Origin of the sequence: Fulvivirga imtechensis AK7, assembly GCF_000331535.1 — a bacterium.
GTDB classification, from domain to species: domain Bacteria; phylum Bacteroidota; class Bacteroidia; order Cytophagales; family Cyclobacteriaceae; genus Fulvivirga; species Fulvivirga imtechensis.
On the sequence record NZ_AMZN01000015.1, the window covers coordinates 113,029 to 170,699 of the forward strand.

At 42.9% G+C, this 57,671-nt stretch carries 47 protein-coding genes (2 of these 47 only partly in view); 34 read left to right on the plus strand and 13 right to left on the minus strand.

Translation table 11 applies throughout. The features are described from left to right. The 3 genes in view from C900_RS05900 to C900_RS05910 are tightly spaced (at most 1 nt apart) and all read right to left on the minus strand, a layout consistent with a single transcriptional unit that may run on beyond the window. Window positions 1-721 carry the start of an OmpA family protein gene (locus C900_RS05900; protein WP_185113953.1) on the minus strand. It extends 1,313 nt beyond the left edge of the window, so the window shows 721 of its 2,034 coding nt (coding positions 1-721); its start codon is at window positions 719-721; its stop codon lies off the left edge, out of view. Between the two features lies 1 nt (window position 722). Continuing rightward, entirely contained in the window at window positions 723-1,763 is a 1,041-nt protein-coding gene (locus C900_RS05905) for a PorP/SprF family type IX secretion system membrane protein (protein WP_051052783.1), read from the minus strand. A gap of 1 nt (window position 1,764) precedes the next feature. After that, a complete protein-coding gene (locus tag C900_RS05910) occupies window positions 1,765-4,767 on the minus strand; it encodes a PKD domain-containing protein (protein WP_009578758.1) in 3,003 nt (1,000 codons plus the stop codon). A 306-nt stretch (window positions 4,768-5,073) separates the two neighbouring features. On the opposite strand from C900_RS05910, the gene lysS reads away from it, so the two are divergent. Next, a complete protein-coding gene (gene lysS / locus C900_RS05915; protein ID WP_009578759.1) occupies window positions 5,074-6,810 on the plus strand; it encodes a lysine--tRNA ligase in 1,737 nt (578 codons plus the stop codon). A 136-nt stretch (window positions 6,811-6,946) separates the two neighbouring features. On the opposite strand, the gene C900_RS05920 is transcribed toward lysS, so the two are convergent. Beyond that, a complete protein-coding gene (locus C900_RS05920; protein WP_009578760.1) occupies window positions 6,947-9,586 on the minus strand; it encodes a putative LPS assembly protein LptD in 2,640 nt (879 codons plus the stop codon). Between the two features lie 55 nt (window positions 9,587-9,641). On the opposite strand from C900_RS05920, the gene C900_RS05925 reads away from it, so the two are divergent. The 5 genes from C900_RS05925 to C900_RS05945 all read left to right on the plus strand — a co-directional run bounded on the left by C900_RS05925 (window position 9,642) and on the right by C900_RS05945 (window position 14,546). Beyond that, window positions 9,642-10,565 (plus strand): N-acetylmuramoyl-L-alanine amidase family protein, encoded by a 924-nt coding sequence (locus tag C900_RS05925; protein ID WP_009578761.1) that lies wholly within the window; start codon window positions 9,642-9,644, stop codon window positions 10,563-10,565. Window positions 10,566-10,575: 10 nt separating this feature from the next. After that, a complete protein-coding gene (locus C900_RS05930) occupies window positions 10,576-11,529 on the plus strand; it encodes an MlaD family protein (RefSeq protein WP_009578762.1) in 954 nt (317 codons plus the stop codon). Between the two features lie 203 nt (window positions 11,530-11,732). Next, a complete protein-coding gene (locus C900_RS05935; RefSeq protein WP_009578764.1) occupies window positions 11,733-13,358 on the plus strand; it encodes an acyl-CoA carboxylase subunit beta in 1,626 nt (541 codons plus the stop codon). A gap of 72 nt (window positions 13,359-13,430) precedes the next feature. After that, a complete protein-coding gene (locus C900_RS05940) occupies window positions 13,431-13,643 on the plus strand; it encodes a four helix bundle protein (protein ID WP_040495789.1) in 213 nt (70 codons plus the stop codon). Window positions 13,644-13,685: 42 nt separating this feature from the next. Then, on the plus strand, window positions 13,686-14,546 hold the full coding sequence (locus C900_RS05945) for a transglutaminase-like domain-containing protein (RefSeq protein ID WP_009578765.1): 861 nt from the start codon (window positions 13,686-13,688) through the stop codon (window positions 14,544-14,546). A 116-nt stretch (window positions 14,547-14,662) separates the two neighbouring features. On the opposite strand, the gene C900_RS05950 is transcribed toward C900_RS05945, so the two are convergent. Continuing rightward, the gene (locus C900_RS05950) at window positions 14,663-15,325 is read right to left on the minus strand and encodes a hypothetical protein (RefSeq protein ID WP_009578766.1); all 663 of its coding nucleotides are present in this window, start codon (window positions 15,323-15,325) and stop codon (window positions 14,663-14,665) included. A gap of 237 nt (window positions 15,326-15,562) precedes the next feature. Between C900_RS05950 and C900_RS05955 the strand changes: the two genes are divergently transcribed. The 12 genes from C900_RS05955 (at window position 15,563) to C900_RS06010 (ending at window position 29,666) form a co-directional block, all read left to right on the plus strand. Further along, on the plus strand, window positions 15,563-16,150 hold the full coding sequence (locus tag C900_RS05955) for a TetR/AcrR family transcriptional regulator (RefSeq protein ID WP_009578767.1): 588 nt from the start codon (window positions 15,563-15,565) through the stop codon (window positions 16,148-16,150). A 58-nt stretch (window positions 16,151-16,208) separates the two neighbouring features. After that, window positions 16,209-17,375: a thiolase family protein gene (locus C900_RS05960; protein ID WP_009578768.1), complete on the plus strand. Its 1,167-nt coding sequence runs from the start codon at window positions 16,209-16,211 to the stop codon at window positions 17,373-17,375. Between the two features lie 6 nt (window positions 17,376-17,381). After that, a complete protein-coding gene (locus C900_RS05965) occupies window positions 17,382-17,846 on the plus strand; it encodes a PaaI family thioesterase (protein WP_009578769.1) in 465 nt (154 codons plus the stop codon). Window positions 17,847-18,289: 443 nt separating this feature from the next. Then, window positions 18,290-18,895, plus strand: a complete 606-nt coding sequence (locus tag C900_RS05970) for an RNA polymerase sigma-70 factor (protein ID WP_009578770.1) — start codon at window positions 18,290-18,292, stop codon at window positions 18,893-18,895. Between the two features lie 44 nt (window positions 18,896-18,939). Then, window positions 18,940-19,950: a FecR family protein gene (locus C900_RS05975; RefSeq protein ID WP_009578771.1), complete on the plus strand. Its 1,011-nt coding sequence runs from the start codon at window positions 18,940-18,942 to the stop codon at window positions 19,948-19,950. 40 nt (window positions 19,951-19,990) lie between these two features. Then, window positions 19,991-21,874 carry an STN domain-containing protein gene (locus tag C900_RS05980; protein ID WP_157493906.1) on the plus strand — a complete coding sequence of 628 codons (1,884 nt, stop codon included), beginning with the start codon at window positions 19,991-19,993 and terminating at the stop codon, window positions 21,872-21,874. A 202-nt stretch (window positions 21,875-22,076) separates the two neighbouring features. Then, window positions 22,077-24,446 (plus strand): TonB-dependent receptor, encoded by a 2,370-nt coding sequence (locus tag C900_RS05985; RefSeq protein ID WP_157493907.1) that lies wholly within the window; start codon window positions 22,077-22,079, stop codon window positions 24,444-24,446. Between the two features lie 209 nt (window positions 24,447-24,655). Further along, entirely contained in the window at window positions 24,656-24,853 is a 198-nt protein-coding gene (locus C900_RS05990) for a pinensin family lanthipeptide (protein WP_009578774.1), read from the plus strand. Between the two features lie 146 nt (window positions 24,854-24,999). Further along, window positions 25,000-25,545 carry a GNAT family N-acetyltransferase gene (locus tag C900_RS05995; RefSeq protein WP_009578775.1) on the plus strand — a complete coding sequence of 182 codons (546 nt, stop codon included), beginning with the start codon at window positions 25,000-25,002 and terminating at the stop codon, window positions 25,543-25,545. A 20-nt stretch (window positions 25,546-25,565) separates the two neighbouring features. Then, window positions 25,566-28,490, plus strand: coding sequence for a sensor histidine kinase (locus tag C900_RS06000; RefSeq protein ID WP_009578776.1), 2,925 nt, complete (start codon window positions 25,566-25,568; stop codon window positions 28,488-28,490). 51 nt (window positions 28,491-28,541) lie between these two features. Further along, complete coding sequence (locus C900_RS06005) at window positions 28,542-29,255, plus strand: LytR/AlgR family response regulator transcription factor (RefSeq protein ID WP_009578777.1); 714 nt, start codon at window positions 28,542-28,544, stop codon at window positions 29,253-29,255. A 201-nt stretch (window positions 29,256-29,456) separates the two neighbouring features. Continuing rightward, window positions 29,457-29,666: a pinensin family lanthipeptide gene (locus C900_RS06010; RefSeq protein ID WP_009578778.1), complete on the plus strand. Its 210-nt coding sequence runs from the start codon at window positions 29,457-29,459 to the stop codon at window positions 29,664-29,666. 82 nt (window positions 29,667-29,748) lie between these two features. On the opposite strand, the gene C900_RS06015 is transcribed toward C900_RS06010, so the two are convergent. Then, complete coding sequence (locus C900_RS06015) at window positions 29,749-31,134, minus strand: sensor histidine kinase (protein WP_009578779.1); 1,386 nt, start codon at window positions 31,132-31,134, stop codon at window positions 29,749-29,751. 386 nt (window positions 31,135-31,520) lie between these two features. On the opposite strand from C900_RS06015, the gene C900_RS06020 reads away from it, so the two are divergent. The 5 genes from C900_RS06020 (at window position 31,521) to C900_RS28145 (ending at window position 36,877) form a co-directional block, all read left to right on the plus strand. After that, a complete protein-coding gene (locus C900_RS06020) occupies window positions 31,521-33,026 on the plus strand; it encodes a right-handed parallel beta-helix repeat-containing protein (protein ID WP_040495792.1) in 1,506 nt (501 codons plus the stop codon). Window positions 33,027-33,739: 713 nt separating this feature from the next. Continuing rightward, entirely contained in the window at window positions 33,740-35,176 is a 1,437-nt protein-coding gene (locus tag C900_RS06025; protein WP_009578781.1) for a right-handed parallel beta-helix repeat-containing protein, read from the plus strand. Window positions 35,177-35,302: 126 nt separating this feature from the next. Beyond that, window positions 35,303-35,920, plus strand: coding sequence for a TetR/AcrR family transcriptional regulator (locus C900_RS06030; RefSeq protein WP_009578782.1), 618 nt, complete (start codon window positions 35,303-35,305; stop codon window positions 35,918-35,920). A 67-nt stretch (window positions 35,921-35,987) separates the two neighbouring features. Next, window positions 35,988-36,698 (plus strand): NmrA family NAD(P)-binding protein, encoded by a 711-nt coding sequence (locus C900_RS06035; RefSeq protein WP_009578783.1) that lies wholly within the window; start codon window positions 35,988-35,990, stop codon window positions 36,696-36,698. Beyond that, window positions 36,695-36,877, plus strand: coding sequence for a hypothetical protein (locus C900_RS28145; RefSeq protein ID WP_051052787.1), 183 nt, complete (start codon window positions 36,695-36,697; stop codon window positions 36,875-36,877). The genes C900_RS06035 and C900_RS28145 overlap by 4 nt, the downstream gene beginning before the upstream one ends. Before the next feature lie 51 nt (window positions 36,878-36,928). Here C900_RS28145 and C900_RS06040 read toward each other — a convergent pair whose 3' ends face one another. After that, window positions 36,929-38,401, minus strand: coding sequence for a S1C family serine protease (locus tag C900_RS06040; protein WP_040495793.1), 1,473 nt, complete (start codon window positions 38,399-38,401; stop codon window positions 36,929-36,931). Between the two features lie 142 nt (window positions 38,402-38,543). On the opposite strand from C900_RS06040, the gene C900_RS06045 reads away from it, so the two are divergent. The 4 genes from C900_RS06045 (at window position 38,544) to rseP (ending at window position 43,444) form a co-directional block, all read left to right on the plus strand. Continuing rightward, window positions 38,544-40,052, plus strand: coding sequence for a GH3 auxin-responsive promoter family protein (locus tag C900_RS06045; RefSeq protein WP_009578787.1), 1,509 nt, complete (start codon window positions 38,544-38,546; stop codon window positions 40,050-40,052). Continuing rightward, complete coding sequence (locus tag C900_RS06050; protein ID WP_040495795.1) at window positions 40,045-40,800, plus strand: hypothetical protein; 756 nt, start codon at window positions 40,045-40,047, stop codon at window positions 40,798-40,800. Before C900_RS06045 ends, C900_RS06050 begins: the two co-directional genes overlap by 8 nt. A 161-nt stretch (window positions 40,801-40,961) precedes the next feature. Beyond that, on the plus strand, window positions 40,962-42,119 hold the full coding sequence (locus C900_RS06055) for a 1-deoxy-D-xylulose-5-phosphate reductoisomerase (protein ID WP_009578789.1): 1,158 nt from the start codon (window positions 40,962-40,964) through the stop codon (window positions 42,117-42,119). Continuing rightward, a complete protein-coding gene (gene rseP / locus C900_RS06060) occupies window positions 42,119-43,444 on the plus strand; it encodes an RIP metalloprotease RseP (RefSeq protein WP_009578790.1) in 1,326 nt (441 codons plus the stop codon). Before C900_RS06055 ends, rseP begins: the two co-directional genes overlap by 1 nt. 679 nt (window positions 43,445-44,123) lie before the next feature. Here the strand turns inward: rseP and C900_RS06065 are convergent. The 3 genes from C900_RS06065 to C900_RS06075 form a co-directional block, all read right to left on the minus strand. Continuing rightward, entirely contained in the window at window positions 44,124-44,516 is a 393-nt protein-coding gene (locus C900_RS06065; RefSeq protein ID WP_009578791.1) for a DUF6768 family protein, read from the minus strand. Further along, window positions 44,503-45,078 (minus strand): RNA polymerase sigma factor, encoded by a 576-nt coding sequence (locus tag C900_RS06070; protein WP_009578792.1) that lies wholly within the window; start codon window positions 45,076-45,078, stop codon window positions 44,503-44,505. The genes C900_RS06065 and C900_RS06070 overlap by 14 nt, the downstream gene beginning before the upstream one ends. Before the next feature lie 131 nt (window positions 45,079-45,209). After that, window positions 45,210-47,207, minus strand: a complete 1,998-nt coding sequence (locus C900_RS06075; RefSeq protein ID WP_009578793.1) for an OmpA family protein — start codon at window positions 47,205-47,207, stop codon at window positions 45,210-45,212. Between the two features lie 174 nt (window positions 47,208-47,381). Between C900_RS06075 and lon the strand changes: the two genes are divergently transcribed. The 5 genes from lon (at window position 47,382) to C900_RS06100 (ending at window position 54,670) form a co-directional block, all read left to right on the plus strand. After that, window positions 47,382-49,844, plus strand: coding sequence for an endopeptidase La (gene lon / locus C900_RS06080; protein ID WP_009578794.1), 2,463 nt, complete (start codon window positions 47,382-47,384; stop codon window positions 49,842-49,844). A 27-nt stretch (window positions 49,845-49,871) separates the two neighbouring features. Beyond that, window positions 49,872-50,891 carry a type IX secretion system protein PorQ gene (gene porQ, locus C900_RS06085; protein ID WP_051052788.1) on the plus strand — a complete coding sequence of 340 codons (1,020 nt, stop codon included), beginning with the start codon at window positions 49,872-49,874 and terminating at the stop codon, window positions 50,889-50,891. A gap of 3 nt (window positions 50,892-50,894) precedes the next feature. After that, window positions 50,895-52,307: an ATP-dependent protease ATPase subunit HslU gene (gene hslU, locus C900_RS06090; RefSeq protein WP_009578796.1), complete on the plus strand. Its 1,413-nt coding sequence runs from the start codon at window positions 50,895-50,897 to the stop codon at window positions 52,305-52,307. A 129-nt stretch (window positions 52,308-52,436) separates the two neighbouring features. Next, window positions 52,437-53,492, plus strand: a complete 1,056-nt coding sequence (locus C900_RS06095) for a DUF4421 family protein (protein WP_245558404.1) — start codon at window positions 52,437-52,439, stop codon at window positions 53,490-53,492. Window positions 53,493-54,442: 950 nt separating this feature from the next. Next, a complete protein-coding gene (locus C900_RS06100) occupies window positions 54,443-54,670 on the plus strand; it encodes a hypothetical protein (RefSeq protein ID WP_040495797.1) in 228 nt (75 codons plus the stop codon). Between the two features lie 4 nt (window positions 54,671-54,674). Here the strand turns inward: C900_RS06100 and C900_RS06105 are convergent, their stop codons facing one another. Further along, complete coding sequence (locus C900_RS06105; RefSeq protein ID WP_009578799.1) at window positions 54,675-55,172, minus strand: SixA phosphatase family protein; 498 nt, start codon at window positions 55,170-55,172, stop codon at window positions 54,675-54,677. A gap of 473 nt (window positions 55,173-55,645) precedes the next feature. Between C900_RS06105 and C900_RS06110 the strand changes: the two genes are divergently transcribed. Next, the gene (locus tag C900_RS06110) at window positions 55,646-56,224 is read left to right on the plus strand and encodes a DJ-1/PfpI family protein (protein WP_009578800.1); all 579 of its coding nucleotides are present in this window, start codon (window positions 55,646-55,648) and stop codon (window positions 56,222-56,224) included. 71 nt (window positions 56,225-56,295) lie between these two features. Next, the gene (locus C900_RS06115; protein WP_009578802.1) at window positions 56,296-56,589 is read left to right on the plus strand and encodes a hypothetical protein; all 294 of its coding nucleotides are present in this window, start codon (window positions 56,296-56,298) and stop codon (window positions 56,587-56,589) included. Window positions 56,590-56,716: 127 nt separating this feature from the next. Here the strand turns inward: C900_RS06115 and C900_RS06120 are convergent, their stop codons facing one another. Both C900_RS06120 and C900_RS06125 read right to left on the minus strand, forming a co-directional pair. Beyond that, on the minus strand, window positions 56,717-57,289 hold the full coding sequence (locus tag C900_RS06120) for a hypothetical protein (RefSeq protein ID WP_009578803.1): 573 nt from the start codon (window positions 57,287-57,289) through the stop codon (window positions 56,717-56,719). Window positions 57,290-57,397: 108 nt separating this feature from the next. Continuing rightward, window positions 57,398-57,671 carry the 3' portion of a DUF3267 domain-containing protein gene (locus tag C900_RS06125; RefSeq protein WP_009578806.1) on the minus strand. It continues 278 nt past the right edge of the window, so 274 of the gene's 552 nt are visible here — the last part of the coding sequence; its start codon lies beyond the right edge, outside the window; the stop codon is at window positions 57,398-57,400.

The following is a 57,671-nucleotide window of genomic DNA, read 5'->3' on the forward strand; positions in this document are numbered from 1 at the left end:
ATATGTCTTCAAGATCCTGCTCGCCACCGATGTTGTTTGGGTCCTTCACGCGACTGAAGAACATCGTTTTTCCATCCGGGGTCAGCAGGGGTTTCAGGTCTTTATAGGGGCTGTTAATATTGTTGGTAAGCTTTTGAGGAGCTACGGATTCATAGATGCCATCAGCTATTTTAATGTCTATAGTTATGGGAATGTCAGAGTCGGATATGGCTATGGCGTCAATGCCATTGTAACCTGGTACCTGCGCCCCGTTGAGCATCACTTTTACCGCCTTTACTTTATAATGGGTTTCTTCCATGAAAAGATTGATGAGGCGACCTTTTAGCGGAATAGGATGTGGATTGAAGGTGTTAATAAGATACTCCCTTCCGGACTCATCATAGGCAAATACTTTCCAGACAGCAGTAGGATTTATTGTCTCGGCAATGGCTATCTGTTTAATGGCAATGGCCTCTTCAAAACCTACTTTAATAAAATCGATCTGATCGGTCTTTTTTGGGGTCCACGCACGGGTAGACCCATCACTTCCCGGCATTATGTTAGGTTCACCAAGCACCTCGTTGGCTTTGTGGGCGTGACCCATGATCTGCATCAGGTGTACAGGGGCTCTGCGCTCCGAGGACACTTCAAGCACCTCAGAGGCCCATAGCACTTTTTGAGAATATGAAAAATTTAAAAAGCCAACAACAAAAGACAGGCAAAATAATATTCTAATATGCATTTTAATATCTTGATTTTGGAGGTGCATGGTCCGCAAATCTCACTGAGAGATGGATTTCATAAGTACCTATGCCACGATTGCTATAGCGTAGCGATGAGGTGTTCCAGTCATAACTGAATGCTACTTTGAATAAAGGACTTTCCAATTCAGCAAGCAGAATAACAGCATCATTGACCCTGTACCAGCTTCCAACTCGCGCAATGAAATATCTGAGATGGCCATTGGCTTCAGTATCTATCTTATAGCTTAAGTACGACCCCAGATTGTTTTGCAGGACCCCATCTTGATAAGCATTCAAGGTATTGGCAGATATGGTAGCATGGTGAGAAATGTTAAATACTATGCCTCCGTGAAATTTATACAATACCGGTAAACGGCTCTCATTTCCCGAGATCAGAGATTCATTTGGGTTGTTCATGTGAGAAGCCGAAATACCTGCATTCATACTATTGAGCAGTTTGCCACTTTCAGGAATCGGATTGTGCCACCAGAATATGCCGGAGTTAACATCAAAAAAAGTAGTGTTTTCCAGATTTCCTACCTCTGAAGAAGCAATAGAGGCATCAAAACCAACAAACGGATTATATTGCTCTCCCCATTGTAGTCCATCAGGATCGATCCTTTTGTTGATCATCCCTACCTGTATGCCAAAAGTGATTTGATTGATGTGTTTATGGTCTAGCGGCAGGTTGTACGCAAAAGACCCATTCAAGCCCGTGGTTTTGAAATTCTTGCTTTCACCGGCCACATCATTGTAAACGGATAAACCTATACCACCAACATGACCGTATGGTTCGGTATGTTCGGATTTGTAGTATGGCATGACCACTGACACCTGACTGGTGGTGTAGGGGAATAGAAGGCTTCTCCATTGCGAACGATGTGCAAAGCTTACCGATATGTCTTTCTCAATACCTGCAAGAGCAGGATTTAAGTACAAGGTGGAGTTAAAGAATTGCGAAAACACGGCATCTTGCGCACTTACTCGTCCGGCTACCGCTACCAGGGCCACAAGGAGGTAAAATTTTAGGACCGTTCGCATCTTACTTCGCCAGGGTTACCGTTCCTGTTTTCTCGAACTTGCGGCCATCATTATACTGCCCGCGTACAATATATGTAAATACATTGTTTTCTTTTTCCTCTCCTCCGGAGGTTCCGTTCCACCCCTTCTCCTGTGCTTCGGTAAGGTTGGTGGTGCTGTACACCACTTTTCCCCAGCGATTGTAGATCTGAAAGGTGAAGTCATTTGGAGAAAGATTTTCCCCATAGACTTTGACTACATTATTGTCACTGTTGGATGACGTGGGGCTAAACACGTTGGGAATAAAAAGCGTCTCATTGGAGATGACCTCAAGTGTTTTCATTTGCTCATCTTTGCATGCACCATTTGACACTTCTAAAATGATGTCATATACACCCGGACTGTTATATGTATGTACAGGGTTTATACTACGGCTGGTACTTCCGTCACCAAATCTCCACTTGTAAGCATCGCCTGAGTATTCCGGAGTAAAACTATATTCTATTCCTGCCAGCATAGGGTTTTCTCCGGGGTCAGGATCAATAGTGAAATGGGCATTCGGACGAATTACCTCCACTGTTTTGGCTAGTTGAAGAGAACTGCAGCCATCTGAAACCACAAGAGTAATGACAATAAAGGTATCGTCATCATGTGTCGTATAAGCGGCCTCCGGTGAGTTGGCATTGGTAACACTGCCGTTGCCACCTGATACAGTCCAGAGCAGGGAAGTAGGTGTGCCCCCCAATTCTGCAGTCAAGGCAATAGTGCCGGGACAATATTCGTCATCCATGGTTATCAAACCTGACAGAGAGGGCTTTTCCACCTGGGCAGCACCGGTAACGACTCCCGAGCAGTGAGCATCAGAAACGCTTACAAGCTCGTAGGTAGCAGCCTTGTCGGTTTCAAAGGTGTAACTACTTTCGGAAGTAGTAACCTCGAAAGTTTCGGTCCCATCAGTGTATGTTACACTCCATGGGGGTGTGCCTTTCATAGAAATGGATATGGTTGCCTTTTCTGTTGCACAGATCTCGCCACCACCAAAAATCGTTGCGGTAGGCGCTGATGATCCAATTGTAGCTGAACCGGTTGCTGTTCCAATACAATGGGCATCAGACACGGAAATTAAATTATAAGATCCCACAGGTACCTCAAAAATGTGAATAGCATTGGCTATGTTCATTTCATAATCATTGATGCCATCCGTATAGGTTATTGTCCATGGACCTTCACCTGTCAATGAGACGGTTAACTCAGACATCTCACCGGGGCATACCTCGGCACTTCCTGATAGGTTGGCGCTTGGGTGCTCAAAAAAGCTCACACTCGCGGTGCCGGTGGCTGTACCGTTCAACTCATTGGCATCTTTTACTGATTGCAGGGAATAACTACCCGCCTGGGTAGTATGTAACATATATGGACTATCTTGTATCGTAATTTCCTTTATGGTGCCCACAGAATCATATGTGAGTACCCAGGGAGCAACCCCGGTCAGGTCGATATTAAATGTAGTTGATGATCCTTCGCAAATTTTTGATGAACCCGACACAGTTGCGGTTGGGGGCACGGCAGTTACCGGACATCTTTGATCAGGATTATCGCTTGCCGTTGATGTTCTGGTAGAGCCATTGGGACTTGTCAGCGTCCAAACCAGGTTTGTGCCGTCAAATTCCACCTGAAAAACATCCGCCTGCCTACCGGGTAAAAAATTAAACACCTGGCCGCGATCCACCGGTGTCGGGGTGAATTTATTATTCTCTCCGGCAGGAATGATAATATTCTCCGTGCCTTCATTGAGATAACCGAAGTGAGCCACATAAGTGTTTTCGTCAGCATTGAACTCCACACATTCCAGTACCGGCCTTATGTCGATATCAGGCGGACATGTATCCTCGATATTTATATTTATACTTCCGCTACCCGTTTCGCCATCTTTGTGCCATACAAAATTGCCAGCGGCACTCATCTCATTAATATCTTGTCCACCGGCACCAATACCAATTTGAAAAGGATGACCCAGTTGCTCTAGCCAAATAAAATTGTTGGGATTGCCAATCTGATAGAAGTATGAGCGGTCACTATTTAAAAGGTAAAATAGCCATGTTTCTACCCTGTCTTCACCCTGCCCGAGGTCAGTATTAGGGTCTAATATGTCAGTTGCGTCAAATTCAGCGCTGATGCCCCAGTTTGTGCCATTTAGCACACCACCGCCGGTTCGCAGCGTCAGTTCGCCATACAAAAATGCATTGTCAGCAGTATGGTGCAATTGGCCGCTCGTAAAGTCAAATATGGCTGATCCTGCTCCGAAAAGGTCTGTAACCGCGAGGCTATGAACGAGGATGCCTTCAGCGGTTGAGGAAGTAGCTGTGTATAATTTGTCGGCAGTGGCAATATCACCACAGACTTGCATACTTGAAGGGCAGCTAAAATCGAGATTAATATTAATATTCATGGTGCCGGAACCGCTACCCAGCGACACCTGATATGATGCAGACGCGCCAAATACATCAATTTCAATATTATTCGCCCCCACGCCTGTTTGAAGGGGGGTACCAATTTCCAAAAAAGCGGCTACGTTAGATGACCTGGCAACATTGTACATATATGATTCGGAGGGATCTAACTCATAATACTTCCATGTGTCAGTGAGTTCTGCGCCCTGGCCAAGATCGGTATTGGGTGTGCCGGATGTCGATGGCGTATATCTCAGGTATATCAACCATTGCGAACCAACAGGGTTATTCGTATTGCCCCCTGTTGTTAATGTCAGTGTACCGGATAAAATGGCCGATGTTTCATCTATATACAACTGCCCCTCATTAAAATCGAAAGTTGTAGATGCGATATTGAAAAAGAGGTATTCAAAATCAAGACCCGGCATAAGAGTACCATGGTCATTGGCTGCACTGATCTCATAAATTCTGGCACTTTGACCCAGATCACTACACTGGGTTATACTTTGTGAATAGCTGGTAATCAGAGGACATAGCAATAGCGCTATGAAGCTGAAGGTTCGGTTGATTTTCATATTAAGGTTTTCTAGTAGGCGGACAAACAATACCTTACATCGATCATTGGTAGTGCTAACACCGTTTTGTCGATTCAAATATTGGTTCTAATAAATATAAACTATTAGAAGGTTATATTTTATTTATACAAAAATAAACAGAAAGTACATGGAAAAGCAAAACATGAAAATATTTATTTTCCGAGATTGAATGTTGGGATTTGGCAGCGAATCTCTATTGATGTTATGAATTATATAATACCAATTCTGGTAACTTTCACCTATCTTTGCAGCTTCAAAAAAAAATGTAGTAATCATAACAACACTATGCATTTAAGCGAACAGGAAATCGTTAGGCGTGATGCCAGGCAGAAATTAGAGGAGTTGGGCGTGAACCCTTACCCCTCAGAGCTATTTGAGGTCAATGTCTCGGCTAAGGAGATACATGAGAACTATGAAAAGCAGAAGATTGACTATAAAAGCATTTCTATTGCGGGTCGCCTGATGAGCAGGAGGATTATGGGCTCTGCGTCATTCGCTGAAATACAGGATGCTACAGGAAGGATACAGATCTACATCAGAAGAGATGATATTTGTCCCGAAGAGGATAAAACACTTTACAACACAGTTTTTAAAAAATTATTGGATATAGGGGATATCATTGGGATAAAGGGGTATGTTTTTACCACGCAGACCGGGGAGATCTCCATTCATGTGACGGAATTCAGGGTGTTGACCAAGTCATTAAGACCACTACCTATTGTAAAGGAAACGGAGGATGAGCAGGGTAATATTATCAGGCACGATGCCTTCTCTGACCCTGAACTACGATACAGGCAACGTTATGTTGATCTTGTTGTTAACCCGCAGGTAAAGGATACTTTTATTAAGAGAACTAAGCTGGTGAATTCAATGAGGGAATACCTGAATGACAGAGGTTACCTGGAGGTAGAAACCCCTATCCTTCAGCCTTTGTACGGAGGTGCAGCCGCCAGACCTTTCAAAACCCATCATAATACGCTGGATATGACATTATATTTGCGTATTGCAAATGAGCTTTACCTGAAAAGATTAATAGTAGGAGGCTTTGATGGTGTTTACGAATTCTCGAAGGACTTCCGAAATGAGGGTATGTCGCGGTTCCACAACCCGGAATTTACGCAGGTGGAATTGTATGTAGCATACAAAGACTACAATTGGATGATGGACCTGGTGGAAGAGATGATAGAAAAGGTGGCCATCGATCTGCATGGTACTACAAAAGTACAGGTAGGTGACAATATATTGGATTTTAAACGCCCCTGGAAGCGATATACCATGTTTGAAGCTATTGAGCATTTCACCGGTATTGATATCTCCGAGATGAATGAAAATCAACTCAGAGAAACGGCCAAAAGGCTGAACGTACCTATTGATGAAACTATGGGTAAGGGTAAGCTGATTGATGAGATATTCGGTGAAAAATGTGAGGGGCAACTGATCCAGCCTACTTTTATTACAGACTATCCGGTGGAGATGTCGCCTTTGGCCAAAAAGCACAGAGCCAAAGAGGGGCTGGTGGAAAGGTTTGAAGCTATAGCTAACGGAAAAGAGATCTGTAATGCATTTTCTGAACTCAACGATCCGATCGACCAACGTCAAAGGTTTGAAGAACAACTGGAGCTTGGCAAACGGGGTGATGAGGAAGCCATGACGCTGGATGAGGATTTTCTTCGTGCTCTTGAATATGGTATGCCACCTACAGCAGGCCTTGGAGTAGGAATAGACCGTCTGTCTATGATCATGACCAATTCTAATTCCATTCAGGATGTCCTGTTCTTCCCTCAGTTGCGGCCTGAGAAGAAAACCAAAGTAGCCACAGTAGACGATTACAAGAAGGTTGGAGTTCGGGAAGAGCTTGTCCCCATATTGCAAAAGTTAGGTCTTTCAAGTATAAAACAACTGAAAGAGGCAAACCCCAACAAACTGTTCAACGATGTATGCGGTATGCGCAAGAAAATGAAACTCGATGTGCAAAATCCGGATATCGAAGAAGTAAAAGGCTGGTTGGAGCATGGGGCGTAGCGCATAGCGCTGAGTGCCAGGCACACTCAGAACTCAGAACTGAAAACTGAGAACTCAGAACTGAAAACTGAGAACTCAGAACTGAGAACTGAGAACTCAGAACTGAAAACTGAGAACTCAGAACTCAGAACTGTAATTATCTGTCAAAGAAGCTTCGGGTTCTGTTGAGTTTCAGGTCCTGAAGCAGGGCGGATTTAACCCGGATGGTGAAGTTATAGTTGGTATAGGCTCCGAATGGCGTCCAGCTCAGGTTCATTTCCCAGCAGTGCAGGTCTCTTGAAATACCCAACGTAGTGACTGTCACATCCTTTTTCTCAAAGTCATAACCACTGTTGAAAGTTACCTTCCATTTCTCGGTTAGTGAGAAGTCTCCCGAAAAGCGTAGTGTTTGAGTAATTTTGGATTCTTCAAAGCCTCGTTTTGTATAGCTGAGGTTATAATTAATTCTGAGACTCCACGGGATATTAAAATCCACATAGGAGTCAGGATTCCCTAGTAAGAAGTCTTTATCGGTGTCATTGAGATTTGAATTCAGAATGCCGTCCCTGGTTTTCTCGTCTTTTTCCCTGGCTTTCGGACTTAGGTTGGTGCTTAGCGCCACGTTGGCGCTGGTCAACTGCCCTATACCACCCCCGTTATTCCAGGCGTATTGATCTATCCTTCGCTGGTAATAAACAGTTTCATCCCTGCGGTTAACGGCAGTGCTGTCAAGCACATATACGTATGGGTCTATATTTCCGGTGAAGTTGATATTAAGCTTTTTATTAAACACTGAAGTGTTAGCGCGAATGCCTATGTTAGACAACTTAAACGAATCGGCCACCACGTTGTATGAGGTATTGAAGCCGAAATTATTCAAAATGGGCACTTTGGTGGTTTGAGATGCAGTATCAGTTTTAGCCTTGATCTTCATCTCAAGGGTGTTATTGACAGATAGTCCTATTGAACCACTTTCTCCTGTAGAAGGGCCGCCGTAGGCAAACCCCTGGTATTTTGATCTGATGATTTCCTCTCCGGCCCTTTCCCCTTCCTCGATCACCAGCCGGTCGAAATAGCCAAAGTGTTTTGCGCCAAAATCAGGCCGGTACGAAAACGAGATACTGGGGTTCATTACATGTCGAATGGCTTTAATATTACCCTTTTTAAAGAAGTAGGTACCATAAAGCCTCGTATTCAGCCCTGTACTGAATGAATAAGTGTAAATCCTGTTAAAGCTCTTGGTTGTGTCTCCTATAATGGCATTATTGGGATTATTAGGGTCAATTATCCAGTTTAGTTTTTCAAAGTACCAGATCTCATCGTAGCTGATGGATGGAGCTGCAGTAAAGTATTTGAAAATCTTGAATGATGTGCTTAATGGGATATTATGTTTGATCCCCTTTCTTGAATTTTCCAGGAATGTGCTGAAAGTATCAAAGTTAAAAGGAGCGATACTATCTCTGGCAGGGTCAGAGCCGATCCGGCCAAGGTTATTTGTCAATTCATTTGTAGCAGCCATGGTGTACCTCAGTGTTATTTTATCCACCCAGGTATTGGATGTGCTGCTCTTACCTCGAAATGGATATATATTATTCATGTTAAAAGACAGTGAAGGCAACAGTAGGTCTACCTGTCCGCCACCGAGCTCTCTTGGGGCTACGTCCTGATTATGCCTCATACTTATACCTAATGAAAAAGGAGTGCCGGTAAATGTTTTTGAATACGAGATGTTTGAACTGAGTTTACGAGTGAGGTTATTAATTCTCTGGTTAGCAGGCTCCAGTTCAAAACCCAGGTAGTTATTCTGGTTATAGGTAGAGGTAGCGGCATTTACCGAAGCGGAAAACCGGCTGCTTCCTTTCGACTGAGGAGCGTGGCTCCATGTTAAACGGTAGTCATTAGTAGAGCTCTCATCCTCAATATTCTCAGAGGCTTTTGTTTTTGTATAGGTAAAGTTAAAGTTACCATTATAGGCATACCTTTTTCGGTAGACGGTACTGAGGTCAACGCCATGGCCCCCTTTGGAATAAAGGTCGCCTCGTAAAGTAGCTTTTACATAGTCATTAATATCAAAGAAGTATCCTCCTCCCCGTAGAAAGAAGCCTCTGCGTCTTTCCTCACCATAAGAAGGCACTATTATACCCGATGCTGCTTTATTTTTAGCGGGGAACATACCAAAGAAAAATCCTAATGGAGTAGGCACATCGTTTATTTCCAGGTTAAACGGGCCTGAAACAATTTTATTCTCAGGGATGGCTTTGGTTCGCCTGGCTCTTATTCGATAGTGGGGGTGAGCGAGGTCGCAGGTGGTATAGGAATTGTCGATGCTGAATAATTCATTTTGAGCATTTTTAAAAACTGTTTGCCCATGAAGGTAGCCTTCACCCTGCTTGGTTACCACTTCAGTTATACGTGCCCGCCCTGTTTTAAAGTTATAGGTGATGTTCTTGGTTTCATAGACCTCTGCACCATTTTTGAATATAGGGTATCCTACCCTTCTCCCCACAGAGTCTTCCCTGCCAACAGCAGAAAGGGTATTTTTATTGTAGTCAATTACAATATGATCAGCACGAAGCTCAATGGTGCCATACACTATCTTGGCATCACCATATAATTTCACGATCTTGGTGTCAACTGAGAAATTTATGGAATCTCTGGCAGAGTAATTGATAGTAGTCTGGATATCACTTTTGGGTGTCTCGGTACTTTTTAGTGAATCAGTAGCAAGAGAGTCTGTAACTATTGCGGTGGAATCGCTGTTAATGGTGGTGTCGGCAGCTATAGGCTTCTGTCCCAATAATTCCTTGTTGACATTTAAATTTTTTTCAGGAGTTTGAGCGTAACCTATAGAGATGAAAAATAAAAAAAGTAAAAGAAAAACACACTTCAGAGGCGCACGGGATTCCAATTTATATACGGTATTTTTCGGTTTTAGGGAAAAATTTACAATTTTGTGTAAAGTTATTGTAATAACTTTTAAGAAGCGAAAGATTGTGAAGAATATTGCCATTGTTTTCCTTCTCTTAGCAATAACCTTGCTAACTTCTTCGAGTGCGGAGAGAAGGTCCGATTTTAAAGTAAAAACCGTTGTAATAGATGCCGGACATGGCGGTCATGACCCCGGTACGCACGGTCAGTTTAGCAAAGAAAAGGATGTGGCGCTTGAGGTTTCCCTCCTTCTCGGAAAGTATATTAAAGAATACTTACCTGATGTAAAAGTTATCTACACCAGGAATGATGACAAATTTGTGGAACTGGAGGAGAGAGCACAGATAGCCAACAGGAATAAAGCTGATGTCTTTATTTCGATACATGCGAATGCAGTCAGCAGGAGCACTATTTACGGCACCGAAACATATGTAATGGGGCCTCACAAAAATGAAGATAATCTGGGTGTGGCCAAACGGGAGAATTCAGTTATTTTACAGGAGGAGGGGTATGAGGAGCGTTATCAGGGCTTTGATCCGAATTCTCCGGAATCACACATCTTATTTTCCATAACACAAAGTGCATATATAGAGAATAGCTTATATTTAGCCAGCAAAATTGAAGACCAGTTTGGTAACAGGGCAGGGCGCAAAAGCAGGGGAGTGAAGCAAGCGGGGTTTTGGGTGTTATGGAGAACGGCTATGCCCAGCGTGTTGGTGGAAATTGGCTATTTAACAAATCCTAAAGAAGAAAAAGAGCTTAATAACAACTCAGTTCAGGGAAATATAGCATCAGGAATTTTTAGAGCCTTCAGGGATTATAAAAACGATATAGAATCATTAAACTAAAAGCGAATAGGTGAAGGTATCAAAAGAACTCAAGGTTGGCCTGTTTATGGTGTTTTCCATAGCCATCCTGTATTTAGGTTTCAACTATTTAAAAGGAATAGATTTTTTTTCATCAAACGATAAATATTACGCTATCTACGAAAATGTAGATGGGCTTAATGTTTCCAACCCTGTTTATATCAATGGTTTTATTGTAGGCAGGGTGAGTGATATTACCCTGAGGCAGGATAAGGAAAATCAAATAGTAGTAGAGTTGGATATCAGCGGTAATATTGTGCTCGGTGATACTGCAACTGCTACCCTTACCGGGGATTTCCTCGGTAATAAATCCATTTTATTAAGCACTGGTGATATTTCTTCTCCTATCAAACCCGGTGATACACTGATAGCGGTCCTGGATAGGGGAATAGCCGATATTTTAGCCCAAAGTGCCCAGCCCGTGGCCAATAGCCTTGAGGTTACCATCAAAAAGATCAATACCATTCTTGATAACCTTTCAGGAAATAGTGATAAGATAAACAGGATGATGGATCGATTTGAGAAAACGCCCGTACTGCTTAATACCACTATTGTAGAAACTAAAAACAACCTGGAAGAAATAACGGCCACATTTAATAAAGTAGGAGAAGAATTGAATACTACGCTGAGGGCGGCCAGACCTGTTCTAAAGAATATGACTACTTTTTCGGATTCGCTAAAGGCTTTGGAGCTGAATAAAACCATACGCGAGACTAATGAAGCTATAGCTAAACTACAGAATGCTATTGACCACTTTACGCAAAGCGAGGGTACTTTAGGGCGATTGCTGAAAGACGATTCTCTTTATGTTAATATGAACAATGCTATTCTAAACCTTGACACCCTGTTAAATCATTTTGATCAGAATCCGAGGCATTTTTTCTCTCCGTTAGGTAAAAGCCCCAAGAAGATAAGCAAAGAGAGGCAGAAGGCCGAGGACTATTAGAAATCTGAAATCTGAAAGGAAATAGGAAAAGGGAGTGGCGGGATTGTTGCGAATTGCCTGTTTGGAATAATCTTTCACTTTTTGTTCAATTCAAACGTTTGCGCGTGCGATGTTTAAGTCAAAAAATGAAGTTGATAAGCTCCGTTCAATTCTAATTTTCTGTTTACTTTAGAGGCTCTTAATCTTGAAGGCTTAATAATATAATGGATATCGAATTCAATAAAAACGAAGATCATATCAAGCAGTTGCTTTACCAACTCAAAACAAAAATCCAGAAAATAAAAAAGGGTGGTGGCGATAAGAAGATAGAGGCTCACCATAAAAAAGGCAAGCTTACTGCCAGAGAGCGGATCGACTACCTTATAGACGAGGGAAGCGGGTTTCTTGAGGTAGGGGCACTGGCAGGTGAAGGAATGTACCATGATGTGGGCGGCTGTCCTTCCGGGGGAGTGGTAACAGGCATTGGATATGTACAGGGCCGCCAATGCATGATAGTGGCTAATGATGCCACAGTAAAAGCCGGAGCCTGGTTTCCGATCACTGCCAAAAAAAATCTTAGAGCGCAGGAAATAGCGATGGAAAACCGTTTGCCTATCATCTATCTTGTAGATAGCGCGGGAGTCTTTTTGCCTATGCAAAATGAAATATTCCCGGATAAAGATCACTTTGGCAGGCAGTTTAGAAATAATGCAAAAATGTCGGCCATGGGCATAGTCCAGATCGCGGCCATTATGGGAAGTTGTGTTGCCGGAGGGGCTTATCTGCCTATTATGTCTGACGAGGCTATGATCGTTGATAAAACGGGGTCTATATTTTTAGCAGGTTCTTATCTTGTGAAAGCAGCGATTGGTGAAGATATTGATAATGAGACGCTTGGAGGTGCAACAACGCATTGCGAAATTTCAGGTGTGACCGACAATAAGTTTGAAAGCGATGAGGCTTGCCTCGATTATATAAAATCTATTTTTAATAAGATAGGCCACGATGAAAAGGCTGGATTTGATCGCATAGCACCGGCAGAACCTAAGGAAAAGCCCGGAGAGATATATGGTATTCTGCCGCATGACAGGGTGAAGCCTTATGACACTCTGGATATTATCAGACGGCTGGTGGATGGTTCTGAATTTGACGAATATAAACCTTTGTACGGCCAAACTATTGTTTGTGGCTATGGCCGGGTAGACGGATGGGCTGTTGGTATTGTTGCTAACCAGCGAAAAGTAGTGAAGTCGAAGAAAGGTGAGATGCAGATGGGAGGGGTGATCTATTCTGACTCAGCAGACAAGGCTGCACGTTTCATCATGAACTGTAACCAACGTAAAATACCCCTGGTATTCCTGCAGGATGTGAGCGGATTTATGGTGGGAAGTAAGGCGGAGCATGGAGGGATTATTAAGGACGGTGCTAAAATGGTGAATGCCATGGCGAATTCTACAGTGCCAAAGTTTACCTTTGTTATGGGTAACTCTTATGGAGCCGGTAACTATGCTATGTGTGGCAAAGCGTATGACCCCAGACTGATATACGCCTGGCCTACGGCACAGATAGCTGTTATGAGCGGTGCCTCGGCTGCAAAAACTTTGTTGCAGATAAAAGTGGCTACGCTTAAAGCCCAGGGTAAGGAAATAAGCAAGGAGGAGGAAGATCAGTTGCTCAAAGAGATTACCGATAAGTATAATGAAGAGCTAAGCCCTTACTATGCGGCCGCAAGACTTTGGGTGGACGGCATAATCGATCCGCTGGAAACCAGGAAGGTGATCTCTATGGGTATTGAAGCAGCCAACAATGCTCCGGTAGAGAAATTTAATGTGGGGGTGATACAAACGTGAGAGATGTTGAATGGGAGAATGATGGAATGATGGAATGAGGAAAGTAGATATTAAAATCCTTAATTAGATACTATGAAAACGTATAGCAAAAGTGACAAAGTAGAATTTGTAGAGAAGCTTAAAAAAAGAACAAAACAAATAGGGTTGGATGCTATTGCGCTTTTTAGAGGATTACCTAGAGCAGAGGAAGCTAGGATAGTCGGTAAGCAATTTTTAAGGTCATCTCTTTCAGTTGGGGCCAATTATAGGGCTGTGTGCAGGGCAAGATCTAAGGCCGAGCGATAAGAGCAATTATTCAGTCATTCAGTCATTCATTAATTTTAGTTAATGCAGGAAAACGAAATAAAAGCGCTGGTTTCTTTACTCGATGATGAGGATGCGCAGATCATTGCTCATGTGGAGGAGAAGATCATTTCACTCGGTGAGGAAGTGATCCCTTTTTTGGAGACCGAATGGGAGAGCAATCTTAACCCCATGGTACAGGAAAGGATAGAGGACCTGATCCATATTTTGCAGTTTGATCTCCTGAAAAGCAGGCTATCAGCATGGTTTGAGCAAGAAGAAGGAGACTTGCTGGAGGGTATGTGGCTGGTGGCAACATATCAGTATCCTGACCTGGAGCTGCAAAAACTACGACAAGACCTGGAGCAGATCTATTACGATGCATGGTTGGAGTTTAAGCCTGAGGCTCATCCTTATGATCAGGTGAAACTGTTAAATAGCGTGCTTTTCAGTAAGCTGAAATTTGGTGCCAACACCAAAAATTTTCATTCTCCGGGCAACTCCATGATCAATGTAGTGCTGGAGACAAAAAAGGGCAACCCCATTTCCCTTTGTGTGCTTTACATGTTGGTGGCTCAGAAGTTGAAAATGCCTGTTTTTGGAGTGAACCTACCAAATCTATTTATACTTACCTACAAAGGTGAAAACGAGAATTTTCCCCAGTTTTATATCAATGCCTTCAATCGCGGACTGATCTTCTCCAAGGAAGATATTGATAACTACATCGCGGAGCTTCGCATACATCCGCAAAGCTCTTACTACCAACCTTGCGACCACAAAGAAATCGTTCTCAGGTCACTGCGAAATCTCGTGAATTCATTTGAAAAAATTGGGGATCACGCCAAATCTGAGGAGGTGAAGACGCTTTTACATGCGGTTTTGAAAGGTAAGGATATCGGTATTTAGTGCTGGCTTGATAGTTGGTTCTTTGGTGCGTAACAAAGGCTGAGCAATGTCTGATCGATAAACGATACTGTATCGATAAATTGCAGACGCATTGTGGGCTTATGGCTCACGGCCGTCTACTTGATTATGCGCTTATTTTCATAAGTTATCATCAGTCCAATTTGATAGTGAAAATTGATGGCAATAATCAATCTTGTCAAGCTGTTGTCAAGTTCCTCTTCAGATAAGTTCTCGTAAAGTGCTTGGGCAACCAGTCCAGGACTTATGTCAATACCTGCCTTAACAACGTCCATGTAGTCATTCATGGCTTTGCTTTCAATGCTTTTGCTTAGACAATTAACATATTTGCCAGCGGGATCAATGACAATTGGGTCATAGGCTTCCTGTTGTCGAACTTTTCCGTTCACAACAGTTGGTGGTACTTCAATAATGGACTCCTCATCGAAATTTGAAGTTTTAACCCATGTTCTTTTGTAAAATTCAGAATTGCGAAACCTGTTCATATCCTGTTTAAAGGCAGGATACCTAAAGAAGTTCTTTGGCAAGTCCCCAGTTGACAGGTCCTTCAAGTATCTCTTATAGGATTCTGTTGAACTCAGTTCGTAAGTTTCCTTGATATGACTTTCAAACTTATCTGCCAAAGAGTTCAGAAGTTCGATATCGTTCAGATTTAAACAGCCGTCAAGCTTGTTGGCATATTTGGCAGTTGGTTGAGATTGACAACTTGAAATAGTCACTAGTAGAATGATGATATACAATATTCGCATGGTTGACTTCATTTATTATGGTTTTGCGGATAACTGGTGAATAACCCCATTACCATTACCTTTCAAATTAAACGATTTATTTAAATCTCGCAACAAATTGGTGGCTCATACATATAGGAAGAAATCTCCTCATGGATTCTTGCAAAGGAAATTATAAGCGGTCGGAAAATATGAGTGAATGTTTAGGGTTGATAGAGCCTGACCTAACCCCTTTTGCTTTTTTATATACCAATCGGTATATTTGTGGAAATGATACGAAATCCGGAAACCAGACAGCTCATTATAGAAAAAACTGCAGAGATATTCAACAAGCAGGGGTATGCCGGTACGCATTTGTCGGACCTCACTAAAGCGACAGGCCTGACCAAGGGCAGCATTTATGGGAATTTTGAAAATAAGCAGGAAGTGGCTGTGGCCGTGTTCAGGTACAACTATGAAAGGTTGAGGAATGAGATCAGGGCATCTCTGCAAAAGCATGCGCATCCGATTGATAAGCTGGCGGCATTAATTGACTACTACTTACACAACTTTGAATTGCTGTTCGAGAATGGAGGATGCCCCCTTATCAACACCGGGGCTGATGCCGATGATACTAACCAGGAACTGAAAAAGGAGGTGACTGAAAGTATCCTGCAGTGGAAAAACGCTTTGATCAGGTTGATTGGCTATGGCATTGGAAAAGGGGAGATAAAGCCAGTAAATGCTGAGGCGCTGGCATTCAGGATCATCGCCACCATCCAGGGGAGTGTCTTTCTGGCAAAAACACTGGGCGACATCCAAGGACTGAATGAAAACCTGAAAACACTAAAAAAAGAAATACTGGACTTGAAGTTATAAAAATTTTTTGTCTGCTCATATACCGATTGGTATATGAGGTTAAATCAAACATCTCAATATGCAGAAAGTATATATCATTTCAGCTAAAAGAACCGCGGTTGGCGGTTTTCTTGGCAAATTAGCCCATATCAACGCGATAGAGCTGGGCAGTACAACGATAAAGGCTGTTATCGCTGATGCCGGAATAGAAGCCAGCACCATCAATAGCGTGTATATGGGAAATGTTATTTCCGCTAACCTGGGGCAGTCTCCGGCACGGCAGGCGGCCATCGGGGCAGGAATACCTGTCAACGTTGATGCCACCACGGTAAACAAAGTTTGTTCGTCAGGACTGAAGGCCATCACCCTGGGCGCTCAACAAATTCAGTTGGGTTTGGAGGACCTGGTGATAGCCGGAGGAATGGAAAGCATGAGCAATGCTCCGTTTTATGCCGACATACGAAAAGGCAACAAGTATGGACATGCTCAGTTGACCGACAGCCTGCTAAAAGATGGACTTTCCGATGCTTATCACGGTTACCATATGGGAAATGCAGCAGAAACTACTGTCAGGAAATATAAAATAACGCGGGAAGCCCAGGATGAATACACCATCAACTCATACGAGAGGGCACAGCGTGCTATCAAATTCGGAAAATTTGAGCAGGAAATTATTGCTGTTCCTGCCTATAAGTCCGGGGAGCTGATTGCTGAAGATGAAGATGTCAGCAAGCTTGTCAGGGATAAGGTGTCGAAGCTGCAGCCAGCTTTTGAAGAAGGTGGGACTATTACCGCAGCCAGCGCCAGCAACCTGAACGATGGGGCTTCGGCAGTGCTCTTGGCCTCTGAAAAAGCAGTGGAGAAATATGGTTTAAAACCAATAGCCGGTATACTTGATTATGCCGATGCTGCCCAGGTGTCTGATAGCTTCTCAACATCTCCCTCGGTAGCCATTCAGGCCATTTTGAAGCGCTCCCGTTTGGCCATAGACAGCATTGATTTCCTGGAGTTGAACGAGGCGTATGCTTCCGTTATCCTGGCCAATCAGAAAATCCTTGGGTTTGACCTTGAAAAGGTAAATGTATATGGTGGCGCTGTGGCGCTCGGACATCCGATAGGTGCTTCAGGAGCGCGTATCGCCACTACCTTGCTATCGGTACTGCACCAGGAAAATGGCACGTTGGGCCTTGCAGCCATATGCAATGGTGGTGGTGGCGCTACGGCATTACTCGTTGAAAAAATCTAAAAAGACATGGAACAAGAAACAATAACTGAAAATAAAGCCCTCACATTTTTAAAAAAACAGGTGGGAAGGCATGCAGAACAGTCTCCTTCACCGCTTATGCGTTGGCTAAATCCCGTTATGCTCTCGGTGCAGGAAGGAGAGGTGGAATTTGAGTACGAAGTGAGACCGGAAATGACCAACCCGATCGGTATTTTACACGGAGGGATAACCGCAGCCATCATTGACGATGCCATAGGGTGCGCTGTTTTTTCTTTCGGAGAAAAGCATTTCTACAGCACCATCAACAACACCATCGACTACTTTGGAGCGGCTCAGTTGGGCGAAAAAATTATAGCTAAAACCAGGATTATCAAAAAAGGCAAGCAACTGATCAATGCGGAATGCGAGGTGTGGAGTACGCGTACCAACAGGATGATCGCAAAGGGAGCATCAAATCTGCTGAAGACGCAAGTAGAAAAGCAAGCATTTTAGTTACCTGTAGGAACAATAAATATACATCTAGCTCATCCTGAAAAGCTACTTTAGGGGCATTTCCATCGCCTTGGTTCTTACTTTTTTCCTTGATGAAAAAAGTAAGCAAAAAAATCAAGGCTGTGAGTAAATAACTAAATTTCAATGCCTTCTACGTACAAATCACAAACTCGCTGCGCTCAAACAGTGTGATTTATCAAGTATCGTGTGGCATTGAAATTCTTAACGTCATTTACTCAAGGCCGTTTTTCAAATCAAAAACATGAGAAAATTCCACTAATTTAAAAGGCTGCCGAGGCAAGGGGAAACTAAAAATTACTTCTCCGCGTACCTCGGCGTCCTCTGCGGTTAAACCTCACTTTACTAGCGCGATCTCACAAACGGATTGCATAATCCCCAACAAAATCTAAATTTGTTTTGCAACCATCAGAAAAATACCACCATTGGATCACTCCGATAATATTGCACAACAAATCCGCTTTGGCGATGAGCAGGCTTTTGAACAGGTGTTCAGGGCTAACTATGCTGGTATGTGTGGCTATGCAATGAAATACATCGAGGAGATCGAGCAGGCAGAGGAGGTGGTGCAGGAGGTCTTTCTCAACTATTGGGATAAAAGAGCAACTTTGGATGTGACGGGATCGCTCGAGGCGTACCTTTACCGGGCGGTTCGGAATTCGTGCCTCAATTATCTAAAACACCAGAAAGTAAAAAGGCAGTATGCTCTTGTGCAAACCGAGGTGCTAAAGGCTGAGGAAAACCAAAGCCAGGATAAGGTCATAGAATTGGAACTACAGCAAAGAATAGATGATTGCATAGCGCAGTTGCCGCCTGAGCGAAGGAAAATATTCAAGCTGAGCAGGGAAGAGGGATTGAAGTATAAGGAAATAGCGGATGAGTTGGGGCTTTCGGTGAAAACGGTGGAGGCCCAGATGGGCAAAGCATTGAAATTTCTCAGAGAGCACCTAATGGAATATTTGCCGGTGCTGATCATGCTGGCGTATGCCAAGACAATGGTTTTACAATGGATCACATATTTATTTTTATGAGGAGTAAGGTTAAAACAGGTTGAAGTTGTCTGATACTATATATAATGGTAAACAGGAATACAAATATCGATGACGAACTGATCGCCAAATATCTGGCCGGAGAAACTAATGAAGAAGAGAGTCTTGAAATACAACGCTGGCTCAACGGATCTTCAGAAAATCAGCGCTATTTCGATCGGCTAAAGAACCTTTGGGAAAAGACGGGGTGGGTAGCGCCACATCAGGAAGCCGATGTAGATGTGGACAGCGGCTGGTCCCGGTTCCAGGAAAAGCTTGGCGACAGAAGAGGAAAATCAGAAGGTGGAACTAAGATCCGGCCGTTATTCGCATACCTGGCCAGAGTGGCAGCGATATTGGTGTTGGCGGTGTTGGTTTATTTTATTTACCACACCTTTTCGAAGGATATCATGGTGGAGCAGGTACTGATGGCGTCTGCAGAAATAAAAACGGATACATTGCCGGACGGCTCTTTGATCTCTCTGAATAAGAACTCCATACTCACCTATTCAGGATCATTCAATACTGATCAGCGTAGCGTTCAGCTCAAAGGGGAAGCTTTTTTCAATGTAATACCGGATAAAAAGAAACCCTTTGTGGTAAAGATTAATAATACCACCATTACAGTGTTAGGGACGTCTTTTTACGTGGAGGCTTATGACAGCCTCGGCTTTATCGAAGTGGGTGTAGAGGAGGGCCGTGTGAGCGTTGCTTCCATGGGAAATGAGGTAGTACTGAGCGCTGGTGAGCGAGTGTCGGTTAATAAAAGAAGTGGAGGGGTAACAGCGGTGCAGGCATATGATCCGAACAGCATATATTGGAAATCAGAGACGCTGATCTTTCGGGATGATTCGCTGGAGGAAGTCTTTGCCACATTGGAAGAGATATATCAGATCAGGATAGAAGTGAGCAATGCAAAGATTCTCAACTGCAGGCTCACCGGTAAATTTTACCAGGAGCCAGTGGACAGGATGTTTGAGATCATCGATGCGAATTTTGGGCTCACATCAGAGCGAGCAGGAGATAGATTTATTATTTCAGGTGATGGTTGTGAATAATACACTTATTCGAATTCTTTTGGTTTCACTCTTTTGTGTTTTGAAAGGATATTCGCAAGATAATCTCCTTAAAAGAAAGGTAAAACTGGACGTAGTGGATCAGAAGCCTGAGGAGCTTTTGTTACGCATTTCCAGCGAAGCAGAGTTTACATTTTCCTATGATGCCTCCATTTTTTCTCAGGAAGAAACAGTATCACTTGCATTGGAAGATGCACCGGTCAAAACAGCGCTGGACAAAATACTTCCAAAGAATGTTCACTACAAAATCAGCGGCAACCACCTCATTTTACTTAAGCATCTTTCCGCTAGTACGCCAGACAAAAAAGAAAAATATCTTATCACGGGGCAGGTGTATAATGCCGAAAACAACGTGCCATTAAAAAATACTGTAGTTTATGAGATTAGCAGCCTTGTTTCTGTAATTACAGATCATAACGGGGCGTTTTCAATGTCCGTACCTACCCAATTTGAGCAGTTAGGGTTGTCTTTTAGTCAGAAATCAGTGCAGGATACAGTTATTTTGCTTCCTGCCGGTGACCAGGAAGTGGTGCTTTCACTGAACCCCGCAAAAAATGTGATACCCGCGGTCAGTATCAAAGAGCTGCCGCTAGGAACACTACCCCCGGTGGAGACTTTATCCTTTGTTCAGCAGGTGGTTTCCAGACAGTCATTGTTACGAACTAAAAATACCGACCTTGCCCTTCAAACGACTGCTCAGGTTTCATTTGTGCCTGTTATAGGCACCAACCTTAAAATGGGCGGATTGATAGAAAATAAATACTCCCTCAATATATTGGTAGGTTATGCACGCGGGGTTGGCGTTTTTGAACTGGGAGGTCTGTTTAACATTATTAGGGAAGACGTGAAAGGGGCTCAGATAAGTGGGTTGGGAAATTTTGTGGGTGGCGATACCCATGGCCTTCAACTTGGCGGACTGTTCAATCACAACAGAGGAGCACTCCGGGGATTACAGATTGGCGGCATCAACAATATGCTAATTGACTCACTAAAAGGCGTACAGTTTGCCGGTATCAACAATATTCTAAAAGGCGGAATGAAGGGGTGGCAAATAACAGGTATCAATAACCTAACCACCGGAAATGTTGATGGCGTTCAGTTTGCCGGGTTGACTAATGTGGCCCTGGAAGATGTGAGAAAGATACAAGTGGCCGGATTGGTCAACAAAGGCAGAAATGTCGAAGGCCTGCAGTTTGCCGGACTGGTAAATTTGGCTAAAGAGGATATTAAAGGAGTTCAACTGGCGGGACTCATCAACAAGGCCCGGAATGTCAAAGCCGTTCAGTTTGCCGGTCTTGGTAACGCGGCAGACACGGTGTTTGGAGCCCAGCTTGCCGGACTTTTAAATCATTCCCGGTACTCGGAAGGTGCGCAGTTGGCATTGATCAATATTGCAGATTCCGTTTCAGGAATTCCTATTGGCCTCTTCAGCTATGTAAAAAAGGGTTTGCAAGTGCTGGAATTTTCCTCTAATGAAATTACCCCTGTCAACATGGCTTTTAAAACCGGGGTAAGGAGGTTTTACAATATCTTTTCGGGTGGATATGGTGACTGGGGTGGTAGCAGCAGATGGAGCTTTGGTTATGGTTTTGGCACAGAGCGGTATCTGACCGATAAATTATTGCTAAACCTGGAATATAACGCCTATTGGGTCAATGAAAAGGAGGCATTTCAAACAGATTTGAGCCTGCTTAACCGGCTGGGTGTCTTTTTCGGACAGCGAAAACAGAAAGGGATCAGTATGTCAGGAGGTCCTGCCGTTAATATTTGGCTTTCGGAATGGCGAGACCCTGATAGTGGCGCTTACCTCACCCAATTGGCTCCTTATAAAATTGCAGAAGAAAATCTGGGTACTACACTTCTCCAAATGTGGATCGGAGGAAAATTAGCTGTTCGGTTAAATTAGACTAGTGCTTTGATACCAACAACAGAGTACACGAGAAGCAGAGTGAGCAGAGAATTTTTATTTCTGTTTTTTCTCCCGGAATCCCAATATCCTCTACTTGTAATTTATAACATCCCTGAAATAAAAAATATTTTTATAGTGTAAGGGTAAACCTGACCATAGTTGTCTTGTCATTGTAAAATCAAAAAATGATAAAATAACTATGAATTGTAAATCAATGAAGATCGTTATTGTGGCGCAGGTGTTTTTATGCATCTTATGTTCAAATCTTCTGCAGGCACAGGACCTGTTTCAGACCGTGCGGGGAAGAATTATCGATCAGGATTCCCGCATGCCCTTGCCGGGCGCCAATGTAGTGGTGATAGGATCGGATCCGATCCTGGGGTCGAGTACTGATCTGGACGGTGCCTTTAAAATAGAGAAAGTACTGTTGGGTAGGATCTCATTAATCATCACTTATGTGGGCTATGAAGAGAAGGTGATCCCCAATATTCTTGTTACCTCTGGCAAAGAAGTGGTGCTGGATGTTGCGCTAAATGAGTCGCTCACCAAAATGGAAGAAATTGTTATCTCGGCAGATAAAGATAAGTCTGAAATAGCTAATGAGATGGCTTTGGTGAGCGCCCGGGGCTTTACCGTAGAGGAGACGAAACGTTATGCCGGCTCCTTTAACGATCCTGCCAGAATGGTGGCCGGCTATGCGGGAGTAAGCGGTGATGCCTCCGGGAATAACTTTATCATTGTGAGAGGCAACTCTCCAAAAGGGATCCAGTGGAGATTGGAGGGCATAGAGATTCCTAATCCCAACCACTTTTCCGATGAAGGCGCTACTGGTGGTCCTATCAATGCCCTTAACAGCGCAATGTTGGCCAATTCGGAGTTTTATACGGGAGCATTTGCACCGGAATATGGCAATGCGCTGTCAGGGGTATTTGATATGAGGTTGAGAAAAGGAAACAATGAACAACACGAGTACAGTGTTTCAGTGGGCGCACTGGGCACGGAGGCAACAGCCGAAGGGCCATTTGTCAAAGGTGGGAAGTCTTCATTTTTACTTAACTACAGGTACTCCACCTTGACTATTCTTGATGAACTGGGGTTGGTAGATTTTGACGGTGTTCCGAAATACCAGGACATATCTTTTAAACTTTATTTCCCAACCAGATCTTTGGGCACCTTTTCAGTTTTCGGATTGGGAGGAAAGAGCTCCATCATTTCCAAAGAGTATGATGAAGAGGATGAAGACAAGCTTCTGGAACAGGGCGACTACCAGGCAGATATGGGCGTGGTGGGAGTAACGCAGTATTGGCCGGTAGGCGCGAAAACTTACTTACAGAACAGTTTGTCGGTGTCTCAAAACGGCAGTGGCTATGTGGGTTATGAACCAGACGATCAGAGCAACCTGGTGCAGTTGGATAATGCCCAATTGGATAAAAATACCATCAAGGCTTCTACAACATTAAATCATAAATTTGATGCAAGGCACAACCTGCAGGCCGGGATCATTTATACGCATCACTATTTCGACTTCTACAATGAATATTTTGAAAGCAGCACTAATAGCTTTGTTATAAACCAAAATATTGATGGTGATGCGGGGCATTATCAGGGGTTTGTAAGTTGGAAATACCGTCCGTGGGAGGACCTTTCTTTTGTCAGTGGAGTCCATGCACATAGCACTACCCTAAATGACGAGCTTTCCATTGAACCGCGGGTAAGCATGAGATGGCAGTTTCACCCCAGGCAAGCGCTTACAGCCAGTTGGGGGATACATGGTAAAATGGAATCATTGACCAATTACTACAGCATCATAACCGATGAAGCAGGCAATGTCTCCAAGCCGAATATTGACATTGGATTTTCAAAAGCCAGGCACTACGTGGTGGGTTATGAAAACAAGCTGGGTATCAACCTGCTCTTTAAAGCAGAGGCCTATTACCAGCAATTGTACAATTTGCCGGTGGAGAACCTGGCCGGTAGCTCATACTCTTTGGTCAACCAGGTGGAGTGGTTTACCGATAGAAGACTTGTGAATGAAGGTACAGGTGAAAATGTGGGTCTTGAACTGACCATGGAACGGTATTTTGCTGATAATTACTTCTTTATGGTCACAGGTTCTATATATGATTCTAAATATAAAGCTATGGATGGAGTGGAAAGAGACAGCCGGTTCAATGGCAACTACATTGGCAATCTGTTATTCGGGAAAGAATTCGAAATAAATAGCCGTGGAGATAAGAAAAAAGTGATGGGAATCAATACAAAAATCTCCCTGCTTGGTGCCAGAAGGTATACTCCTATCGATCTTGAAGCATCGATCGCAGAGGGCAAGACGGTGTGGTTTGAAGACCGGGCTTTTTCAGAAAGGGGAGATGACGTATTTATTGCCAACCTGGGCATCACCTATAGGATTGATAGAAAGCGAACCAGCCAGGAACTTAAGCTGGATATACAGAATGTCACAAACAGTGCAGCCAGGATAGAGCAATACTATAGCGATCTGACTGGAAAGGTTGAATGGCAGGATCAACTTCCATTATTGCCGGTTCTAATATATACTTTACATTTTTGATGCAATGTAATGACATATGATCTTGTCCACTCAGCTCTCAGGCTTAAACCATACACCTAGCTCTTCGCCCTCTGCACTTAGCTCTTTGCCCCTCTATGGGTAACAAAAATTAATAATCTTGATATAGGGTTGATCGCGGGCTGTTGCCAGTGGTTATGCGGAAGCCGAAAAGCAGTAACAGAGTAGGCAAACCATAAAAACCTATAAAAATGAAAAAGTTAAATTTAAACCAGTTGGAAGTAAGAAGTTTCATCACTGCCATGAAGGATGAAAATGGTATTCAAACCGTTAAAGGAGGTATTTCCGGGGGTGCATGCCAGCCTGTAGAGGCTTATCCGGTTGACATAGAGTGGGCATTGGGCACTCGTGGCGGCTGCACGCAGTGGGAAAACATGTGTAACGGTTAATTCCTTTTCCCGGCCTGCTGGATCAGGCCGGGAAAAAATATTATCCGATTTATCTTTAGAAAGCCATCGCACCACTCATCCCATTGCCTGTATTCAAAAGTTCGACAAATGGTTATCTTTATTCTATTAGTTGAATGTACTCCCAGATGACAGATCTTACTAAAATAACTATTCGTCAGGTAGGCCGCGGCGATCTTCCGGCACTGCAGCAAATCGGCAAAACGACTTTTATCGAAGCCTTCGGTGCTGCCAATTCTCCTGCTAATATGGAAAAATACCTGAGTGAAAAATTCAGCATGGAAGCAATAGCCATGGAAGTAGGGGATCCTGAGTCACTATTTTTCTTTGCGGAATCGGCTGGAGAAGCTTTAGGTTACTTAAAAGTGAATTTTGGTGCGGCCCAAACCGAACCTCTACCCGGTAAGTCACTGGAAATTGAACGGATATATGTTTTGGCAGATTATTACGGGCAGGGAGTGGGAAAACTCTTATTCAACAAAGCACTTGATATTGCCGGAGAGAAGGCTATGGATGTAATATGGCTGGGTGTATGGGAAGAAAACCCCCGCGCGATCAGGTTTTACGAGAAAAATGGCTTCAAGGAGTTTGGCAGGCATAAGTTTATGTTGGGTGACGATGAGCAGATTGATATTATGATGAGGCTTGAGATATCCATGATACCGAACCGTTAGATTTACTATATTGCCAGGAAATGATATATCTGGCTTTAAGATCACTCATACCTATCCTGTTATTCCCGGGTTTCATCGCGGGCGCTTTTGCGCAACAGCATGCCTTCAGGCAATTTAGTGTAGATGAAGGTTTGCCTAGTTCCGAGGTTTACAATATCTATCAATCCGATGAAGGTTACATTTACTTTACAACAGACAGAGGTATAAGCAGGTATGACGGATATAAGTTTCGGAATTACTCACTTCGGGATGGACTGCCGGGTAACACAGTTTTCGGTGGTTATAAACACAGCAACCAGACCATTTATTTTTATACTTATGAAGGTGATATCTTCTATCCGTTCGATGATCAGATAAAGGTGATCAGTGTAGGTGAGCTGAAGGAGCAGATGTCATTCCGAAGGGTTATTCAGAATTTAATGATAGACGAACACGGAAGCGTGTGGATTGTGATAACAGGACACGAGAAAGGTTTTTTTGAGATAGATACCCTTGGTCACTTCAAAAAGGATATTCTTCTTCATCCTTCCTCATCTATTCAAATGAAGTATTCCGGTGATGGAAAATATCTCTGTGCCTACTATGAAGACGCGGATAGTACTATCCTGCACTTGTCTGATGGCCGTGCGCTTGATATCACCAGTATTATTAAAAAAGAAAATATAGATACTGCGGATATTCTTAGTGCTATAGAGAAAGGTCAGGCGTTGTACCTCGTGTTTAAATTCGGCTTAATGCACTTAAACACCATCAATCACGACTATATCTACTTGCCATACCAGGAAGAACTGGTTAAAAACATGTATATCGATACGGATAATAGTTTATGGATAGGACATGCGCAGAGAGGTATACTTCGGTTTCCTGATGCCGATCTGAGCAGGTCGCCAGAAAGGCTGTTGGACGGTGAAACGGTAACAGCTTTTTATGAAGATACCGAAGGTGGGAAATGGTTTTCTACATTGGACAATGGCGTTTACTACATGCCCTGGAATGACCTTTACTATTACAATGATATTGATGGAATGTGCAAAACAATTGCTGTTAATAATAATAATGAGATCTGGGCCGGATTTACCAAGGGGACGATAATCAATTATCGCGAGGGAAATTCTCCAAATATTTACAGGCTTCCCTTTAGTGACAAAAGGCTGGGCGCCATCCAATCATTTTGTGAAAATAAAGAACGGCTCTATGCAGTATGCTCTAACCTTGTTTATGACATCACTGATGGAGTTATACAGGGCTCTGAATTTAGTGATGCCTACGTTCGCAAGCTGGTGAACGATGGTGATAATATGTGGGGACTGGGTAATGGTTTCTACCTCTTCAAAGATGATAGCATCAGCTACTCTTCCGAGCTGGAAAATTCTTTTGGAGAGTGGACCACCACTTTGACAAGGGTATCCGACTCGTTGTGTATTGTCGGCTCTTTTTCGGGGCTTTATGCATTTGATGGCTCAGGCGTCAGGCCTTACCACCGGGAGAAAAGCCCGCTGTTTTCCCAAAGGATTAGCGACATAGAATTTGCAGGAAGGAACAGGATATTCTCTACCATTGGCAACGGGCTGCTGATTGAAAATGATTCTGCTATAATACACGTGCAAAAAGACAGTGGAGGAGTGCTCAGCAATGTATGTAATGCTGTATTTGTTGAAAACGACTCCACGTTTTGGGTGGCTACCAATGAAGGTATCAATACCATATTTATCAGGAACGATCCGGACGGTACATTTAGTTATGAAGTAAAAGGTGTCACCAGGGAAGATGGACTGAGGTCAAATGAGGTATACGATCTTCTGGTGAAAGATGACCAGGTTTGGGCAGGCACCAACCTTGGTCTGGTGCGGTTTGGAAAGGACATGTACAACTACGGGAAATACACCTTGCCTGTTATCTTAAATTATTTTAAAGCTGGTGATCAGGAAAAGGACATCTCACACCTGTTAGAGCTATCAAGCGATCATAACAGTATTGAACTTAGCTATACCGCACTGTTTTTTAAGAATCCGGATAAGATCATGTATCGCTACCGGCTGCAACCGGACCGGGAATGGTCCTATACCAAAAACACACGGATAAATCTACTCAACCTGGCTGAAAGAAGATATGATCTACAACTTGAGGCTTCTATTGACAATGTTCATTGGTTTGGTTTGGACAACAATATCTCCTTTATCATCTATCCGCCATTATGGCGCTCTACCGGTTTTCAAATTGGCTATTTTATTGTTGGAGGTGTACTGCTTTGGCTGGTGTTTTATTACCAGTTTTCGATATTTAAGAAACGAGCCGTACTGAAGCGGAAGGCCTTTGAAGCAGAGCAAAAGGCATTAAGGGCTCAGATCAACCCCCACTTTATATTTAATTCCCTGAATTCGATCAACAGCTTTATATTGAATAACGATAAATTGATTGCCAGCCAATACCTGGCTAAGTTTGCCGGGCTAATGAGACAGATGCTGGATAATTCAGCAGAGGTTACCATAGCACTTAGAAAAGAGATCAATGCCCTGGCATCATATATGGCTATGGAGGCATTACGGGTTGAAAACAAATTTGATTTTTCCATTACCCATGATCCGGGGCTGGATATTGATAAATGCTTTATTTCACCCATGCTGATACAACCATTTGTGGAAAATGCGATCTGGCATGGAGTGATGCCTCTGAATAGTCGAAAGGGGTTTATCACTGTGCATTTTACACAGTTGTCTGCCAAAAGGATATTGTGTGTGGTGGACGACAATGGGGTTGGGCGTGATGGGCAGGATAGTAGTGGAAAGCCCAGGCACAGGTCTCATGGAATATCGTTGATCAGGAACAGGCTGGCGATCATCAGTGAAATTCGTAAAGCAGACTACCATATAGAAGCTGTCGATAAGAAGTGCAAGGACGGGAGTGCGGCAGGAACAAAAATCAAATTGGTATTACCGGCTAATTAGGGTGTGAAAGCCTCTAAGTGGCTAAAGAAGAACGTCAATGTTTAAACTACTATGATCAGAGTTGTACTTATTGATGATGAAAATACGGCTATCAGAGCTTTACAAACGCTGTTGCACGAATATTTCGATTACATCGAAGTGGTGGGTACTGCCTCGAGCCTCGATGAAGGGAAAATAGTTGTGCTCAGGCAAAAGCCCGACCTCGTATTTTTAGATATTGAACTCAGGGATGGTACGGGGTTCGATCTTCTGGAGGCTATTCCTGTCAACTTCAAGGTAGTTTTTGTTACCGCATACTCCGAATATGCGCTGAAGGCCATCAAAAAACGAGCATTTGACTACCTGTTAAAACCCGTGGATGTTGATGAGTTGGCAAGAACACTTGACGATATCAAAAGGGAGCTTCAAACTCGTGAAGCCCCAAGGTATCCCGCCAGGCTCTCGATACCCTGTAAGAATGGCAGTCTGTACATACAGGCCGATCAGATCCTGAAGCTGGACGCCAGCGGTAGCTACAGCAAAATATTTCTTGAAAACGGAGATTCGCACATGGCCTCTCATAACCTGAGCTACTTTGAAAAACTGCTGGATCCCGGAAGATTTTTCAGATGCCATCATTCACACATTGTTAACCTTACGAAGGTGAAGAGGGTACTTTTTGAAATGGGAATGATCGTGGTGCTGACCGATGGGAGCTGTGTCGATGTTTCAAAACGAAAAAAGACCGAATTTAATCAAAGAATGGCCGATATACCTAACCGTTAGTGTACCGGTTGTAAAAATTAGTTGGCAAATTAGTGATCCCCAGCCTAGTCCACCTGTGAAGTAATAACGCCCGCTTATAAAGAATATCCATGCACGTCTGAATTTGAAGTTTGCTGCAGGTTAAAAAGACATTATGTTGCAGCTTTAACGCGGAAGCCGAAAAGCAAACAGAGTAGGCAGCTTATTAAAAACTTAGACGAAATGAAGAAGTTTAACCTAAACCAATTAAAAGTACAGAGCTTTGTTACTTCTGTTAACGGAGGAAAGATCGAAACCATAAAAGGCGGAATTTCAGGTGGAGCATGCGTTCCTGCAGAAAAATATCCAAGAGATATTGAATGGGACCTTGGAACACGTGGCGGATGTACTAACTGGGAAAATATGTGTAACGCAACTAACTTCAATTGTTAAGAATGCTTTATGCTTCGGCTTGATTGTTATCAGGCCGAAGTTCTCCGAAAGAACTGTAGCGGACCCCCCCTGTTTCTTCTCCTTAATATATCTTTTTTGCCTCTGAAGCCATGGAATGTGTGGCTTCCGAAGCCATGCCGCTGCTGAAAGTTGGCAGCGTAAAATAAAAAGTAGTACCCTTACCTTTTTCAGTTTCCACCGACAACCGGCCACCGTATTTTTTTACCACCTCATGGCAGATTGCCAGTCCCAGCCCCGTGCCTTTCTCAGAACGTGTGCCTTCTTTTGAAAAGCTTTTGTTGCTGAAAAGCTGAGCCACCTCATCTTCATCCATCCCTATTCCTTCGTCTTTTACAGAAAGGGTGATCAGCCCGTTTGTTTCTGTAGCCGATAGGGAGATGCTGCCATTTTCAGTAAACTTTACAGCATTGGCCAATAGATTGCGCAATACCAGTTTGATCAGATTACGATCTCCTAAGTAGGTTAATGTGGGGGGTATATTGTTGACGAAGGTAATATGCTTGCCCAGGGCAGCTATTTCCGATCCGCTGATATTTTCTGAAACAACCTCATGCAGCGCTACCAGATCATGATCTGCCATTACATTCATTTCCGACTTTGACCACAGTAATACATTATCCAGTATCCCCTTAGTATGCGTTAGTTGCCCTTGCAGGTTTTTTGATTGGCTGTTAAACTCCTCCGGAGTGATGATCTTCTCTGACAACAGGTGTAAAAGCGCCTGTACATTATTGATTGGTCCTTTGAGGTCGTGTGATAGTATGGATAGCAGCAGGCGCTTCATGCTGTCCGAATCCTCAAGTTTTTTATGCGCGCTGTCAAGCAACACCTTTCTTTGCGTAATAACACCATTTTTGTGGATGTTCCACCTTAAAATATTAATTACAAAATATCTGCAATAGGACCCGAGTATGCCGCCAGTGAGCAGCAAAATATTTTGTAATACTACATAGGTGATGATTACCTCACCGGTATGCGCCTGAAGTGAGGTGATATTGAAAGGCAATAGTACCAGTGGAAGGGATAGGAACATAAACAGCTTATTATACCACAGCACAAGGGGGGCGAAGCTGACGGCCAGCACAAAAGCCGTGAAATACAGGTTGTAGTAATCTTGCTGGCCACGTTTTGCCAGGTAGAGCATAGCCATAAGCGCCGCAAGTGTACATAAGCCTAATAAAAAGGAGAGAATCGGTTGATGGCGCTCAAAAGAATGGTGGTAGGTAAGTAAAAAAGAAATGACATAAACCGGGACTATAAACATATACCTCACCATTAAAGTATCGGCTAATACTTTCGTATCGGTGATTACCATGTAATCAATTAGCCCAAAAAGCACAAACAGGCCAAATGTTACACCCAGTCCATACCTGTAAGTTTTTACAGATATATAAGGGTGAAAGTCCTTCCCCAGTAACCTTTTAACAGTAATTGCAATGTTGTTCAAACCGGTTTTATATTAAGTTTTTCTTATTTTTTATAGCCGGTATAACTCTTTTTAACACGTAAGGTTTTAGCAATTTTTTGATTGTATACGGCTCGGTAAAGAAAAGTGACCAACCGCAATTAAAACATGATTTAAAAATGTTTAGTTACTTATCGGTAATAGATGCGATACTTCTGAGAATACTGTAGTTCATCGATCCGTCAAATACTTTCTCATGATAATTTATTTATTTAGTGATTCAAAATAATGTGATGAGTTCCCGTGTTGCCACTAAGAGCGACAATTTTTTGCGGAGCATCCAAATCCATTTTCTTCCCTTGGTAGTGAGATTAGAGGGGTCAGATTTGTAATCTATTTTTTAAACTATAAAAGAGGAGTATTATCTCATGTTCTATTTTTTTTCTGATTTAATTGCGCGACAAGCAGGTCGTGCAGGTTTGTTATTAATTGTTTTAGCAGTGTCTTTTGGTTGTGCGGATGAGGAGGACCTTCTGGTTTCGGAAGAATCCCTACCCCGGGAGCAGGTTTCAGAAGAGGATCAAGCTTCTGATTCACATGGAAGTGATGAATTAACAGGTTGTACAGATGGTCTGGCGCTTAACCGAGTTGCAGGCGCTTCGTTTGATGATAATTCATGCCAGTATACACCTAAAGCCTGTGCTGATTGCGACTACATAGTAGAGCCGGATAACTGGATAGCTGACAATGAAGTATTAAAACTGCCTCCCGGATCCGTTATAGGTATAAAAGGAGCCAACAGAGGACCTGTAACCATAAGAAATTTTCATGGCACGGCAGATCAACCTTATATCATTATCAATTGTGATGGAAAAGTCAGCGTAAGTGGTGATGTGCCGGGAATTAAACTTCATAAGAGCAGCTTTATTCGCCTTACAGGCACAGGATCTGCCGATGACTATGGCATCAAGGTCCATAACACCAAGCCTTTTGGTGTGGTAGCAGAGCTGGGCACAACGGATTTTGAAATTGACCATATTGAGATCACAGCCACCAAAGGCCCGGGAATATCGGCCAGAACACGTCCCGCTTGTGATGGAAGTACAAACAGAGGTACTTTTGTACAGCGGAATACAGTCATTCACCACAACTACATCCACGATACAGGTGGAGAAGGGATGTATGTGGGTGGCTCAAATTGGCATAAAAGCTTTCCGCCACTGAATCAATGTCCCGATCTCGTATTGTATGAGCCTGAACTGGAAGGGGTATTTATCTATAACAACCTGGTTGAAAATACCGGCCAGGATGGTATTCAGGTAGGGGGAGCCGTTGGAGGAACGGAAATATACAATAATGAGATCCGAAATTATGGATTAAAAGGTATTGAAATCCACCAGGCGGGTATTCAGATCAATCCGGGAACAACCGGAAAGATATACAGTAACCTAATAAAAGGAGGTACGGGAAAAGGTATTTTCCTAAACGGGTTTGACAACAGTGTTTATAATAATCTGATTGTCGATTGCAATAAGGATGCTATACATATCGGAGACAGGGACCCGCTTCCTAATCAAAGCTATCGCATTGTCAATAATACCATGAGTAATATTAGCGGCTATGGAGTTATTACTAACTCATCGAAAAGTGTTGACAACGTTTATCACAACAACGTCCTCGTCAATGTAGGTGGTGAGATATTTAAATTTCATAAGGACATGGATTTCGATGTTGATAATAATTACGAGACTTCTAATATTAATGAACTATCATTTAAAGATCCCGCCAGCCTGGATTACTCGTTATTGGACGATAGTCCTTTGATAGATACGGGTACGGATAATGATATGGAAATTATAGGTGATTATATGCTCAATACCAGGGAAGTAGGAGCACGGATAGATATCGGAGCCTATGAGTATCAGGGTCAATAAATTAGATTGATTTATGGGGGCTGTCTCTAAAGGGCAGTCGTCATTCCAAACTTGATTTGGGATCCCCTGGAATGGGCAGAAACTGGCCATGGGACACCAAATCAAGTTTTTTAATGCACTGAAAACCAGTGCTCATAGTGTATAATTAAACGTGAGCTCGATATAAAATGCCAGGTCATCCTATCCCAAAAGTTTTAATAGTCGGCAGTTGGCAAAAAAAGTTATGAGTACTGAGTCGCGAGTATTGAGTAGAAGAAGAGTAATACTGAAAGCATAGCAGCATTATGGTTTCAAATTTCAGATCACGACACTAGTGTCAATACTCAATACTCAACCCAGGGGTCATTCCATTGACGAGTTTTACTTCCTGAGGCTATAGGCTTGAGGATAACAATCACAAAGTTATAACTATGGGAAAAAGTCAAGCTTTCGCCTTCGCGTACGTCAGAAGGAGACTTTTTTGATGCTAAGCACTGTATTGAGCAAAAGTAGATTGATTGCCGGGCTTAGTGTGCATTCTTCTGATACATCACCATCTCATCGATACTGCTCTTGCTTTGTCGGCTGGTTGCGGTTAATTACGCTTTTATATTGTAGATAATATTTCCCGGGGTGATTTTTCCCCTTTTTAAATGCTTGAAATACAGTTTAATATAAAATAGTATTATCTTGCAGATAAACTGCACATTAACTCGAACCAAACAACCCAATTCATGAAACGTGTTATCCACCTTTTTTTCCTCGCCCCGCTCGTGTTCGCCTGCGGTTCTGATGATTCAGTAGATGTCACCAGATTTGAATTATTACCAAAAGAAAGTACTCTGGCCAGTTGTACTGATCCCTTGGCTACAAACCTGTCCACCGGTTTTATTTTTGATGATAATTCCTGCCAATACACACCGGTTAAGTGCTCAGGGTGCGACCATGTGATAGCAACTGATGATCACATTATTGATAACGACAAGCTAAAGCTCCCTATAGGCGCTACCATAGGAATAAAGCCCGGAAAGAGAGGAGCTCTTACCTTTAGAAACTTTCATGGAACGGCAGCCAAGCCATACATCATAGTAAATTGTGATGGTAAAGTAGATATTGCTGCAGAGGTGCCTGGGATAAAGCTGCATGCCAGCAGCCATATCAGGCTGACCGGCACAGGTTCTGTGGATGACTATGGCATCAAGATCTCAGATGCCAAACCTTTTGGAGTGGTTGCGGAACTGAGCACTACAGATTTTGAAATAGATCACCTGGAGATTACCGGCACTCAGGGTCCGGGTGTTTCGGCCAGAACAAGACCTGTGTGTGACGGAAGCTCAAACAGAGGCACCTTTACACAGCGAAATACCATCCTTCACCACAACTATATCCATGATACAGGAGGTGAAGGATTTTACATAGGAGGCTCTCACTGGCATACCAGCTTCCCTGAAAATAATGACTGTCCTTCGCTGACATTACTTGAGCCTGAACTGGAGGGAGTAAAAATATATAATAATATCGTTGAAAATACCGGTCAGGATGGCATTCAGGTAGGTGGCGCTATTATTGGTTGCGAGATATACAATAATGTAGTGATCAATTATGGATTGAAGAATATTGAGGTACACCAGGCGGGTATACAGATCAACCCGGGCACAACGGGTGACATCTATAGTAACCTGATCAAAGGAGGGACCGGTAGTGGTATATTTCTCAATGGATTTGATAATCGGGTTTTTAGTAATTTGATCATTGACTGTAACAAAAATGCAATTCTGGCGGGCGACCGCGAGCCACCGGCAGGTAAGAGCTATAAAATTGTGAATAATACCATGGTCAACGTCAATGGTTATGCCATATATATGAATTCCAAGTTAAGTGTGAATAACATTTTTTATAATAATCTGATCATCAATCAGGTAGGAGACCTCAATAATAAACTGGGTGCGGATATAGATATAGATATTGCAGATAACATTGAGTTCGAGAAGCTGGACGAAGCGTTGTTGGTATCTCCGGATAGGTATGATTTCACTCCTTTGGATGACAGCCCGTTAATAGATGCAGGGCGTAATATAGATAACATTGGTATTAGTATAGATTACCTGTTGAATAGCAGGCACCGCGGTGCCGCCGTTGACGTAGGGGCTTTTGAATACCAGAAAAATTAGCACTTAAGATTTTGCTGTCACCGGTGAACGATGATGGCTAACCTATAGAAAAACGTAGAGGAAATGCCGACCTCTGCGTTTTTTCTCTTCGTCAATTGTGTTGGATCAAATAAAAAAGAATATTTGTTGAAACATACCAACCGGTATGTTCGTATGAATCACCTGATGAGCACCAGAGACCAAATATTGAGCAAAAACTATGAAGCCATGTGTCTGCATGGCTTTCAGGGATTAAGAACCGATAAGGTGATCAATGATCTGGGAATAACAAAAGGAGCTTTCTACCACTATTTCTCCGGGAAAAAGGAACTGGGATATGCTATAGTGGATGAGATCATAGCGCCACATTATATCAGTAATTTCAAACGCCTGGAAGGAGCGGAAAGAGTAATTGATGCTATTATCGAGGCACTGGAAAGCATAAGGGCTTGTTCAACAGAGGACAATGTGCATATAGGGTGTCCGCTGAATAATTTGATCCAGGAAATGTCACCGCTGGACAGTACATTTAGAAATAAATTGAATCACATACTGAAGACACAAAAGGAACTTCTGGCTGATGCGCTTAAGCGTGGCATGGGATCAGGAGAGATTAAGAAAGATATTGAGCCGGAAGAGGTTGCCTTGTACATTCTTGCTTCAATAGAAGGCACGTATACATTAGCAAAGTCATTTCAGAGCAAAAAAGTATTTGATCAATCTATGGACCAACTGACGGGATATATTAAAATGCTTAAGGGGTAAAAAAATTTACCTAATAACATACCAACTAGTATGTATCCATTATGTTCAACTATAAACAACTATTATTATGTATGTAATCACAGGAGCAAGCGGAAATACCGGGCGTATTATCGCAAAAAAGTTATTGGAACAAGGTCAACAGGTAAAAGTGATCAGCCGTAACGAAAGTAATTTAAAGGAGCTGATAGCTTCCGGGGCTATTTTAGCGGAAGGCAATTTGGCGGATGAGAAATTCCTTGTCAGTGCCTTTACAGGAGCAAAAGCTGTTTACGCTATGATACCACCGAAGTGGGACTTACAAGAGCCCTGGAGAAACTATCAGCGGAGAATTGCCGTGGCATTGACCAACGCCCTGCAGGCTGCTGAAGTGCCTCATGCAGTGGCATTGAGTTCAAACGGCTCTCATTTGCAAACAGGGGCAGGGCCGGTAAGCGGCTTGTATGACTTTGAGCAGCTTTTGAGAGGAGTGGAGGGCCTCAATGTGCTTGTGCTAAGACCCGGATATTTTATGCAGAACCTTTTTGCTAATATACCATTGATCAAATCAGCCGGGATTTTCGGATACTCTCTGGACCCTGATGTAAAAGTGCCTATCGTTCATACCAATGATATCGCTCAGGTGGCTGCAGAACGATTGCTGGCTCTGGATTTCACAGGTTTTGAAAAGCAATTTGTGGCCGGAGACAGGGATTATACCATGCCCGAAGTAGCTCAGATTTTGGGCAAGGCCATAGGCAGGGAAGAGCTTCAATATGTGCCGTTCACGAAGAGGATATGAAAAGTGGCATGGTAGCCAACGGGATACCTGAAACCATCGCTGACGGGTATAACGAATTATTTAATGCCTTGAATGAGCGAAAATATTTGAATGATTTTGAACGGACTGCTGAAAACACAACACCAACTTCACTGGAAGATTTCTCTGTAGAATTTGCAACTGCTTATAGCAATAGTTAATAAATGCAGGCTCCCGGCCGGACTGCCAAAATTCGGGAGCCTGCTATATCTCTACCTCAGATAGAATGAGTAATACCCCTCTCTACCCTGCCGGTTCATACCTTCGATGATCACCCGTCCACGGATCTTTTCCAGTATTTCCACCAGCCTTTGCGGATCTTTAATCGGATTACGGTTGATGTCGGTGATGATGAAATCTTCTGTGATACCTACCCTTTTGAGCAGTCCGTTACCAATGTTAAACACCCTTACACCATAGCCGATGCCCAGCATATCCCGCTCTACTTTTGGTACTGTCTCAAACTTAGCGCCTAATGATTCCGAAGTATAAATCTCTCTTTTCAGTATGCTTGTTGTACCTTCTCTGTTTGTCAGGGTTAGCTGTGCTTTACCTGTTTCGTTACCTCTTTTGTAAGTAAGTGTGATTTTATCTCCGGGTGAGTGGTAGCTCAGTTCTTCTTCAAACTGGCTGCGACTGTCTACTTCCACCTCATTTACTTTAAGGATAATATCACCTTCTTTCAAGCCGGCTTTAGCAGCGGTGCCATCGCTTTGTACGTATCCTAATAGCACTCCTCTCAGCTCCACATCGCTGCTGATGCTGATATCAAGCCTGTTGGCAATAGAGGCATTGAAGTCAGACACCTCTCCGCCAAAGAAAGCTTTCTGAACCTCACCGTATTCGATCAGGTCACCTACGATCTTCTTCACAATATCTATCGGCACTGCAAAACCATATCCGGCATAAGATCCTGTTCTGGATAAAATGGCCGTGTTGATACCCACTAATTCGCCATGGCGATTTACCAAAGCGCCACCACTATTTCCCGGGTTGATGGCTGCATCAGTCTGTATGAACGACTCAATAGGGAATTTGCCTTGCAGAATGTTGATTTCGCGACCCTTTGCACTTACTATACCCGCTGTAACAGTTGATGTGAGGTTAAATGGATTGCCAACAGCAATTACCCACTCACCAACCTGTAATTCTTTTGAGCCTCCTCTTGGTATAACAGGCAGGTTTTTAGCATCTATTTTCAGCACGGCCAGGTCAGTAGAAGGGTCGGTGCCAATAAGCTCCGCATTGTAGTTACGCTTGTTATAAACCACTTCTAATCTGTCAGCATTTTGTACAACGTGATTATTCGTAACTATATAGCCATCGGAGGTGTAAATTACACCCGAACCGCTGCTGATCTGAGTTTGTGAGCCGGGATTCACATCAAAAAACCAGTCCAAATAGCTCCTGGTATAAGTTCTTTCGCTTATATTTTTAATGTATACGACACTCTTGGTACTGGATCTGGAGGCAGCTACAAAGTCTGTATTTGCATCAGGTAGTGAAACTCGCGAAGATAGAACAGGTTGAAATGTACTGCTACTATCGTGATTTGCCACCTGTACCGCCCGGATTGCCTCTGTTACTGGCGGAACTTGTTGCTCAGGCTTAACCAAATCGTAGGTGACAGCGCCTCCCAAACCAGCAACAAAGCTCAGAAATATAATTTTAAGTGAATTTTGCATTTTTTACTGTTTTTTCTGGTATCAACAAAAACTATGCTGCATTATAAAACGTGACAAAAATGCCTAAGTTGTACTTTTTAATAGTTAATATCCATTAAAAATAATAGCAAAGGAAGACTCGAGTTGTCATATATTTGTAGATATGGGATTCAGGTCAGTATTAAGTAAGCCATTTGCAGCTTACATAGTCAATCAACAGAAAAAGTGGTCAGCCATACCCGGGCGATATCAACAGCAGATCTTCGAAAATATTATTAAGACAGCCGCTTCTACCGTTTTTGGCAAGGATCATGGCTTTGGTGATATCAGGAATTATGATGATTATCGCAAACAAGTGCCGATAAAAGATTATGAAGAACTATCACCATACATCAAACAAATATTGGAAGGAAAGTCAGATGTATTGTGGCCTGGCAAACCTGAATATTTTTCCAAAACATCAGGGACCACATCCGGAGTTAAATACATACCAATAACAAAGGCATCATTACCCAATCACATCAATAGCGCCCGCAATGCACTACTTAGCTATGTCCATGAAACCGGTAAATCAAAGTTTCTCGATGGTAAGCTGATCTTTTTATCCGGCAGCCCCGAACTTGACCGGAAAGCCGGTATAAATACAGGTCGACTTTCCGGTATTGTAAACCACCATGTGCCGGCTTATTTACGCACCAATCAGTTGCCAAGCTATGAAACCAACTGCATAGACGATTGGGAGCAGAAGCTGGAAAAGATCATAGACGAAACCCTGCATCAGGATATGACGCTCATCTCAGGGATACCACCATGGGTACAGATGTATTTCGACAGGATACAGGTGCGTACAGGAAAGAAAATAAAAGATGTATTTCCAAACTTCGATCTGTTCGTTTACGGAGGTGTCAATTTTGAGCCTTACAAGGCCAAGCTGTTCGAGTCTATCGGCCGAAAAGTGGACTCGATAGAAACCTATCCCGCATCGGAGGGTTTCATAGCCTATCAGGATTCACAAAGGGAGGAGGGACTGCTACTATTGGCAAACTCAGGTATCTTTTTTGAATTTATACCTGCTGATGAATATTTTAATGACCACCCTACACGCCTGACCATCGATGACGTGAAAGAGGGAGTAAACTATGCCGTGGTGATCAATAGCAATGCTGGCTTATGGGGATATTCCATCGGAGATACGGTGAAATTTGTGTCTACGCGCCCACACCGATTGGTTGTCACAGGCCGGATCAAGCATTTTATTTCTGCTTTTGGAGAGCATGTGATAGGGGAAGAGGTAGAGAAGGCGATGAAATATACCATTGCCAAATATCCTGAAACAGAAATTGTTGAATTTACCGTTGCGCCACAGGTTACGCCTAAAGAGGGTCTGCCATTGCATGAATGGTATGTGGAATTTTCTAATCCACCATCAGATTTGTCAGCTTTCGAAAAAGAACTAAATTTGCAGCTTCAGAAATTTAATGCATACTATGACGACCTCCTTTCCGGGAGCATTCTCAGAAATTTGAAGATCATACAGCTAAGGAGAGACTCATTTATCGAATATATGAAATCACAAGGGAAACTTGGGGGGCAGAATAAGGTGCCAAGGCTATCGAATGACAGGAAGATTGCTGATGAGTTGATCAAGTACGAATTGCAAAAAAATGATTAGAATATATCTTGTGCTCATTGTTTTCGTCACCTCAGCTAATGTATCTGGTCAGTACAGAAACTTTAATACTGAGAGAAATATATGGAAGAATGGGTTGATCAAGCTAGAGAATGGAAGTGCGGTTAAAACTACAATAAATTTCAATTTTGTTTCGGGAACGCTGACAGCAAAGGAAGGGAAGGAAGAAATTATTTATACACCTCATCAGGTGCAGTATTTTGAAATTTATAGTGGTAAAGAAAAAGCATTATTTTATTCCCTGCCTTACGACTTTGATGAGAATGGAGAGGTAACGCTGGCTTTTTTTGAGGTAGTTTATCAAAAAAATAGAGACGTGCTTTTATTACGACATGAGCTGGAGTTCAAAAACAAGAATTTTGAAGCAGGCATACCCGCTTCAGCGCACAATTTTGGTAGAGAAAGGGTCTACCGGATTGTTTATATGGCTACAAATGGGAAAATATACCCCGTCTTACAGGCAAGGGTTCGTACGGCTACCTCCTACTCTGTACGATTATGGAGCGATGCGGACAAACTGGCTTCTTATAATGAAAAAAGTCAGTATACCGAAAGTGCTACTGAGGATGAAGAGGTGAGATACAAATCGATTTTGAAAGATGATATGGAAGTTTTATTTCCTGAATCATATTTAAAAATAGAAGAATTCGTAAAGAATAATAAGATAAAGCTGAAAGATATTGAGAGCTGGAAGACTGTAGTTGATTTTAAAAGTCAACTTGTTAACTAGTGTTTTTTAAGAAAACTCTAAGTGGCTTTAAGAAAGCGTTCCCGCCGAAGGGCGGGACGAAGTTACAAAAAGCGGATCGTACTGAGGAACGAGAGCATTTTTGAAACGAGCGTAAGGCGGACATTGGCGTTTTCTTGGAGACACTAACTAAGTAATTTTTAGTGGAAAATAAAAAAAATATAGCTATCCTCGGATCAACCGGTTCCATAGGCACACAGGCATTAGAGGTAATAGAGGCTCATCCTGAGCAGTTTGCTGTGGAAGTGCTTTCTGCCCAGAGCAACTGTGACCTTCTGATAGAGCAAGCGCTTACCTTCAAACCTAATGCTGTTGTGATAGGTAACGAAGCGCACTACTATAAGGTATTTGAAGCCCTTGATAAACACGATATAAAAGTCTACGCCGGGGAAAATGCATTGGCCGCTGTGGTGGAAATGGATACCATCGACCTTGTTTTAACAGCGCTTGTCGGGTATAGCGGTCTTAAACCCACTATTCGCGCCATAGAAGCGGGTAAGAGTATTGCACTGGCCAACAAAGAGACCCTGGTTGTGGCAGGTGAGCTGATCACTGGCCTGGCCAGAGAAAAGGGTGTGAATATTTATCCTGTAGATTCTGAACATTCGGCCATTTTTCAATGCATCGTTGGTGAATTTCATAACCCAATAGAAAAAATTATTCTTACCGCGTCTGGTGGGCCTTTTCGCGGTAAAAGTAAGAGAGAACTGGAAAGTGTCACCAAGGCACAGGCTTTGAAACACCCTAACTGGGATATGGGAGCAAAGATAACTATTGACTCTGCTACCCTGATGAATAAAGGTCTTGAGGTGATTGAGGCAAAATGGCTTTTTGGATTAAAGGCGGAGCAGGTAGATGTAGTAGTACACCCGCAGTCTATCATCCACTCCATGGTGCAGTTTGAAGACGGGTCTATAAAAGCGCAAATGGGACTTCCGGATATGAAATTGCCTATTCAGTTTGCCATGGCATACCCAAACCGCTTAAAGTCTGCATTTCCCAGATTTAACTTCGCAGACTACCCCGCACTGACGTTTGAGAAACCTGATATGGATACTTTTCGTAATCTGGAATTAGCATTTGATGCTTTGAAGAAGGGGGGAAATATGCCTTGTATTCTCAATGCAGCCAACGAAGTGGCTGTGGCGGAATTTTTAAAAGATAGAATTGGTTTTCTTGACATATCAAATGTTGTTGAACATTGTATGAATAAAATAGATTTTATTAACGTCCCTTCTTATGAGGATTACGTAAACACAGATAAAGAAACAAGAATTAAAGCTTTAGAAATAATAGATTAATGGAAGGATTAGTAATGACCGCTCAGATTATTCTGAGCTTATCAATTTTAGTAGGTCTCCATGAGATGGGACACCTGCTCGCAGCGAAAGCTTTTGGAATGAGGGTAGAGCAGTTTTCCATCGGATTTCCTCCTAAAATTTTCAGCTTCAAATACGGAGAGACAGAATATGCGCTGAGCGCTATTCCACTCGGGGGCTTTGTAAAAATATCGGGTATGATAGATGAATCCATGGATGTGGAGGCCATGAAAGAGCCGCCAAAACCTTATGAGTTCCGATCAAAGCCGGCCTGGCAACGTTTAATTGTTATGCTTGGAGGTATTATCGTCAATGTTATTACCGGGATTGCCATTTTTATCTTCCTTACTTATGCATATGGAGATACTTTTATTTCTAATGATGCGGTAAATGAGCATGGAGGAATTGTGGCTTACGAACTGGGGCAGGAATTGGGCCTTCAAACAGGTGACAAGATTGTGAAAGTGAATGGTAAGAAAGTTGAAGATTTTTCAGAAATACTAGATCCTCATGTATTTATGGGTGACGGGGCCTATTATACAGTAGAAAGGAATGGAGAAATGATAAACATTCCTATTCCTGGGAATTTCATTGAAAAAATGAATAACAAAGAGGCAGCGGGTAAGTTTATTAGCCCGAGACTTCCTGCTATTATCGGTGAAATTTCCGAGGGTTCCCTGGCGAAAAGAATAGACCTTCAAAGGGGTGACCAGATAATAGAAATATCAGGTACTGCAGTGGCATATCATGATGAGGTTTATTCCATTATGAAAAGCTACAAACAAGACTCGATCCATTTGAAGATAAATCGTAATGGTGAAGTACTTACTTATCATGAAAATTTCAAGTCGGATTCGATTATTGGTTATTTGCCACATGTTGCCATCAACTACGACCAGGTAGATTACACCTTGGGTGAATCACTTGGGCTGGGTACCGAGCGGGCTTTTGGTATCGTATTTCTACAGATCAAAGCTTTCGGTAAGATGTTCAGCGGAGAATTATCGGTTACTAAATCGTTGGCGGGACCTATTGGTATAGCTCAGGCCTATGGTGGCGACTGGCAGTGGGAACGGTTCTGGAGAATGACCGGGTTATTATCGATGGTGCTGGCATTTATGAACCTGCTACCTATTCCGGCCCTTGATGGAGGACATGTAATGTTCCTTTCTTATGAGATCATTTCCGGCAGGAAGCCGTCAGATAAATTCCTGGAAAATGCCCAGAAAGTGGGGATGGTATTCTTACTTCTGCTGATGGTATTTATTATATTCAATGATATTTTCAAAGTAGTTGGAATAGTCTAAAGCATCAAAAGAAAAACAATTGTGCCACCACCATTTTCTCAAACAGAAATTGTGGTGGCACAATTGTTTTTAGGTTTTTAGTGCTATTTTATAGTTTTATTGCCGAACTGGACCTTGTTTGCCAATTCACCAAAAAAAAATCCATAACCTGCTAGTCCCCGTACGAGTTCCCATAGCCGTTAACTTAAGCACTCCGCTAGGAACTCAAAGCCTGTAGACCTCGTAAAATGATGGAAAAACTCTAAATCTAATCATTTTTTTTCCTGGCATTGAGTTATCACCTCACCCTTGAACAGGCTGAAGTATAAGCACAGAAGAACCGCCCTCTCCTCAAGGAGAGGGATGTACAGACTGCAGTAAAAGCACAGGCTTTTGATGGGGGAGGTGTGAAACATGTATTTTTCTAAAAGTCATAGTTTCTTTAAGGTTACCGCGTATGTCCTCTGGGACTATACATACTGTTAAGTTAGTGGCTATGGGACAAGTTCCGGGGTCCCTGGGAGAGGGTAGTTGGGCTAGAGATATTTCCAAGGCTATGAAAATCTTAAGGGCTGCGATTTTTTTCTGGGCCATTCTATTGCCTGGGTTTGTAGGGTGACCTCTCTGGAAGCCCTTTGCTGAAGGGTCCCGGAACAGGTCCGGGAACAGGTGCAAAGAGGTTTTAGTGCTATTTTATAGTTTATCTCGAATCCTTTATCTTTTCCGAAAGCATAGCCATTTGCAGTTCCAGACGTTTGATTTCCCTTAGCAAATGATTTTTGTCCATTTGCATCCAACTCCAGAGTTTAAGCATTGATTGTATAATAAGACACGTAAAACCACCGGCCCCCCATAAGATCATATTTCTAACTTCAGTGGCATTAAAAAATTCAATACTACAATAGATAAGCAGGATTAAAAGTACGAATGTCATGATCGTTCCTGAAATCGCGATCCACTTCTGTTTGCCCCTGTAAACATCGCTGAGGAGCTCAAATATAGAGGGTTCGTCTATCTGCTCGTAAAATTCTGCTTCTTCCTCCGATAGCACATTTTTTATGAGATCATCAATGTTTTCGTTAGATCTTTTCATGGTTCACCTCCTTATATTTTTTCTTCAGTTGTTCTCTTGCGTAAAATAAGCGGGATTTTACAGTCCCTTCAGGTAATGATAATATCCGGGCGATCTCTTTTAATGACTGTTCTTCAAGATAGAAAAGGGTCAGTATCAATTTCTGATGGTCAGGAAGTGTGTTAAGTGTTACCTTCACTCGCTCAGCAGCCGATAATTCCCCGGTGATGACGGGCTCATCTTCAGCAGACTTCTGAATATCCAGTTCAAGATTATCCATGATCTCATGCTCTTTTTTGTTTTTTCTGATCCAATCTATCGATTTATTATGTGCAATACGATAGATCCAACTGCTGAACCTACCCGTGTCTTTAAGTCCCGGTAATCCACGAATTGCCGACTGCCAGCTTTCCTGAGCAATATCCTGGGCTACTTCACGATCCTTTACTATGAATAGCGCATGCCTCACAAGCCTGGGGTGCCACCTTTTTACCAGTAGTTCAAAAGACTTTCTGTCACCTTGCTGACTCCTTAAAATAAGGAGCTCCTCAAGTACCCTGGCCGATTCCAATTTTTCGGACATTATATCACCTAGTCGTGATTTGAAGTAAATAGTTCAATGTACGTGAAAATATTTTTTGAGGGCACCAGTATTTTGCCAGCGGTTAGGTTTTATGGCTGGACAGTATCCTTGGAATATCACAGGTAATTACGCTACTCCTCTAACTTATCCCGATAGATCTCAAATTCCACCCTGCGGTTTAACCGTTTGTCCGCTTCTGTCACTTCTTTTACAATGGGTTTAGAGCTTCCGAAACCTTGGGCAGTAATGCGGAAATCTTCAACCCCTCCAAAAAACACCAGGTATTCTTTGATAATATCTGCACGATCCTGTGATAGCTTTAAATTGAAATCTTCGCGACCGGCAGAGTCAGTATGTCCGGAGATGCGCAGCTTAAAGCCTGGGTTATCCAATAGAAAATCCGCCATTTTATCCAGGTCTCCGTACATTGGAGAAGTTAAGGCAGCTTTCCCTTCTTCGAATTCGAGGGATTCAAATTTCAGTTTACTGGAGATAGGCGAAGTTTGCTTATGAAGCTGCATCTCACCATCCAGGTAAAATAATTCTTCAATTCTGAAGAATTCCTCCCCTTGTATGATCAGCAGGTAATTATTGTTGTTGATCAGATCAAATTCAAAAGACCCGTCAGGGCGGAGAAATTTTGGCGCCACCTCTATACCATTATCAAGATCAATAATAGACACGATACCCTTAAATGGCTCTCCATTTTCTTCATTGGTCAGTGAGCCTCCTACTTTGGTGGTGGCTCCGGGTTGAGCCTCCATGGGCACAGGAAAAGAATATAGATCCAGGTTGCTCATATTGTTTTCCACAGACCGTGAGTAATAAAGATTTTCTGATCGTGAGTCTATCGTAAAATAAAACTCACTACCCGGGCCGTTTACCAAAGGGCCTATATTTTTGGGCTCGGCCCAATTGCCATTGTCTTTATATGATTTATAAATATCAAATTCTCCAAAGTTCAGGCTTTGCCCATTGGAACTAAAATATAACACATTAAATACATGATGATAGAAGGGGCTTACTTCGGAATTTCTTGTATTAATGATCGGCCCCATATTTACAGCTTTAGTCCAATTGCCGTCTTTATCTCTGGTGGTATAGTAAATATCGGAGAGCCCGAATCCACCAATTCTGTCAGAAGCAAAGTAGAGCGTGTCTTCAGAGTGGGATAGCGAAGGGTGCGAATCCCATGCAATGCTATTTACATTGACTCCCAGATTTTTCACTTTTCCCCAGGTACTGTCGGCCCCCAGAGTGGCCGTAAATATATCACAATCACCATATGAGTCAGGGGAGTTGCATCGGGCGAAAAAAAGTGTTTTGCCGTCTCTGCTCAGCGAGGCTGAGCCTTCATTGTATTGTGTGTTGAGCTCTTTAAATTCTTTTGCCTGTCCCCAATTTCCGTGAGAGAGCTGCGTATAAAACAGATCTTCATCATGCACGGGATCGATCCCTCTGTGATGAGAATTTCTTTTAGAGGTGAAGATCAGGGTTTTATCTGATGAGCTTAATGTAGGCCCATAATCTGACAGGTCGGAGTTTACAAGCTGCCCCATGTTCAAAAGCACACTTCTCGGAGGCCTCAAGGTATCTACCTCCTTACGATAATCTACAAGCTCATAATAATATTCTAATGGAACATAGTAGTCTTTATCATTCGTGGTAAGCGAATCGTAATAAAGCTCTATACTTCTGATGTCGATATCCTCGCGGTGATGCTTGAGTACCAATTTATATAGCAGCTTAGCCTCATCATAATTACCATATATCTCCGTCAGCTTGGCCAGCCTCCATATCCAATGGGTGTCACGATAGAAGTTGACAACTCCGAAGTTTTTCACATAAGAGCGTAATAAAGGATATAACGAGATCCATCCCTTTTCTTCTTCGAGCTTTCTGATCTGCTTTAATTTGCTTTCATTATAGTAATAAGGGACCTTGTTGACATTTGGGAAATTAAAAAGATCAGAACGACTATAGGTGGATATAGTGTCGTTTACTCTTAGTACACCACTGGATTTTAATGTTTTTTTCTTTTGGCTATATGCCTCATGTGCCAGCAATGAGCAAAGCAAAATGCAAAATATCCATTTAATCGTTGTCTTCAAGGCCCCTGCTAATTTCATTACTGCTAATTTGCACGTAATAAATATGTTATAAAAATGCATTTTTTTCAAGAAGTGGTCAAAAAAGAGTTTGGCACACCTATTGACAATTTATAATAGTTAAAGAAAAATACCGATTACTACATAAAATATGTCATATTGGCATATTATACGGACTATTAAGGAAACTCAACTATGTTCAATAACTTCTTTTTTTCTGACCTGGTACAGGATGATTCAGATGAGCTTATACAACTTATTAATCCTGAGGAAGATACCGGTGTACAGGATGACGATTTACCCGATGATATTTCAATTTTACCTATAAAAAACACCGTGCTTTTTCCCGGGGTGGTGATACCTATTACTGTGGGAAGGCAAAAATCTATAAAGCTGGTAAAGAAGGCTTATTCTGGCGACAGATTTATCGGAGTAATAGCCCAGAAAAATGTAAAGATTGAAGATCCCACGAAGGATGATATCTATAAAGTAGGAACTATTGCCCGCATCATAAAAATGCTGGTGCTTCCTGATGGAAATACCACTATAATCATTCAGGGCAAAAGCAGGTTCGAAATAGAGCAGATATTAAATGAAGAGCCCTATATCACCGCCAAAGTGAAGTTGCTAAAGAGTGATTTTCCCGTTGACAATAAGAAAGAGATTAAGGCAATTACACAATCACTTAAGGATTCCGCATCCAAAATTTTGAAGCTAAATCCCGAGATCCCTCAGGAGGCTCAGATGGCGCTTGATAATATTCATGACCTTGGCTTCCTTACACATTTCCTGTCGTCTAACCTCAATGCAGAAGTGGCCGACAAGCAGAAGCTTCTGGAGATTAACGATGGCATGAAGAGAGCTACGCTGTTGCTTGAGTATATGCTTAAGGAGGTGCAACTTCTGGAGCTAAAGCACGATATACAGCGAAAAGTACATACTGATATTGACCAGCAGCAGCGGGATTATTACCTGAGGCAGCAGATCAAGGTGATGCAGGACGAACTGGGTTTTGATGGCCCGGACCAGGAGGTAGAAGCGCTGCGTGCAAAAGGCAATAAGAAAAAGTGGGGAAAGGAGGTTCATAAACACTTCAACAAGGAGTTGGATAAGATCCTGCGTATGAATCCGGCAGCAGCGGAATATCCTGTAGCCATGAATTACGTAGAGCTGCTTTTGGAGCTACCATGGAATGAGTACACCCAGGATAATTTTGATCTGAAAAGGGCGCGGAAGATCCTGGATAAGGATCATTTTGGCATGGAGAAGGTGAAGGAAAGGATAATAGAATACCTGGCCGTGCTGAAGCTAAAGCAAGATATGAAAGGCCCCATTCTCTGTTTGTATGGCCCTCCGGGGGTAGGTAAGACTTCTTTAGGTCGCTCCATTGCCAAGGCATTGAAACGAAAATATGTCAGAATGTCACTGGGGGGTGTGCATGATGAAGCCGAGATCAGGGGGCATAGAAAAACGTATGTAGGAGCCCTGCCGGGAAAGGTTGTTCAGAATATAAAAAAGGCAAAATCTTCTAATCCGGTGTTTATCCTCGATGAAATTGATAAAGTAAGCTCCGACTTCAGGGGTGATCCTGCCTCCGCCCTACTGGAAGTACTGGACCCCGAGCAGAATAATGCTTTTGCAGATAACTACCTGGAACTGGAGTATGACCTCTCCAAGGTGCTGTTTATAGCCACTGCCAATTCTCTTGAAACGATCCATCCAGCACTAAGAGATCGCATGGAGATCATAGAGATAACCGGATATACGCAGGAGGAAAAGGTGGAGATAGCAAAAAGACACCTGATACCCAAGCAAAAGAAGGAGCATGGACTGAAGACTGCTGATGTCTCCTTTCATAAAAGGGCCATAGAAAAGCTAATTGATGGCTACACACGTGAGTCTGGTGTTAGAAATCTGGAAAGAAAAGTCGGGTCGGTAGTACGTCATATTGCCAAATTCATCGCTATGGATGAGGAATATAGTAAAACGGTGACTTCTGATGAAGTGATAAAGATCCTGGGATCAGAGGTTTATGACAAGGAGCTTTATCAGGGCAACGAGATAGCCGGTGTGGTTACCGGCCTGGCATGGACGCAGGTTGGTGGCGAGATACTCTTTATCGAATCCAGCCTGAGCAAAGGGAAAGGAAAATTAACCCTTTCAGGCCAGTTGGGTGATGTAATGAAAGAATCGGCCATGGCAGCCATCTCTTATTTGAGGGCAAATGCAGAAACTTTAGGTATAGATCATCGTGCTTTCGATCAATATGATCTGCATGTGCATGTACCTGCGGGAGCCGTACCCAAGGACGGGCCGTCAGCCGGTATTACCATGTTTACATCACTGGCTTCTATTTACACCCAGAGGATGGTGAAAGAAAAGATAGCCATGACGGGTGAGATCACACTCCGGGGTAAAGTATTGCCTGTGGGAGGGATAAAAGAGAAAATATTGGCAGCGAAGCGCGCTGGCATTTCAGAGATCATCCTCTCCGAACGAAATAAGCGAGACATAAATGAAATAGATGACAGGTATATCAAGGGGCTAAAGATCCACTACGTGGAGAACGTAGATGAGGTATTGGCGCTGGCCCTGCTCAAAGAAAAAGTGAAGCGTCCGATGCAATTTACTTTTGCAGACCCAGTTAATAAGGAGTAAATTTATCGTCTGCATTAGGATTGTTGCATGTTAAAAAAAATTATCACTTTCATTTTTTTTTCTATGGTAAACCCCATGGTGTATGGCCAGTCGGACGGGCAACGTTCTTTTGAGTTTATGAATATTCCTTCATCGGCCAAGCTGATGGGGCTGGGTGGGGTAAACATTTCGCAGGCTAACGAGGATTTGAACCTGGCATACAGCAATCCCGCATTAACATCGGATACACTTTCCGGGATGGTGTCATTTAACTACCTCTCCTATTTTGCAAATGTCGGTGTGGCTTCATTTATTTACCAGCATAGCCTTGGGAAGTATGGGCCGTGGCACATTGGGGTTCATCATGTCGATTATGGTGAAATTGATGGCTATGATGATACAGGGGGCGATTTAGGAGAGTTCCAGGCAGGTGAAACGGTGGTATTTCTCGGTAAGAGTCATCAGGTGAGGCATTTTACCGTAGGCGCTAATTTGAAATTTGCATATTCTGGTATTGCCGGATATTCATCAAGCGCCCTGCTTATGGATCTTGGGGGTATTTTCCAGCATCCGAACATTAACTTTTCGGCAGGGTTGGCAATTAAAAATTTGGGAGTGATTTTAAGTGATTATTCGGAAACCAGTGATAGCAGTCTCCCCTTTGATGTACAGGTTGGCATGACTTTTAAACCGGAGCATATGCCCTTCAGGTTTTCTTTTACTGGTCATCACCTGCACCAGGGTGATATCTCCTACTATGATGCTGGTCAGTCTTCCGGGCAGGAGGAGCCAGGCAAATTTGATAAAATATTCAGACATATTGTTGTTGGGGCAGAGCTACTTCTGACAAAGAATGTAAATTTGAGATTTGGGTATAACCATTTGGTACGGCAAGAGTTAAAGTTAGAGGAGGCCGCCGGGGGAGCAGGTTTTTCCTATGGTCTTATGTTTAGGGTCAAGGCTTTCGAATTTGCTTACAGTCGTGGGGGATACCACGTGGCCGGAGGGGCGCATAGCTTTACCCTTACAGCCAATACAAACATGTTTTTTAGAAAAGGAAAAGTATAGATCATGATAAATCAGGAAAAGTATTTAACACCTAAGGAAATAGTAGCAGAGCTGGATAAGTATATTATTGGCCAAAAAGACGCCAAGCGTAATGTGGCTATTGCTTTGCGAAATAGGTGGAGGCGCATGAATGTGAAAACGGAGATGCAAGGTGAGATTGTTCCGAATAACATATTGATGATAGGGGCTACAGGTGTAGGAAAAACAGAGATTGCCAGAAGACTGGCTAAAATATCCAATGCTCCCTTTACTAAAGTGGAAGCGTCAAAATTTACAGAAGTAGGATATGTAGGCCGCGATGTTGAAAGCATGGTCCGCGACCTGGTAGAGCAGTCGGTTAACCTGGTGAAATCCGAAAAGAAGGAAGAGGTGAAATTGAAAGCCGAACAGGTGGTGGAAGATATTATTCTTGATGCCCTGATCCCGCCTTTAAAAGGTAACGGTGCAGGATACAAGAATCCGGCTTCTACGGAAACTGTAACCGGGGAATTGCCACAGACAGAGCAGGAGCTCAACGAGAGAACACGTGAGCGCTTCCGTGAAAAGATCCGCAATGGTGAAATGGAAGATAGAAAAATAGAGATCAATGTACAGAAGCCCGTAAATGCCGGAGTGGGGATGATTGGTGGAGGAATGATGGACGAATCCTCTATGATCAACTTGCAGGAGATGATCAGTGGCATGATGCCGAAAAAGAATAAAAAACGAAAGGTCACTATCGGGGAAGCCAGAAAGATATTGATAGAAGAAGAATCAGCCAAGCTGATAGATATGGATGAGGTGAAAGAACTGGCCATTAGGAAAGCTGAGAACACCGGTATCATATTCATAGATGAAATAGATAAAATTGCCGGTGGAGCTTCGCGTAAAGGAGGAGGCGGAGGTCCTGATGTGAGCCGTGAAGGTGTACAGCGTGACTTGTTGCCTGTAGTAGAGGGAAGTACCGTCAACACCAAATACGGACTGATAAGAACGGATCATATATTATTTATCGCTGCGGGAGCATTTCATATTGCGAAGCCCTCCGATCTCATTCCTGAGTTGCAGGGAAGGTTTCCGATCAGGGTAGAGCTTGATAACCTCACCAAGGAAGACTTCTACCATATACTTAAAGAACCGAAGAATGCACTGACAAAGCAGTATGAGTCGTTACTTGAAGCTGAAGAGGTGGAATTGAAGTTCCAGGAAGATGCTATGGAGGAGATTGCCGAAACAGCTTTTCATATCAACTCTGAGGTAGAGAATATAGGAGCGAGAAGACTACACACGGTAATGAGCCAGTTGCTCAATGAGTTTCTATTTGATGTGCCGGATAAGATAGGCCCCAATGCCAAAATCGTTGTCACTCGTGAAATGGTGAAAGAGAAGCTTTCAAGCCTGGTTAAGAACAAAGACCTCAGTGAGTTTATACTTTAATTCTAAGTAGTGTCTGTAAGAAAACCCACAACTTATCGTCATTGCGAACGAAGTGCGGCAATCCCCTCATCTTTGGTTAAGAGGGGATCGCTTCGATTCCTTCCCGTGTCGGAGCTCGGGACAGGCGCGATGACGGCAAAAGTTTTCTTACAGACACTATGTAATTTGAAACGCGCTGTTTTTTTAACTGTAGTTTTTAGACTTGTGTTTGTTTCTTTTAGCTTACCGGCCCAAACTGATCATGAGGAGGCCGGCAGGTCTAAATATATTCAACAGTTCCCGGACAAATTTTATCTTAAACCGATTCTGACAGTACGTAATCTGGACCTGAAAATCCGGGACCGTGATGGGAGCACCCAGACTGTAATCTACGAACCTACCACCAATACTTATTTAGGCTTGGGGTTTTATATGTTTAAGCTCAGTGTGGAACTGTCGTTGCGACTGCCGGTTGATGATAAAGACATAGAACGGTATGGTGAGACCAGTGCGTTTGATTTTCAGAGCAACATTTATAGTAAGCGATGGGGAGCAGACATTGCGTACCAGGATTACGAAGGGTTTTATGTGAGAAATCCTGATGATCTGTTTCCCTCCTGGAATAAGGACGGCCCCTTTCCCCAGCGCTCGGACCTGGAGGCGCGGAACTTTCAGCTTAATGGCTTCTATATTTTCAATCACGAGAAATTTTCTTACCGATCTTCCTTTATTCAGGCGGACAAACAGTTGAAGAGCGCAGGCTCTTTTTTGCTGGGAACTACACTGGGCATATTTAAATTTGAGGCAGATTCAGCTCTGGTGCCCGGCAATACTGATGCCGCACTGGAAGAACAGATAAAGGCAGGACGCTTCGCCATACTGGGGTTATTGCCAGGGTATACCTATAACTTTATTGTTAAGGATTTCTATCTAAATCTTTCTTTTTCAGCAGGCCCGGCCAATGTATGGACAAAATATAGAACCGATGCAGATGTATCTACAGATAGCAAGGTAAGGCCGATTGTAGGAGTACGCGCTGCTTTTGGGTATAACAGTCAGAGGTTCTTTTGCGGATTTAGTATGGTCAGCCAGTCTATCAGTTATGATGTTGACAAGCTGGATATCAACGGACAAACAGGAAATGCCAAGCTCTTTTTTGGGTATAGGTTTTTAGAGAAGGGGTTTATGAAGGAGAGGTTTTTTTGATTTTTGAGAAAGAGTGATCATTCTTCTCTCAGGCAAAGATGTCTATATATTAACAGTTAAATACTAAACGGCTGCTCTTTAAAGAATCGGTAAACAAAGTCCATTCATCCAGTCCGGTGATAAGCTATAAAAAATAGCAACCATTTCCCCCTCGCACCAGTTCCCGGACCAGTTCCCATAGCCGTTAACTTAAGCATCCCGGTAGGGATGCAATATTGGTAGCCCGGGGTGAAGCCCCGGGATAGGATTAGATTTTTTTATGCGCCACATTCAAGCTTGGGAAGATGAGAAGGCTATTTTGGCGCATCCATGCTTACTAAGGTAAATGCTTCGAACTCATTCCTGCCATGTGTGCCAAGGAAGCCTGTGTTCCATGGTTGGGCCTTCCTATGGCACACTCAACTTCTCGTTTAAACCCGGGGCTTCACCCCGGGCTACAAAGATTTACCCCCTCTGGGGGCTCGTTATTCTCTTAAGTTAACGGCTATGGGACCTGTTCCGGGACCCCTTCGCAAAACGCTTCTTGAGAAGTAGCCCGATAAACCCAGCCAATAAAATGGCGCAGAAAAAATCCCTATTCTTCGGCTTTACATTGGTTTTGGCGGAGTGTCACTACGGTTAATCCCCCTTCTCTCAGGGGCCCCGGAACGCGTCCGGGGACTAGTGGTTATGTTTTTTTTTATTGAAGAATTGGTAAACAAAGTCCATTCATCCAGTCCGGTGATAAACCATAAAAATAGCAGCTAATTACCCCCTCGCACCAGTTCCCGGACCAGTTCCGGGACCCTTCCGCAAAGCACTTCTTGAGAAGTAGCCCGATAAACCCAGCCAATAAAATGGCGCAGAAAAAAATCCCTATTCTTCGGCTTTTCATTGGTTTTGGTGGAGTGTCACTACGGTTAATCACCCTTCTCCCAGGGGCCCCGTAACAGGTCCGGGGACTGGTAGTTATGGTTTTTTTTATAGAAGAATCGGTAAACAAGGTCTATTCATTAAAACTCCGCATATCGAAGCGAACGGTTTTTAATTACCTGAAATGGATGAAGAAGCGGGGCGCCCGGATAATTTACTCCAAAGAGAGTAATAGCTACTTATATGAAAAGGAAGTTGTGTTTGTAATCACTTTTATAAAACCGGAGGTAAAAACACTTATTGATAAATTTAAAGAAAATGAGTAGCCGCTTACTTCTTCCCCTTTTTCGGATAATCATAAAACAACAAGCTTCCCTTTCCAAAGTCAACTTCTTCCCACGTCTGTACATCAAATGTGCATGCAAAGACTCCGCAGGTAGGTATATTATCGATGCGGGTATTGGCCAGGCTGTTGGCAAAGTCGGTGAAGCCGGGATTATGACCAAAGATCATAAGTGAAAGCCATGTATCATCAGTGTCCTGAACTACTTTCAAAAGACGATTCTCACCGGCGTGATACACCTGATCATTAATATTAATGGCATCTTCAGGATAATCCAGCGCTTTTGCGATGGTTTTGCATGTGGTGAGCGCCCGGTTTGCCGGGCTGCTTACCATCAGGTCAGGAAAAATGCCCCTTGTTTTTAGCCTTCTGCCCATTTCCGGAGCATCTTTCTCACCTCTTTTGTTTAGGGGCCGGTCTATATCGTCCAAATGGGGATGGTCCCAACTGGATTTGGCATGCCGCACGATGTATAGTGTTTTCATATTATGTTTAGTATTGAGATATTAGTATTGAGTATATAGATTGTATTTACGATTCACGATTTTTGATTTACGAATTAAGCTGCAAGTTTTCACTAATAGTGTGCGTGTTTATTGTATTGACGGCCTGCTAAACAGTGATTAACGATGCTGACTACCGTGCCAACTTCGGGTTCCGGGACCCCTCCTTTGCCTACTGCCAACTATACATCTTTAGCCTGTCCCGATCACTAGTGGGGTTGGTATAATTTAGGATGCCTGAAGTTTATGTTCATTTCATATATGAAGATAACCAATGGTTCAATAAAGAGTTTTTGCACAGCCAAAAATTTTATGATAGAATATTTATACTAGAAAAATGAAGTTTTAATTTGGCTGGTAACCCCCGGTAGTATCTTTTTTAAAAAGAAATAACTAGATTTGAATTGATTTTACTGCATTCCTGGTGGTGAGGTCATAACTAACCAAACCTGCAAATGAAGAAAGCAACCATCGTAGCATTTGATAAGTTTACGGATATAGATATTTTTCTGGCGTGGGACTTATTAAACCGTGTACGTTTGCGGGATAAAGATTTTGAAGTTAAAATAGTTGGCACATCGGCCAAACACAGATCAGTTTGTGGCATAGACCTGGACATGCATGGGCAGATAGAGGAGTGTAATGATGCAGACCTCGTATTCTTTTCCAGTGGCCCGGGTACAAGAGCGCTGTATAAAGACCCGGCCTACCTGAGCCGTTTTCAGTTGGATCCGAACCAACAACTTATTTGTTCAATGTGCTCAGGCGCTTTGATCCTTGCAGCCATGGGGCATCTAACAGGCATTACAGCGACAACTTATCCCACCGCAGTAGAAGCTTTACGGGCATTGGGTGTGGAGGTGGTTGAAGACCAACATCTGGTTGTTCATGGTAATATTGCCACTGCGGCAGGATGCCTGGCAGCAGTGGATCTGGTAGGCTGGGCTGTTGAGAAATTATATAACCACAAAGTTAAAGAAGATGTGATCAACTCTGTGTTGCCCGTTGGGCAGGGACAAGCATGCATATATTAATAGCAGTCTTTTTAATAGGCAACCGTGAGTAAGAATATAAATTAGTGTTTGTAGTAATTATTTATACATAAATGGTCAACATTGAAAATCAATTGAAGCAAAATTTGTCCATTGTTGAATTTTTAGGTCTTATTTTGACGGCCCCTAAAGATTTATCAGGAGCGGGTCCATACATTTTGGTACCAACGGGCGTTTTGAGTGCGGCATCCAGGAATACATCGGAAACCATTAACTACTGCAAGGAACACGAGCTCATAGAAGTAAAGCCATTGGGAAGCAAGTGCTACGAATTTCATATCACTTCTAAAGGCGCAGCCTTTCATAGGTCGCAGCGGATAAAGGAAAAATATAGCAGAGAGCGTTAGATTGCTACTTTCGTTCTTCTTTTCTCAGGAGTTTGACAAAGTGAATTTGGTGTGTCGATAGCGTAAGAGGCTATCAGGCTAAAGACCGGATAGCAGTTAGGATATAAGTGACGCTATCGCTTAATGCTCATTCTTCTTTTTTCTTTGATAAGTTGATGCCAAAATTCAGATGGCCAATCGGGCCTACATTAGAGCTTTGTCCTTCTCCGATAGTTACCCCCAAGCCGAGGCTGAGGCTGAATGTAAACAGGCCATTACGCTGAAACCCCCACACAGGACCAAGTGTGAGACCATTTTCTACATCTATGGCATGCGTATTTTTACCGCCAATGGCATCGAATGTATAATGCGCCATCATTCCAAAAAAACTACCGGTATTATTGGTGGTTTTTCTGTCCAACAACTGCCGCCTGGCAAGATTGTAATAGCTGCGATACTGTGCCAACAATGTGGGGTTGATCGTATAAGCCTCATAGGAAGAGAATCCGGAGGAATGGTATTCATAGGCGAAGCCAAAGGCAAAATTTAAAAATAATGAAGACTTATCTGTTAAAGATTGTTCATACGTGAGGCCCGGGAGCAATATATTTAATCCCAATACTGTTTTTTTAAGTCTGGCGCTATCTTGTTGATAATAACTTTGCGCACTTGCATTGTAGTAGCTTGATATTACCAGACCTAAAAGCAATAATTTTTTCATATGGGGTTATTTAAGCTTGTAAAGATAAGTGTGTAATGGCTTTAAAAAAATTAAACCAATATTCTGAGGATCAGTCAGCAGGAAGTAAGAATATGAAGGCTGTTATTACTACCCTTGATGGTGAACATAGAAACCCATTTTTTCAGGATGATCGCTGACCATTTCGTTCGCATTGAAACGCCTGAGCATCCATAGAGCTATTATATCACCCGAGGCCGCCCATGTAAAGAAAACGCCAAACACGATCATCCAGTTGATTTGAAAGATAGTAGCGATGATCACAGGGATGATACCCATGACTACCCCGGGCATAGCGCCTCCCAGTCGATAATGCTTTACTTTTAAAGGTTCGCTGCAATGACAATAAGGAGCAATAGCTTTC

What these genes read in the sequence shown, in the direction of transcription:
- C900_RS05905 (WP_051052783.1), bottom strand. Translation starts at nt 1,763, where the DNA reads ATGCGAACGGTCCTAAAATTTTACCTCCTTGTGGCCCTGGTAGCGGTA.
- C900_RS05910 (WP_009578758.1), bottom strand. Translation starts at nt 4,767, where the DNA reads ATGAAAATCAACCGAACCTTCAGCTTCATAGCGCTATTGCTATGTCCT.
- lysS (WP_009578759.1), top strand. Translation starts at nt 5,074, where the DNA reads ATGCATTTAAGCGAACAGGAAATCGTTAGGCGTGATGCCAGGCAGAAA.
- C900_RS05925 (WP_009578761.1), top strand. Translation starts at nt 9,642, where the DNA reads ATGAAAAATAAAAAAAGTAAAAGAAAAACACACTTCAGAGGCGCACGG.
- C900_RS05935 (WP_009578764.1), top strand. Translation starts at nt 11,733, where the DNA reads ATGGATATCGAATTCAATAAAAACGAAGATCATATCAAGCAGTTGCTT.
- C900_RS05940 (WP_040495789.1), top strand. Translation starts at nt 13,431, where the DNA reads ATGAAAACGTATAGCAAAAGTGACAAAGTAGAATTTGTAGAGAAGCTT.
- C900_RS05945 (WP_009578765.1), top strand. Translation starts at nt 13,686, where the DNA reads ATGCAGGAAAACGAAATAAAAGCGCTGGTTTCTTTACTCGATGATGAG.
- C900_RS05950 (WP_009578766.1), bottom strand. Translation starts at nt 15,325, where the DNA reads ATGAAGTCAACCATGCGAATATTGTATATCATCATTCTACTAGTGACT.
- C900_RS05955 (WP_009578767.1), top strand. Translation starts at nt 15,563, where the DNA reads ATGATACGAAATCCGGAAACCAGACAGCTCATTATAGAAAAAACTGCA.
- C900_RS05960 (WP_009578768.1), top strand. Translation starts at nt 16,209, where the DNA reads ATGCAGAAAGTATATATCATTTCAGCTAAAAGAACCGCGGTTGGCGGT.
- C900_RS05965 (WP_009578769.1), top strand. Translation starts at nt 17,382, where the DNA reads ATGGAACAAGAAACAATAACTGAAAATAAAGCCCTCACATTTTTAAAA.
- C900_RS05975 (WP_009578771.1), top strand. Translation starts at nt 18,940, where the DNA reads ATGGTAAACAGGAATACAAATATCGATGACGAACTGATCGCCAAATAT.
- C900_RS05985 (WP_157493907.1), top strand. Translation starts at nt 22,077, where the DNA reads ATGAATTGTAAATCAATGAAGATCGTTATTGTGGCGCAGGTGTTTTTA.
- C900_RS05990 (WP_009578774.1), top strand. Translation starts at nt 24,656, where the DNA reads ATGAAAAAGTTAAATTTAAACCAGTTGGAAGTAAGAAGTTTCATCACT.
- C900_RS05995 (WP_009578775.1), top strand. Translation starts at nt 25,000, where the DNA reads ATGACAGATCTTACTAAAATAACTATTCGTCAGGTAGGCCGCGGCGAT.
- C900_RS06000 (WP_009578776.1), top strand. Translation starts at nt 25,566, where the DNA reads ATGATATATCTGGCTTTAAGATCACTCATACCTATCCTGTTATTCCCG.
- C900_RS06005 (WP_009578777.1), top strand. Translation starts at nt 28,542, where the DNA reads ATGATCAGAGTTGTACTTATTGATGATGAAAATACGGCTATCAGAGCT.
- C900_RS06010 (WP_009578778.1), top strand. Translation starts at nt 29,457, where the DNA reads ATGAAGAAGTTTAACCTAAACCAATTAAAAGTACAGAGCTTTGTTACT.
- C900_RS06020 (WP_040495792.1), top strand. Translation starts at nt 31,521, where the DNA reads ATGTTCTATTTTTTTTCTGATTTAATTGCGCGACAAGCAGGTCGTGCA.
- C900_RS06025 (WP_009578781.1), top strand. Translation starts at nt 33,740, where the DNA reads ATGAAACGTGTTATCCACCTTTTTTTCCTCGCCCCGCTCGTGTTCGCC.
- C900_RS06035 (WP_009578783.1), top strand. Translation starts at nt 35,988, where the DNA reads ATGTATGTAATCACAGGAGCAAGCGGAAATACCGGGCGTATTATCGCA.
- C900_RS28145 (WP_051052787.1), top strand. Translation starts at nt 36,695, where the DNA reads ATGAAAAGTGGCATGGTAGCCAACGGGATACCTGAAACCATCGCTGAC.
- C900_RS06040 (WP_040495793.1), bottom strand. Translation starts at nt 38,401, where the DNA reads ATGCAAAATTCACTTAAAATTATATTTCTGAGCTTTGTTGCTGGTTTG.
- C900_RS06045 (WP_009578787.1), top strand. Translation starts at nt 38,544, where the DNA reads ATGGGATTCAGGTCAGTATTAAGTAAGCCATTTGCAGCTTACATAGTC.
- C900_RS06050 (WP_040495795.1), top strand. Translation starts at nt 40,045, where the DNA reads ATGATTAGAATATATCTTGTGCTCATTGTTTTCGTCACCTCAGCTAAT.
- rseP (WP_009578790.1), top strand. Translation starts at nt 42,119, where the DNA reads ATGGAAGGATTAGTAATGACCGCTCAGATTATTCTGAGCTTATCAATT.
- C900_RS06065 (WP_009578791.1), bottom strand. Translation starts at nt 44,516, where the DNA reads ATGAAAAGATCTAACGAAAACATTGATGATCTCATAAAAAATGTGCTA.
- C900_RS06070 (WP_009578792.1), bottom strand. Translation starts at nt 45,078, where the DNA reads ATGTCCGAAAAATTGGAATCGGCCAGGGTACTTGAGGAGCTCCTTATT.
- C900_RS06075 (WP_009578793.1), bottom strand. Translation starts at nt 47,207, where the DNA reads ATGAAATTAGCAGGGGCCTTGAAGACAACGATTAAATGGATATTTTGC.
- lon (WP_009578794.1), top strand. Translation starts at nt 47,382, where the DNA reads ATGTTCAATAACTTCTTTTTTTCTGACCTGGTACAGGATGATTCAGAT.
- porQ (WP_051052788.1), top strand. Translation starts at nt 49,872, where the DNA reads ATGTTAAAAAAAATTATCACTTTCATTTTTTTTTCTATGGTAAACCCC.
- hslU (WP_009578796.1), top strand. Translation starts at nt 50,895, where the DNA reads ATGATAAATCAGGAAAAGTATTTAACACCTAAGGAAATAGTAGCAGAG.
- C900_RS06095 (WP_245558404.1), top strand. Translation starts at nt 52,437, where the DNA reads ATGACGGCAAAAGTTTTCTTACAGACACTATGTAATTTGAAACGCGCT.
- C900_RS06100 (WP_040495797.1), top strand. Translation starts at nt 54,443, where the DNA reads ATGGTTTTTTTTATAGAAGAATCGGTAAACAAGGTCTATTCATTAAAA.
- C900_RS06105 (WP_009578799.1), bottom strand. Translation starts at nt 55,172, where the DNA reads ATGAAAACACTATACATCGTGCGGCATGCCAAATCCAGTTGGGACCAT.
- C900_RS06110 (WP_009578800.1), top strand. Translation starts at nt 55,646, where the DNA reads ATGAAGAAAGCAACCATCGTAGCATTTGATAAGTTTACGGATATAGAT.
- C900_RS06115 (WP_009578802.1), top strand. Translation starts at nt 56,296, where the DNA reads ATGGTCAACATTGAAAATCAATTGAAGCAAAATTTGTCCATTGTTGAA.
- C900_RS06120 (WP_009578803.1), bottom strand. Translation starts at nt 57,289, where the DNA reads ATGAAAAAATTATTGCTTTTAGGTCTGGTAATATCAAGCTACTACAAT.